We start from the raw sequence: 44746 nt of genomic DNA, 5'->3' as shown, positions 1-44746 counted from the left end.
GAGGTCACCGGTCCGGTACATCCGCTCGCCCGGCCGCCCGAACGGTGCGGCGACGAAACGCTCGGCGGTCAGCCCGGTTTGGTTCAGGTAGCCGACGGCCAGCGCCGGGCCGACGAGATACAGCTCGCCCGCGACGCCGGGCGGGACCGGATGGAGTCGCGCGTCGAGGACGAGCACACCCACACCCGCGATGGGTCCGCCGATGGTGACGGGTTGTCCCGGACGCATCGCGGCGGAGGCGGTCGACCAGATCGTCGCCTCGGTGGGCCCGTAGAGGTTGTACATCGCACGCCCGTCCGACCAGGTGCGGACGAGCTCGGGTGAGCAGGCGTCGCCGGCGACGCACACCACCCGGAGGTCGGGGAACGCCTCGGCGGCGGGCACCGTGGCCAGCGCACTCGGCGTGATCGTCAGGTGCGAGACGGACTCGTCGGCGATGACCGACGCCAGTTCGCGGCCGCCGGTGACACCCGGCGGCACCACGACCATCGTCGAGGCCTCGGCAACCGCGACGAGGGTCTCGAACACCGAGGCGTCGAATCCCGGTGCGGCAAAACGCAGTACCCGTGACTCAGGGCTCAGGTCGAACCGGGACCGGGCGTCGGCGACCAGATCCGCGAGCCCGCGGTGCGAGACCGCGACGCCCTTGGGTCGCCCGGTCGAGCCCGAGGTGAAGATGACGTAGGCGGTGTCGTCGATACGACCGTCGGGCACCGGGTCGTCGAGGGCAACCGGCTGCGATACCCACCGGGTGGGATCGGTCAGGTCGACGAGGTCGTCGACGAGGAGCCAGGTCGTGCCGTCGTCGGCCTCGGCCCGTGTGTCCGAGGAGCCCGGCGCACCGGCCGCCGAACTCGTGACGCCGAGCTGCGCGGCCAGCGTGCCGGTCATGTACCGGATGCGTTCGGCGGGCTGCGACGGGTCGATGAGTCCGACCGCGGCGCCGGTACGGGCGATGGCCCAGAATGCCACCGTGCCGGACAACGATCGCGGCACGGCCAGCGCGATCACCGCACCCGGTCGTGCGCCCCGCGACCGCAGTTCCGCGGCGACCAGCCCGGTGGCGGCGTCGAGGTCGGCGTAGGTCAGCGTGGTGTCACCGTCGGTGACCGCGACACCGTCGGGGTTGCGGGCCACCGCGGCGTCGAACAACCCGGGCAGCGTGACCTTCGACTCGGCCAGAGCCGGTGAGCTCAGGAGCGCCGGGGCGTCGTCGGGCGCCCCGGTCGGGAGGTCACCGATCGGGGTCTGCGGCGATTCGACGACCGCGTGCGCGACGGACAGCAGACGACGCGCCAGATCGGCGACGGTGTCGGTGTCGAACAGCGCCGTCGCATAGGTGATCACGACCGGGGTGTCCTCGTCGCGGGGTCGACCGGGCGGGTCGACGACGGTCACCTGCAGGTCGACCTTGGCGCTGGTGACCGGGGCCTCGAGTTCGGAGACGACCAGACCGGGGAGTTCGACCGTCGGCCGGTCGGTGTTCTGGAAGGCGAGCGCCACCTGGAACAGCGGCGGGTGTGCGGTGCTGCGGGCGGTCGTCACCTCCTCCACGACCGTCTCGAAGGGCAGGTCGGCGTGATCGAGTGCGGCGATGTCGGTGTCGCGGCAGGCAGCGAGGACCGTGGCGAAGTCCGCATCGCGGCGTAGGGGCGTGCGCAGCGCGAGGGTGTTCACGAACATCCCGATGAGGCCGTCGAGCCGACGGTCGCCGCGTCCCTCCACCGGTGTGCCGATCACCAGATCGGTGCTGCTTCCCGACCGCAGGAGGGTGACCGCGAGAAGCGCGTGCACGCACATGAACATGGTCGCGTCGTGCCGGTCGGCGAGCTCGCGCAGGCGTGACCAGGTCGCTGCATCGATCACCGTGGACAGTTCCGCACCGCTCTCGTCGCGCAGAGCCGCCCGCGGGCGATCCAGCGGCAGATCGGTGAGTTCCGGGGCGTCGGCGAGTTGCGTTCTCCAGTAACCGAGTTGGCGTGCCGCGAGCGACTGAGGGTCGGTGAGATCACCGAGGATCTCGTGCTGCCACACCGCATAGTCGGCGTAATGCACCGGCAACGGGGACCATTCGGGCGCATGACCGGACTGCCGCGCCTGGTAGGCCTCGACGAAGTCGGCCACCAGCGGCGCCATCGACCCGCCGTCGCCGATGATGTGATGGACGACCAGGACGAGCACCCACTCGTCGTCGGCGACCCGGATGAGGCGCGCGCGCACCGGTGCTTCCCGTTCGAGGTCGAAACCGCGCGTGACGATGTCGGCGACGGTCGCGGTCGACCCGGCAGATCCGGAGCCGCGCATGTCGATCGGCGGATCCACCCGCGCGTCGTGCCGGGCGGTGTCGGGGTCGTCGACGATCTGCTGCGGAACGCCGTCGACGGCGACGAACCGCGTGCGCAACGTCTCATGGCGGGCGATGAGGTCATCGAGCGCCGCGGCCACGGAAGCGGGTTCCAGGCGTGGGCCGGACAGGTCGGCGGCGGACCGGCCGCGCAGGCGCAGGACCGCCGGGATGAGGTAGGCCGGTCCGCCCGGGTTCATGCTCTCCAGGAACCAGATCCGTCGCTGCGCAGGCGACAGCGGAAGCGGACCGGTCCGTTCCACCGGACGCAACGGCGGTCGCGCGGACTCCTGTTCGTCGCCCTCGGCGAGACGCGTGTCGATCGCCGCGGCGAGTCCGCGGACCGAGGGGGTCGTGAACAGATCGCGTGCCGCCACCGTGGTCCCGAAGTCCTCGGCGGCGCGCGCGGCGACGCGCGTCGCGGTGAGCGAGTTGCCGCCGAGGTCGAACAGTGATGCGGTGACACTGATCTCGGTCTCGCCGAGAATCTCCGCTATGAGGGCGGCGAGCCGTTCCTCGGTGGGTGTGGCGGGTGGTTCATGGGTTTCGGTGTCGTCGGTGGCGTCCGGATCGGGCAGGACCGCACGGTCGAGCTTGCCGTTGACCGTGAGCGGCAGCGCGTCGAGCCACACGAACAGAGTCGGCACCATGTACTCCGGCAGCGCGGCGGCGAGCCGTTCGCGGACGGTCGCCTCGTCCGGCGTCTTGCCGGCCGTGGGAACGAGATAGCCGACGAGATGCTCGGTGTCGCCGCGCATCCGGATGTCGGAGCCGGCCGCGTCGATGCCGTCGACCGCGGACATCGCCGACTCGACCTCGCCGAGCTCGATGCGGAAACCGCGCAGCTTCACCTGTCCGTCGCGCCGGCCGACGAATTCGATCGATCCGTTGCGGGCGACACCGACGTCGCCGGTCCGGTACATCCGGCTGCCCGGCGGACCGAACGGGTCGGCGACGTAGCGTGTCGCCGTCAGACCGTGGCGCCGCAGGAAGCCCCGGGTGACCTGGAGGCCCGAGACGTACAGTTCGCCGGGCACTCCGTCGGGAAGCGGCGCGAGCCGGCCGTCGAGGACATGCACCCGGGAACCCAGCAGAGGTGCACCGATGTCGGAAGCCGTTGCTGCGTCGACGAATCCGCGGGTCAGCTCACGTCGCGTCATGTAGACGGTCGTCTCGGTCGGCCCGTACATGTTGTTGAGTTGAGGTCCTGGGACGTCTGCCCCCGGTCTGGTCGGCGAACCGTCGGCGGTGCGATCGGCCTGCCACTTGCGGACATGCTCGTAGTCGAGGAGCTCCCCCGAGAAGTGGAGGCGCCGAACCGATTCCGGGAGCGCCGAGCCGTGGGGCGGCCGTACCGCCGCCGCGAACTGGTAGAAGGACGAGGGGGTGAAGTTCACAATCGTGACGCCCTCGCGGTCGAACACCTCGACCACGTCATCCGGGGCACGGGTGGTGGCGTGGTCGAGCACGACGAGACGTCCCCCGGCGAGCAGAGCTGCCCAGATCTCCCCCACCGACACGTCGAAGGCGTAGGAGTGGAACATCGACCACACGTCGTCGGGTGTGCTCTCGACCAGCGCGTCGAGTGCGACGACCAGGGAGATCACGTTGTCGTGGGTGACCACGACACCCTTGGGCACACCCGTCGAACCGGAGGTGTACATGACGTAAGCACTCGAATGGGCCCCGACGCGGTCGGGAAGAGCTGCCGCCGGGAGCGGTTCGGCCCAGGCAAGCAGGTCGTCGGGTGTCGAGATGCGAGCGGGCATGTCCGCCCACGCGGTCGCCGTGTTGGGGTCGGCGAGGACTACCACCGGCGCGGCGTCGTCGACGATGGTGCGCAACCGCGCGATGGGATGTGTCCGGTCGAGAGGCAGGTACGCCGCACCGGTCTTGAGTACCGCGAGCAGTGCGACGACGAGATCGGCTGATCTCGGCATCGCCACGCCCACCAGGGTTTCCGGCCCGGCGCCGGCCGCGGCGAGCGCACGGGCCAGTCGTTCGGTCCGGTCGTCGAGGTCGCGGTAGGTGATCGTCGCGCCGTCGAGATCGGTGAGCGCCACGGCGTCGTGACGCCGGTGTGCCGACACCCGGAAAAGTCCCGGGAGCGACTCGACGTCGCCTGTGCCGAGGACATCGTCGATCCGGCGGTCCAGGTCGGCGAGGACGTCCCCGGCGGTCGCCGCCAGTTGTGCCGGGGCCTTTCCCGTCCGCGGCAACAGCGCGGTGACCGTCGCGCGTACCGCCGGGGTCGGGTCGACTCCACGCGCGGCGAGGGTGGTCGCCGCGACCGTCACCCGGCGGTGCAACTCGCGGAAGGTCACCGGCCCGTTGGCCCCGACCATCGCCTCCGCGTCGGCGGCGTGGGTCGCGGCGAAGGTGAGCCTGCGCAGCGCCGTCGGCTGTGTGGACCCCGCGGACGTGCGCGCCCCGACGCTGCGCGAAACCGAGGTGTCCGACGTCACGCGGGTTCCACCCGGTTCCGTCGGGGTTCACCGGGCATTGCGTCTCCGGGCATTGCGTCACCGGGCATCGCGTCACCGGGCATTGCGTCCACGCCTCCGGACAGGGCGGTCGTCGCCGCGGTGCGGATGCACGCGAACACCTCGTCGATGGTCCGGTCGGCGTCGGCGAGGAGCGTGGTGACAGCGACCGTCAAGGCTTCGGACGGGTCCTCGTCCGGCACGGAGAACGCCATGGCCACCGAGGTGGCCTCGAGGTCGGCGAACGTGACCGAGGGTGCCCCGGGGATGCCGATCACCGCATCCGGCGCCGTCGCCGCGACCGTGGACACGAGTTCGTACAGCGGTTGTTCGGCGTCGACGACCTCCGCCGACTGTCCGTCGGCCCAGATCGACAGGTCGCCCACCGGCGTCCCCGGCCGGGCGGCGATGTCGATGAGCAGGTTCTGGTACCGCTTCGCGATCCGTTCGGCTCCGGCACGGTCGAAGAGGTCGGTGTCGTAGGCGATCTGGCCACCGAGCGCACCGCCCCGGTCCACCCCGTCGAGGTCGTCGGGGTACACCATGATCTCGAGGTCGACCTTGGCCGCCAGGGACGACGGCGGTCGCAGACGAACCGTCAGACCGTCGAGGCTCATCGCGGGGATGTCCAGGTTCTGGTACGAGAGCATGACCGAGAACAGCGGGTTGTGCCGGCCACGGCGGGCCGGTCCCTTCCCGGCGCGGTTGAGGTGGTCGACGATCTGGTCGAAGGCGACGTCGGCGTGGGCGAGGTCGGCGACGTCCTCGGTCCGTACGCGGCGCAGCAGCTCGTCGAACGGTTCGTCGAGACGCAGACGGGTACGCAACGGCACCGTGGTCGCGAGCATGCCGACCATGTCGGCGAGTGCCGGGTCGTCGCGACCCGCGAACGGCGTGCCGATCACGATGTCCTCGCTGCCGGAGAGCCGGCCGATCAACACGGCGAGCGCTGCGTGCATCACCACGAACTGCGTCGTGTTGTTCACGCGTGCGAGGTGTTTGAGGACCGTCGCGGTCTCCGGCGGGACGCTCACGTCGACGACATCGCCGCGGTGCCGGGGTTCGACGGGGCGCGGCCGGTCCGTCGGGATCACGGCGGGTTCGCGGACCGTCCCGAGGCGTTGCTCCCAGTACTCCAGCTGGGCCTGCTCCTCGGTGATTCCGCCGGACACCTCGGACGACAGTCGCTCGGCGTGCCAGATCGCGTAGTCGGCGTACTGCACCCGCACCGGGTTCACGGCAGCCGTCCACGGACCCGCCTGCCCATCGATCCGGGCGCGGTAGGCGGTGGTGAGGTCACGGGCCAGCGGCCGCAACGAACCGCCGTCGGCGTTGATGTGGTGCACCACGAAGACGAGGAGGTGACGGTCGGCGGCGAGCCGCAGGATCGCGGCGCGGACCGCGTTGGGTCCGGTCAGGTCGAAGCCCGGTTCGACGACGGCGGCGATCTCCTCCTCGACGCGGTCCGGGGTGGTGTCGACGAGGGCCACCCGGAAGCCGCGCAGGGCATCGGCGGCCGGGATGATGACCTGCACCGGACGCCCCTCGTGCAGGGGGTAGCGCGTCCGGAGAGACTCGTGGCGGGCGATGACGTCGCCGAGCGCCCCGGTCAGGGCCGAGACGTCGAGTGGACCGTCGAGTTCGAGGGTGAGCCCCACGTTGTACGCCGACGACGACGGGTCGATCTGGTTGAGCGACCACAGTCCGCGTTGGACACCGGTCAGTTCGACCATGTGCGGCCGTTCCCGGGGTGTCAGAACCCTACCCGCGCCGGTGGATTCGACCGTGCTCAGTGCGGCGACGAAACTCGCCACCGTCGGGTTCTCGAACAGCAGGGCCAGCGGGACCCGCCGGTCGATGTGCTGCTCCACCCGATAGGTCACCTTGGTCGCCGACAGCGAACTGCCGCCCAGTTCGAAGAAGCCGTCGTGCACGCTGACCGTCTGGAGTCCGAGCACGTCGGCGAAGATCTGCGCCACCGCCGCCTCGAGACGGCTTCGGGGAGCGACGTATTCGCGTGCGGGCGAGATCTCGACGGCTGGCAGCGCGCGCCGGTCGACCTTTCCGGTGCGGGTCACCGGGAACTCGTCGAGAACCTGGACGGTGTGCGGGACGAGGTGCGCCGGCAGATGGGCGACCGCATGGTCGACAATCTGTTCGGGGGCGGGGTTGCGTCCCGGCACCCCCGTCACGTAGGAGACCAGGACCGTGTCGCCCGCCGGTGTCGGCATCCCGACACTCACCGAGTGCTCGACGTCGGGGTGGGTGACCAGAACGGCGTCGACCTCCCCCGGCTCGACCCGCATGCCGCGTATCTTGATCTGGAAGTCGTTGCGGCCGTGGTAGATCAACTGACCATCAGCTGTCCACGAGACGAGGTCGCCGGTGCGGTACATCCGGGTGCCGGTCCCGAACGGGTCGGCGACGAACCGGCCCGCAGTCAGTCCCGCCCGTCCGTGGTACCCGCGTCCGAGCGCACGTCCGGCGAGATAGAGCTCGCCCACGACGCCGGACGGGACCGGGCGCAGTCCCGCGTCGAGAACCCGTGCCCCGACGCCGGAGATCGGCCGGCCGATGGTCACCGGCGCCGTTGCGCGCAGCGGTGGGGAAAGAGTCACCCAGATCGTGGTCTCGGTGGGGCCGTACAGGTTGAGCAGCGGTCTGCCGTCGGCATCCCACCGCTCGACGAGTTCCGGCGGGCAGTCCTCGCCAGCCACCATCATCGTCTCGACGCCGGGGATCTCCGCGGGATCGATCGTGGCGAGCGCCGTCGGAGTGGCACAGGCGTGCGTGACCCGGTGCCGGGTGATGACGTCGGCGAGTTCGGGACCGGCGAACACATCGGGCGGGCTGATCACCAGTTTCGCGCCTGCACAGATCGCAAGGATGATCTCCCAGACCGCGACGTCGAAACCCGGTGCGGCGAGCTGCAGTACGCGGGACGCACGGGTCACCCCGAGGCGGGTCTGCTGTTCGGCGACCATTTCCGCGAGGCCCGCGTGGGTGACCGCCGCCGCCTTCGGCCGCCCGGTCGATCCGGAGGTGAAGAGCAGGTATGCGAGATCGTCGACGCGGGCGCTTCGGGTTCGGTCCGCGTCGGTGACCGGATGGTCCCGCCGGCCAGCTAGGTTCAGCTCCACCTCGAGGTCGTCGAGCAGCCACTCCTCGACACCGAGGTCACGCTGCTGCGGTGCGGCATCCGGGTCGGCGGCACGGTCGGCGACCACCACCGAGTCGACGGTGATCACCAGTGCGGCGCCGCTGTCGGCCAGCATCGCGGCTCGGCGGCGCACCGGCAGCCGGGCGTCGATGATGACGAAGGCGGCGCCACTCATCGCCACGCCGAGCATGGTGAGGACCATCCGTGGGGATCGTGGAATGCTGACGGCGACAACATCTCCCGGACCGATGCCGCGGTCGGCGAGGAGGCGGGCCAACTGGTGGGTCGCGGTTGCCACCTCTGCCCAGGTGAGTCGTCCGGTACCGGCCCGGCCGTCACCCGTCAGGGCGACTGCGGAAGGATCGGCCGTCAGGGCGACGGCGGAGGGATCGGCCGAGGCGATTCCCCGTGCGATGAGTTCGGCGAGGGTCGTCTCCGGCTGCGCGCCGCCAAGCGGTGCGGCGAGTGCGCGGAGCGCGTCGGGCTCGAGCAGGTCGATCGAGGCGAGGGCACGGTCGGGCGCGGACACCATCTGGCGCAGGACCAGGCGCAACCGGCTCGCCATGTCCCGGATCGTCGGCTCATCGAACAAGTCGGTGGCATAAGCGAATTCGACCTCGTAGTCGTCCGTGCGCTCGGTCACCGAGACGGTGACGTCGTACTTCGCCGCCGGCACCCGCGCATCGAGCAGATCCGCCGAGCCCGTCCAGTGCGACAGCTCGGTCAACTGGTCGGGCTGCACGCTCAAGGCCACCTGGAACAGCGGCGAATGCGACGGCGACCGTTGCGGCGCGACGGCGTCGACGACGCGTTCGAAGGGGACGTCGGCGTGACTCATGGCCCGCGCGCAACGACGATGTGCCGCGGTCACGAGATCCCGCACGGTGTCGTCCGGGCGCAGCGAGGTGCGCAGGACGACCGTGTTGACGAACATGCCGACCAGTTCGGCAACCGCCGGGTCGTCGCGTCCGGCGACCGCGGTGCCGATGCTGACGTCGTCCACCGCGGCGAGCTTGCCGAGGGTGAGGGCCAGGGCCGACTGGAAGACGGCGAACGGCGTGACGGCGAGAGTCGTCGCGAGGCGGCGGAGCCCGGCCGACAGCTCGGCGTCCAGCGTGACGTCGAGATGATCTCCCGCGCTGGACATCACCCGCGGTCGCGGACGATCGGTGGGCAGTTGCAGAAGGTCGGGTGCGCCGTGGAGTTCGGTGCGCCAGAACTCCAGTCCCTCGACCAGCGCGGGCGACGGCCGTTCCGGGGTTCCGAGGACCTCGGCGCGTTCGACGGCGACATCGGCGTACTGCATCGGGAGCGGGGTGAACTCGGGCTGTTCCCCGGCGCGCCTGCTCTCGTAGGCGGTCATCAGGTCCCGGAGCAGCGGCCGCAACGAATGCCCGTCGGCCGCGATGTGGTGGAGGACGAGCACGACGACGTCGCCGCGAGGGTCCCCGGTGAGCAGGCGGAAGCGGAACGGGATCTCCTCGGCGAGATCGAATCCCACCTCGGTGATCGCGGAGATCGCCGCATCGAGCCCCCGCTCACCGACATCGATCGGTTCGGAGTCGCACACGGCGCCCGCGGTCGCGGTGTCGAGGATGCGCTGTTCCGGTTCGCCGTCGACCGCCGGGAACACGGTACGCAGGATCTCGTGCCGGTCGAGGACGTCGAGCGCTGCGCGATGGAGCACCTCGGGTTCCACCGCATGGGTGAGCCGGAGCGCACCGGACATGTTGTAGGTCGACTCGGTCGGGGACATGCGGTTGATGAACCACAGCCGGGTCTGCGCCTGGGACAACGGGATACGCGCCGGGCGCGGCAAGAGGCGACGCTCCGGCGGTTCCGGCACGGTGTCCGCCACGACGGCACGGGAAGCGAGGTCGGCGAGGTCGTCGCTGTCGAAGACGTCGGTCAGGGCGATCGTCAGACCGTGTCCGATCCGGGCCCGGGACACCATGCGGGCTGCGAGGAGCGAGTCGGCGCCGAGGGCGAAGAGATTGTCCGACAGGCTGACCCGTTCCCGACCCAAGGCCTCGGCGACCATCGAGACGATCGCCTTCTCCGCCGGTGTCCGGGCCTCGCGGAACTCCGTGGTCTTGTCCGTGAGGTCCGGGGCGGGCAACGCCGACTGGTCGAGCTTGCCCGAGCGGTTCGTCGGGAAGGCGTCGAGGAACACCACGGCGAGCGGCACCATGTGGCCGGGCAACCGCCGGCGGCAGAAGGCGCGGACGGCGTCCGAGTCGGGGACCCCGGAGGTTCCGCGGACGTACGCCACGAGTACCGGCGCCGGTCCGAGATCTCGCCGGGCCACGACGACCACCGCGTCGACACCCGGCATCGAGGCGACCACCGATTCGACCTCGCCGAGCTCCACCCGTTGCCCGCGAATCTTCACCTGATGGTCGCTGCGACCCAGGTACTCGAGTTCGCCGTTCTGCGTCCACCGCACCAGGTCGCCGGTCCGGTACATCCGGGCACCCGGCCCACCCAGCGGATCGGCCACGAAACGTGATGCGGTCTGCGCCATCGCGCCGAGGTAGCCGTTGGCCAGCTGTGGGCCCACGAGGCACAGCTCACCGGCGACGCCGACCGGGACCGGCCGCAGGCGGCGATCCAGAACGCGCACGACGGTGCCCGCCACCGGTCGCCCGATCGGCACGACGGTGTCGTCGGAGGTCACCCGATGGGACGTGACGTCGATGGCCGCCTCGGTGGGGCCGTAGAGGTTGACCAGGCCGGCCGACGAGGTCCGGCGGAGGCGGCGAGCAAGCTGCGCCGACAGCGCCTCCCCGGAGGTGAAGACCCAGCGAACTCGGTCGGGCAGCGACGTCGGCGTACCCGACCCGTTCTCGGTCGGACCCACCACGTCGAGATAGGCGTCGAGCATGGACGGGACGAAGTGGAGCACGGTGACCGCGGCCTCGTCGATGAGGTTCCGCAGGTAGGCGGGGTCCCGGTGGCCGTCCGGTTCGGCGATGACCATCCGCGCGCCGGTCTGCAGGGGCCACAACAGCTCCCACACCGACACGTCGAAGGTCGCCGGGGTCTTGTAGAGCACCGCGTCGTCGGGGCCGATCGGATGATCTCGTTGCATCCATGCGAGGCGGTGCTCGATCGCCGCATGGTCGACCTCGACACCCTTCGGTACACCGGTCGAGCCGGACGTGAAGATCACGTAAGCGGGCTGATGCGGCAACGGACGGGAGCCAAGCGGTGGTACCTCGTCCTCCGGACCTGTCCCGGCGTCGATCGCGTCGATCGCGTCGATCCCACGGTCGGCGAGGAACTGTGCGTCCACGGTGAGGGCAGGCCGGACGATCGTGGCGATGGCGTGGCGTCGTTCCTCCGGCTCGGCCGGATCGACGGGTACGTACACCGCCCCGAGGCCGATGATCGCGTAGATCGCGCACACTTGTTCCGGGGAGCGATCGAGGGCGACGATCACCCGCTCCCCCGCGACGACTCCCTCGTCCGCGAGGATGCGCGCGAATTCGTCGACCGCCAGCGACATCTCCCGGTAGGTCAGGCGCGAGTCCCCGAAGACGAGCGCGGTCGAATCCGGCGCCACGGCGACCTGTCGCGCGAAGGGGGCCAGGATGTGCTCGGCGTCGACGCCAACCGCCGGGCCGCCGTCACCGAGCCGCTCGACCGCCGCCGGTTCACCTGGGATGAGCAGGTCCAGCGCCGCCACCGGCCGATCCGGGGCGTCGACGAACTGCTCGAGGACGTGAAGTAGCCGCGCCCGGTGGGTGCGCAACTCCTCGGGGTCGTACAGGGCCGGGTTTGCGTGGAGACCCACCTCGAGCGGCGCCTCGGGCCCTGCGGCGAAGACGTTCATCACGAGGTCCTCGACCATGCCCGCGGACAGCATGTGATAGCTGACGTGGGCCCCGTCGATCTCGATCGGCTTGTCGAAGAGCAGAAGGTTCACCAGCGGACCGAAGGACGTACCGGTCGCATCGCCGAATCCGGCTGCGGCACGGATGTCCTCGGAGCGGTACCGCTGGTGGCGGAGAACGGCGGTGATCTCCGAGGTGACCGCGGCGACGACATCGGCACAGGTCGCGGCGCCCACACCGTCGACGCGCAGCGGCAGCATGTTGGAGACCATGCCCATCGACTGCTTGATCCGGGCGGTGGTGCGAGCCGTGACGGGCAGGCTCAGCACGATGTCGTCGGCACCGGACATCCGGGCGAGGAAGGCGGCGAAGGCCGCGGTGAGAACCGCGGCGACGGAGGCGTCCAGCTCTCGGGCACGGCGTCGCAGACGGTTGTCGAGGTCGGCGTCCAGCATCCCCGCCGTCACCACGGTCTCGTTGCGGATGCCGGTGGTCGCCGGATGGGTGGCCAGTGAGACGCGTTCGGGCAGTCCGGCGGCGCGTTCCGCCCAGAACGCACGGTCCTTCTCGTGACGCGCGCTCTGACGGTAGGCGGCGTCGTCAGAGATCACCTCGGCGAGGGTCGCGCGCCGCGGTGGGACGCGGGCCTCGGCCGCGACGGCCGCGTTGTAGCGCGCCACCGCTTCGTGCAGGCAGACGAGCGCGCCGTAGCCGTCGAAGGCGATGTGGTGACCGCGCATGTACCAGTAGGTACGGTTGTCCGCCACGCGGATGAAGGCCGCGAAGCCGACCGGATCGTTCAGCAGGTCGACCGGGCGCTCATGGTCCGCACGCATCCACTCCTCGGCCGCGGCGAGCGGGTCGGGCCGGTCGCGCAGGTCCAGCTCCACCACGTCGAACGGCAGCGACTCGTCGATGTACTGCATCGGCGTGCCGTCGACCTCGGCGATCCGGGTGTAGGCGGTCTGGAGTTCCCGCGAACCCTCGATGACGCCGCGGCGGAACAGCTCTCGGTCGAATGGACGCCCGTCGTCGACGATGTCCAGGTAATGCGCGATGGTGATCGAGTGGTCGTCGTCGAGGTTCTCGGCGAACCACATGGCACGTTGAGCCGCGGTGAGATCCAGCAGGTCGACCCCCCTAGCTCCGCCGCGCCCTCCCCGGCGCCCCTCCCCGAACCCAACTTGTGGGATCCCCTCACCGAGGGGTGATTCTTCTTCCATTCCACGTCCGAACCAGTCGTCGGCGATTTGGTCGTTCGACGGCGCCGCTGACCCGTCCCCCGAGGCGTTCGCCGAACAGCCACGAATCATACGCTTTACATCTCTTTTGAGATCGAAAGTGATACAGCGCATCTCACGTCTGAGAGCCTCATCACATCCGGCACCGCACAGGTGTGGCTGATGGGACCTCATCAGCCCCTTAGAGCAACACGAACACCTCACGTCACACCGAAGACGTTGGGTTGCGGTTTGGATTCGGTCGTTCGACCGACATCTGCCCGATGGAAGGAATCCCGTCACACGGGCGGTCCGCGGCGGGGCAAGATTGGGGGCATGACGAGCGTGCAACTGGTCGAGGTCGGCCCCCGCGACGGGCTCCAGAACGAGCAGACCCTCCTGTCGATCGACGACAAGGTCGAGTTGATCTCGCGCAGTGTCGAGGCCGGCGTCCGACGCGTCGAAGCGGTCAGTTTCGTCAATCCGAAGCGTGTCCCGCAGATGGCGGGTGCCGAGGAGGTCATGGCGCAGGTTCCGCGCGCCGCGGGCGTCTCCTACATCGGTCTGGTCCTCAACCGCCGGGGTCTCGACCGTGCCCTCACCGCCGCCGTCGACGAGGTCAACGCGGTGGTTGTCGCGACCGAGGAGTTCAGCCGGCGGAATCAGGGCTGCAGCGTCGACGAGGGCATCGCCGCGGCGATCGACGTCGTACGTGACGCTCGCGAGGCCGGACTACGGACGACGGTGACCATCGCGGTGTCGTTCGGCTGCCCGTTCTCCGGGGAGGTCGCCCCCGAGTGGGTCGGCGAGATCATCGCGCGCCTGACCGACGCTGCGGCACCGGACGAGATCGCCCTGGCCGACACCATCGGCGTAGGCGTCCCGGCACAGGTGCGCACACTCGCCGATCTCGCGGCCGCACACGCGCCGGGCATCCCTCAGCGCTGGCATTTCCACAACACCCGCAACACCGGCTACGCCAACGCATTGACCGCCCTGGAGTCCGGCGCCAGTGCTCTGGACGCATCCATCGGCGGTTTCGGCGGCTGCCCGTTCGCCCCTGCCGCGACGGGCAACATCGCCTCGGAGGACCTGCTTTATGCGCTGGACCGGTCGAACGTCACGACCGGCGTCGACATGTACGGCCTGATGGAGGCCGCGGAATGGCTGGGCAGGTCCCTGGAAAAGAGTGTCCCCGCTCTCCTCGGACGCGCCGGAGGTTTTCCGGACGCCCGCTGAGGCGGGGATGCTCGTTGCGTTCTTGCGCGGGTGACTAACCCGTGGTGTGCACGATCAGCACGTCACATGCGGACTTGCGTGCCACGTCGGCCGGAACCGATCCGAGCAGGCGCCCGGCGATCGAGTTCAGGCCGCGGTTGCCGACGACGAGGAGGTCGGCCTTGACGTCACTCACCAGCTGGAGCAGCGCGTCGACCGGCGCGCCCTTGACCGGGCGCTGGACGACGGTGGCGGCTCCGGCCTTGGACGCGCGTTCCTTCGCGGTCCGCAGGATCTCCTCGGTCGGCGTCGAGCCGGTGACCTGGTAGGCCTCGTCCTTGAGGATGTCGGCGGCCTCCCCTGCGCCACGCTCGTTGGGGAAGTATGCGCACGCGATCACCAACTGCGCGCCTTCGCCCGCGAGTGCCCCCGCACGTTCCACCGCCTTCATCGACGACTCCGAGCCGTCGGTCCCGACGACGATGGTCTCGTATGCGCTCATCCCAACCTCCGACATGAATTCGCCTCGCTGCCCATCAGCGAGGCGTCACCTACATCCCCCATACTGCAGGGTTCTATCACCGGGACATTAGTTTGCCGCGGCGTGTCTGTCCGCCGATCGTGGCGATCGGCACATGTTCGCGATCTTGTGTCTTCGACGGGATCGCAGGTCACGGCCCTACTTGATGCCCGCTGCGTCCATTCCTCGAAGCTCCTTCTTCAAATCGGCGATCTCGTCTCGCAGGCGGCCCGCCAGCTCGAACTGCAGGTCGCGGGCCGCGCTCATCATCTGATCGGTCAGCTGCGACACGAGATCAGCGAGCTCGGCGCGCGGCATGGCCGAGACATCGCGCTTCTCGATCACGCCCGCACTGCCGGCCTTGGACACCTCGCCCTGCGCCCGGCGGCCGCGGCTGGCGTTGCGGCCCGAACCGCCGACCGCGACGGCCTCGTCCTCGGCTTCTCGATAGACCTGGTCGAGGATGTCGGCGATCTTCTTGCGCAACGGCTTCGGGTCGATGCCGCGTTCCTTGTTGTAGGCGATCTGCTTCTCGCGGCGGCGTTCCGTCTCCTCGATGGCGTTGGCCATCGAGTCGGTGATCTTGTCCGCGTACATGTGCACCTCACCTGACACGTTGCGTGCCGCACGGCCGATCGTCTGGATCAGCGACGTGGTGCTGCGCAGGAACCCTTCCTTGTCCGCGTCGAGGATCGCGACCAGCGAGACCTCCGGGAGGTCGAGACCCTCGCGGAGGAGGTTGATGCCGACGAGGACGTCGTAGTCACCCGACCGGAGCTGCCGCAGCAACTCGACACGACGGAGGGTGTCGACCTCGGAATGCAGGTACCGCACCCGGATGCCGAGCTCGAGCAGGTAGTCGGTGAGGTCCTCGGCCATCTTCTTGGTGAGGGTCGTGACGAGGACGCGTTCGTCGCGTTCGGTGCGCTGCCGGATCTCGTGGACCAGGTCGTCGATCTGCCCCTTGGTCGGTTTCACCACGACCTGCGGATCGACCAGACCGGTCGGGCGGATCACCTGCTCGACGAACTCGCCGTTCGACTGACCGAGTTCGTACGGCCCGGGCGTCGCCGACAGGTACACGGTCTGACCGATGCGGTCGACGAACTCGTCCCAGGTCAGCGGGCGGTTGTCCACCGCCGAGGGGAGCCGGAAGCCGAACTCGACGAGGTTGCGCTTGCGGGACATGTCGCCCTCGTACATGCCGCCGATCTGCGGGACGGTCACGTGCGACTCGTCGATGACCAGGAGGAAGTCCTCGGGGAAATAGTCGATCAGCGTCGCCGGTGCACTCCCGGCCGAACGACCGTCGATGTGGCGCGAATAGTTCTCGATGCCCGAGCAGAATCCGACCTGGCGCATCATCTCGAGGTCGTAGGTGGTCCGCATCCGCAGGCGCTGCGCCTCGAGGAGCTTGCCCTTGCCCTCGAGCTCGGCAAGCCGTTCCTCGAGTTCCTGCTCGATCGACGCCATCGCGCGTTCCATCCGCTCCGGGCCCGCCACGTAGTGGGTGGCCGGGAAGATCCGCAGCGAGTCGACCTGACGCACGACGTCGCCGGTGAGCGGATGCAGGTAGTAGAGCGATTCGACCTCGTCGCCGAAGAACTCGATGCGTACCGCGAGTTCCTCGTAGGACGGGATGATCTCGACGGTGTCGCCGCGGACGCGGAAGCTGCCGCGGGTGAACGCCGTGTCGTTGCGGGTGTACTGCACGTCGACGAGCAGTCTCAGCAGGGCGTCGCGGTCGATCTCCTGTCCCACCTCGAGCTCGACCGAACGATCGAGGTACGACTGCGGTGTACCGAGGCCGTAGATGCAGGACACCGACGCCACCACCACGACGTCGCGGCGGGACAGCAGACTCGAGGTCGCCGAGTGGCGGAGTCGTTCGACGTCGTCGTTGATCGACGAGTCCTTCTCGATGTAGGTGTCGGTCTGCGCGATGTACGCCTCGGGTTGGTAGTAGTCGTAGTACGACACGAAGTACTCGACGGCATTGTTGGGCAACATCTCGCGTAGCTCGTTCGCCAGCTGCGCGGCGAGCGTCTTGTTGGGTGCCATCACCAGCGTGGGGCGCTGCACCTGCTCGATGAGCCACGCCGTCGTCGCCGACTTACCGGTACCGGTGGCACCGAGGAGCACGATGTCCTTCTCCCCCGCCTGGATCCGTGCGGTCAGATCCTTGATCGCGGCGGGCTGGTCACCGGCGGGCTCGTACTCGCTGACCACCTCGAAGCGGGCTTCGGTGCGCTCGATCTCGCCGATCGGACGGAACTCGGAGTGCGCGAGCACCGGACGTTCTGCTGCAAAAGCCATAGTGCCAGGGTAAACGCGCGCTACGACACGAGTGTTCCCGCGCGTTCAGTGGCCCGCCGCCCGACGAGCGCCCCGAGCAGCACGATGAACGAACACATCGGAATGGGCTGGCCGGTCACCGCGAACAACGCGATGTCCCCGATCAGCGCGAACGGGGCGAGCCGGGCGACCCTCGCACCCGGTACCGGCGCCTTCACCCGCGACCTTCCGGGCACGCGGGACCACGGCTTGGCCACCGACAGCCAGCCCTGGAACGCGATCAGCGACGCCATCACCGCGGTGGCGACCACCAGCCCCACCGGGGCGGCCGGGGCGTCCGCGCTCGCCGCGTCGTTCAGCGTCGGCGACAGGACCGCGATGCCGACCACCAGTTGTCCGATCGTGATGAGGAACTTCACCAGCACCCAGCGGTGGACGAAGAAGCCCCACGGGGTGGTCGCCGAGAGCAGGAATCCCGACATCGCCGAGACGTTCGCCGAGATCACCAGCACCGTCGTGTCGAGAATGTGGGCTGCGACCAGCCCGCCACCGTCGGCGTCCACCGTCAGGACCAGCAGCGCCAGGGCCTGACTCATCCAGCTCACCGACGACAGGATGTGCAGCCAGACCAGCAACTGTCGGCTCCGTTTCCCGGACGGCGGCGAGATCCGGATGCGCCCGGCGGTCGCCCGGCCCCGCCCCGATCCGGGGCGTCGTTCCACGAGAGAAGGGCTCACCGTTCGACCTTGCGCGGGCCACGTCGGTCCGCACATCCGGAACATCTCCCATGTTCACCCTGAGATCGACTGCCGGCCGAACTACATTCGGGGAATGACGAGCAACAGCGGTCCCATGACGGCCGCGCCGGCCGGACCCCACTCGATGCACCCGCCCAAGCGGGAGGCCTTCGACGTGCCCGCGATGACGAACACCGACAACAAGGGGTTCGTCCGGGAGGTCGAGGAGTACCGCGTCACCGACTACGGCCTCTACATGTCGCGCTCCGCACCGGGCCACCCGAAGTTCGACCATCTCGAGTCGTGGCTTCTCCCCTCATTGGGATTGCGCGCCAACATCTTCCACTATCAGGGCGGGTATCGGGCGGATCAGCGTCTCTACCTCGACATCGGCCGGTTCTCCGGTCCCGACCAGCACGGCCGCTGGTACGCCGAGGACTGGTACCTCGACCTGGTCGACGTTCCGGGATCACCACTGGAACTCATCGACGTCGACGAGGTCTTCGAGGCGCACCGCTGCGGACTGCTCGACAACGACCAGTGCGTGGAGGCCGTCGAGATCGCGACCCGCGCGCTCGTCGGTGCGGCGGCACACGGCAACGACGTTCAGGCCTGGCTCGACGACGCGGTCGGCGGCGTCGTGTTCTTCCGGGACCACCGCCCCGATCACGCAGGGTGATCCGCAGGACCGCGCGCCGATGAGCGACCGGATGGCCTTCGACGGACTCAGTAGATGGGCAACACGAAGCACGCGCCGTTCCGGATGAATTGCGGCAGTTGCACTCCCGTCCCCACATCGACGGTCCGCGTCTTGACCACCCCGTCGAGGTTCGCGGTGAGCACGTACCGTCCGGGCGCCGAGGGCCGCCAGGTCGGGGTGACCTCGACGGTGGCGGGCTTGGCGTTGTAGATCGTCACGGTGCGGCCCGCCCGGGTGGACGTCACCCTGAGCGTTGACTTCGCCGACTTCGGATCGCCGACGATCACCGACAACGTGTAGGCGCACCCCGCACCGTAGAGGTTGTAGTTCGACGACCCGTTCGCCGAGGAGCCGTAACCGGGCAGCGTGTCGACGGCGATTCCCTGCAGGGCTGCGTTCGCCGGCGCAGCACTGATCGCGGCGCCCGTGAGCGCCGCCCCGACGACGATGCCGCCGACGACCGTACGCACGTGTTTCGAACTCCCCGGACCCCACATATGTGCTCCTCACAGCGCTGTACCGACTCGGCCGTCCGCACCGGGATCGGCGCGTCGAAAGCAAAGCTAACAGCGCGGGGCGCGCCATGTGGCCAATTCAGGCAACATTCGTAGTCAGTTTCACCCCTCAGGCGGTTGCGACCCGAACTGTCGCGGGCCGCCCCGGATCGCAGGAACCGTGAACACCGGGACCGGCGGGCGCGAACCCGCCGTCCGCGAGGAGGTCGACGAGATCTGCGGACGCGGCGTCGTCGCGCGCGGTGATCCGGAGCTCGACCTTCGCCGCGTCGGTGATCTCGACGGCGGTCGCCCGCTCCCCGGCGATCGCCCACAGCCGATTGACCAGACGCCCCGCCGGACCATCCGGATTCGGTTCGGCAGCAACGAGTTCGGGGACCAGATCGGCGACCCGGCGCGCGCGGACGTTGGCCTCGAACGGCACCAGCCGATCGTCCCAGACCCGCGCCGCGGCAGCAGCGAGATCATCGGCCGTTCCGGAGTTGTCCAGCCAGACGTCGGCGACCGCACGACGCTGCTCGTCGGTGGCCTGCGCGGCGATCCGAGCACGCGCGTCGGCCTCGTCGACGTCGCGCATCGTCGTGAGGCGATGCAGTCGGACGTCGGCGTCGGCGAACACGATCACCACGAGGTGGAAGAACGGCGCGGTGTGGTTCTCGACCAGCAGGGGGATGTCCTGGACGACGATGGCGTCGTCAGGTGCCGCCGCGAGCAGTTCCTGAGTGCGCGCACCGATCAGCGGGTGGGTGATCCCGTTCAGCGTCTTGCGCGACTCCTCGTCGACGAATGCCTTCGCCGCGAGCGCCGGACGGTTGAGGCTGCCGTCCTCGGCCAGGATGTCCGGGCCGAAGGCCTCGACGAGCCCGGCGAGACCCTCCGAACCGGGTTCGACCACCTCGCGGGCGATCTTGTCCGCGTCGATGATGTACGCGCCTCGTTCGACGAAGGTCTTCGCCACGGTCGATTTGCCGGCGCCGATGCCACCGGTCAGTCCAAGCCTGATCACGCCACCAGTCTGGCAAACAGGTTCCTGACCGGTGCGCACCGGCGCCCCGTGTGTCGTGTCGCCTCAGCCGGTGACCGCGACGAGTTCGATGGTCTCGTGCGGCAGGGTGGCCTCGCCGACCTTCTCCCCCGTGTTCAGGTCGATCGCGACGATCTTCTTCGACGCCGGGTCGGCGACGTACGCGATGCCGTCCTGCACCACGACATTGGGCATCGGCGACTGCCATTCGTCGGGTTCGGCCCACTCCCCGATCGCCGGGATGCGGGCGGTGCGGTTCCCGGATTGCGCGTCGAACACGTGTAGTGCGCCGTCGGTCCCGAGGATCACCGCGGACCCGCCGGGGCCACGTTCGAGCGACCGGAAGCTGTACGAGGTGCCGAGGTCGACCAGCCGGAGGTCGCCCGTTCGGGTGTCGGTCAGCGAGAAGCGTGTCGGCCGTTCGAGTTCGGCACCCTCGTCGCTCTTGTAATCACCCAGCACGACCGGGGAACCGTGGTCACCGGCCTGGTTCCCGATGCGGCCGTAGGAGTCCGGGCCGGCCACCTTGCGGATGTCGTTGCCGTCGACGATCAGGATGCCGTCTTCGCAGCCGAAGGTCAGGCGGCCGTCGGCTGCGGCGGCCTCGCCGTGGACGCCGGGGCATTCGTCGTTCCGGGCGATCTCGTTCCGCTGCTTGTCCAGGATCGCGATACCACTGCGCGATTCCTCGTCGCCGCGCGTGACCACGACCGATCCGTCGCCGCGGAAGACGGCCACACCGTGATGGGGTTGCGGGACCGTGAACGTGGTAGCCACCGGATTGCCGCGCAGCAGTTCCGCGGGTTCGACGATGTCGACCTGTCCGGTGCCGTCACTGAACAGAGTGATACGCGAGTCGTGGACCACGACGTGTCCGGGTTCGGTTCCGCCGAAACGCATCCCGGTGAGCGAGGGTTGGGTCGTGTAGTGGTGACCGTGGCCGCCGTGTGCCTTCGTCCAGGTGCCGGTGTCGAGGACACGGAACCCGTCGGCCTCGGAGACGAAGACGTGCCGTCCGTTGCCCGCGCTGTTCAACCGGACGAATCCGTCGACGGGAAGGTCGGCGACCTGATCGAGCGAGGAGGCGTCGAGCACGAGGATTCCGCCGTCGTAGCTGAGGGCGAGTCGCGGTGTGGCGCTTTGCTGTTCCGCCGGTCCGCTCGAGGATTCGGCGGGCGGGGCCGACTGTTCGGTGTCGCCACAGGCGACGAGCGCGATGGAGGACGCCGCGAGCAGCGCGAGGGAACGGGTCAGAGTTGTTCGTGGTGATAGCACTCGAACAGTCAACCGTCTAATGAAAATGATTGTCAACAACGCATGGTTGCCGACGACCGGATCGGAGTCAGCCGTCCCCGATCAGTGGCGCCAACCCGTCGAGTAGTCGGGCGAGGCCGAAATCGAACACTTCGTCGGGAGCTCCCGGCGCCTGATGATGCTCACCTGCAACGGTTCCCACGCGATCGGCGAGCGGGAACCCCCCGTCGGGGATCACCGCGTCGAGTTCGGGTGCGACAACCTCCCACCACTCCACGTCGGTCATGCCGCTGTCGGCCACCGCCGCATCGGCTGCCAGCGCCTCCCGGGCGTTGCCGGTCACGAAGGCGGAGAGGAGACCGAGGATGTGGTCGCGGTCGAGGTCCGAGATGTCCAGCGGTTCGAGCAGTTCGAGTTGGCGTTCGTAGCGGGCGAGGCGATGGGGACCGAGGACCTGTCGCCACGGGTTGGCGTCGATCAACCAGGGATGCGCCAGGTATTCGGCGCGCAGATGGCGTGCGACCTCGGCGAGGGATTCCCGGACGGTCGACGCCGGGCCGGGCATCGGGTCGCCGGCGACATGGTCCACCATGAGCGCGACCAGCACGTCTCGCGTGGGCACGTAGGTGTAGAGGGTCATCGGGCCGACGCCGAGCTCGGCGGCGAGTGCCCGCATCGACACCGCCGGCAGTCCGCGCTCGTCGGCTAGCGCGATCGCCTTGGCGACGACCTCGTCGACGGTGACCCGTTGGCGCGGACCCCGCCTGGGCGCCTGCGGTTCCCCGCGTCCACGCCACAGCAACCGAACCAGGGTCCGGGCCTCGTCGGCTGTCGACATGGGCACCTCTTTCCGTACAGCGTACGAGATCCTCACCGTACCCAGTGGGCGGCATATTGTCCGGCGGGGAAACGAAAGCCCTCCCGGGAATCCCGGGAGGGCTTTCGTGTGCTCAGTGCAGATCTACTGCGCGAGCGGAGCTATCAGGCGTTGCCCGACAGCTTCTCGCGCAGAGCGGCGAGCTGCTCATCGCTGGCCAGCGAACCGCCGGTGGAAGCGCCACCGGTGTTCGACGAGCCACCGCGGCTCTCCGAAGCCGACGAGTAGTCGGTCGGGGCGTTGGCAGCCTCGGCTGCGGCAGCGGCGAACTTCTCCATCTGGGCGGTGTGCATCTTGTGGCGACGCTCGGCCTCGGCGTACCGGGCCTCCCATGCCTCACGCTGCTTCTCGAAGCCTTCGAGCCATTCGTTGGTCTCGGCGTCGAAGCCCTCGGGGAAGATGTAGTTGCCCTGCTCGTCGTAGCTGTCGGCCATGCCGTACTTCGAGGGGTCGAACTCCTCGGTGTAGTCCTCGTTGGCCTGCTTGAGGCTCAGCGAGATACGACGACGCTCGAGGTCGATGTCGATGACCTTGACCATCGCATCGTCGTTGACGGCGACAACCTGGTCCGGGACCTCGACGTGGCGCTCGGCCAGCTCGGAGATGTGGACCAGACCCTCGATGCCCTCGTCGACGCGGACGAACGCACCGAACGGCACCAGCTTGGTGACCTTGCCCGGGACGATCTGACCGATCGCGTGGGTGCGGGCGAACTGACGCCACGGGTCTTCCTGAGTGGCCTTGAGCGACAGCGAAACACGCTCGCGGTCCAGATCCACGTCGAGGACCTCGACGGTGACCTCGTCGCCCACGGCGACAACCTCGGACGGGTGATCGATGTGCTTCCAGGACAGCTCGGAGACGTGGACCAGACCGTCGACGCCGCCGAGATCGACGAACGCACCGAAGTTGACGATCGAGGACACGACGCCCTTGCGGACCTGGCCCTTCTGCAGCTGGTGCAGGAACTCGCTGCGGACCTCGGACTGGGTCTGCTCGAGCCATGCACGACGCGACAGGACCACGTTGTTGCGGTTCTTGTCGAGCTCGATGATCTTGGCCTCGATCTCCTTGCCGATGTACGGCTGCAGATCGCGGACGCGACGCATCTCCACGAGCGATGCCGGGAGGAAGCCGCGCAGGCCGATGTCCAGGATCAGGCCGCCCTTGACGACCTCGATGACGGTGCCCTTGACGGCCTCGTCCTTCTCCTTGAGCTCCTCGATGGTGCCCCAAGCCCGCTCGTACTGCGCACGCTTCTTGGAGAGGATCAGACGGCCTTCTTTGTCCTCCTTGGTGAGGACCAGGGCCTCGACCTCGTCACCGACGTTGACGACCTCGTTGGGGTCAACATCGTGCTTGATCGACAGTTCGCGGGAAGGAATGACGCCTTCGGTCTTGTAACCGATGTCGAGCAGAACCTCGTCCCGATCGACCTTGACGATGGTGCCCTCGACGATGTCGCCATCGTTGAAGTACTTGATCGTGGAGTCGATGGCGGCGAGAAAGTCCTCGGCAGTGCCAATGTCATTGATGGCTACTTGCGGCGAGGTGATCGTGGGGGACGACATATGTTGAGTTGCTCCGGACAGGTGTGTAGTAGGTACAGTGCTTGACGTATTGATCGGCACAAAACCCCTGATCAGAAGCATTTCGATCGGGGCGCGTGCCTGTCGCGCGTCATCGAGCGCACGCGCGTTCTCCAAGCCTACTCCAGCGGGATTGTGCTGGGCAAATGCCCTTGAGACGGCCCCTCTCGCGCAGCCTGTGACGAACTCGGTGAGTGACGGCCGACACGCCGGGTAGTCGTGTTCCGTTCCCCTCGAGCGCGCGGACAAGGGTCGACAAGGGTCTGTGGTCACATTCTGCACCGATCGGTGGCTAATCGCGCTGTGACGCGAGTGCCGCGGTGCGTTTGGTGATCCACGACCGCAGCGATTCGACGGCTTCCTCTCGGTCGCCCGCGGACAGTTTGTCGGTGACCGGCACGGCTGCCGCGACACCGTCGAGTACGGAGTCGGCGAGCCCGTCGGCGTAGATCCGGTCGTACAGCTCCCAGTAGGTGGAGCGGTACAGATCGACGAATGCTCCCCCGGGTTCGGTCGCCGCGGCGAGGAAACGGGTTTTCAAGGGGTTCTTGACGTCACGCAGACCTGGCGGTCGCGCTCCGCCGGGTCCTGCTCCCTCGGGCGGCGGCACGGCGTCTGCCGTGGGCTGCTCGCCGCCCGCCGCAGGCTGCGGGCCGGCCGCACCGGGCGGCTGCTGTCCGCGGCGGCCGCCCATGGGTCCGATGGAGACCTCGTCATCAGGCCCGGCACCGGGGTCCCCGTTCATGGCGAGGTTGAGATCCCAGGAGACGACGGTGAACTTCTTCGACCCGAGGTCGTACCAGAGGTAGTAGTTCTGACCCGGTCCGCTCATGTCGTCGCCGTTGCCCAGCAGATTCTGCGTGGCCACGTACCTTGCGAAGGACTTCACGTCGACCCACTGGTCGAGTTCCTCGGCGAACTCCCGGTCGTCGGCTGAGTCGAGCCAGCGGGCGAGGTTGATGATCGGCTGGAGGTTGCCGCTGCCGACCGAGTTGATCTGTACGAACTGCTCGGCGTAGTCGGATTGGTCGTCCCCGACATACTTCAGTCTCGAGTTCGCGTCCGCCTTGTAGAGGTAGCCCTTCGAGTCGAAGAGGCTCTCCGCATAACTCGCTTCAGGATGCTCGAGGACCAGCTTGGTGGCGGTGGCGCTGCCGTTGATCGAGTAGGTCACGTAGCCGTAGCGCTGCGAGCTCTGGCCGGTCTGCGCCGTCAACGACAGTGCGGTCGCCTCGTTCAGCACCGGGCTACCCGGCCGCACCGACAGTTCGGTCATGCCCTGGTATGCGCGACCGTCGAAATACTCGTCGAAGCTCAACAGCAACGGCAACGACGTCGGGTCGTCCTTCGACACCTGCGTCATCGTCTTGCGCATCCGGTCCAGGGCACCTGGATCGAATGCGGCGGGATCGAACCCGGGCGGCATCTGTCCCGGTGCCCCTTCTGCGCCGCCGGCCGGCTGCGGCGGACCACCGCCCTTCCGATCCCCACCCGGACCGAACCCTTTGCCGCGCAGGCCCATCAGGGTCGAATTGCCCTTGAGCCGGACGGCCACGTCGTCGAGACGGGTGCCGTCGATCACGACGTCGGCGGTGACCCAGTCCTTGCTGCCGTCCTTCTCGAACGACGACAGCATCGACCGGTACTCCGCATCGGTCATGTCGATGGTCAGCTCGTGGGAGACCGACGGATCGAACAGGTCGACGGTCCCGGCGACGTTCGTCGTGATCTCCGAGGCGATGACATCCGCGTCCCCGGTGATGAACGGCCGGATCTTCCACCCGCCGAACACCGTTGCCATCACGAGGACGAAGACGACGAACGCCACCGGCCACTTCCAGTGCTGGCGGAGCGACCGTGGGATGCGGTGCCGTAAGCGCGCACGCGGGGGTGTCAGACGAGCGGTTTCCGCGGGAGCCGCGGGAGTACGGCCGTCGGGACTGTCGGACATCGGTTCTAGATGTCCGTCTGGTCGTAGCCGGTCAGCACGGTGACGCGCTGTCCGGTGTTGACCGCGCTCAGCGCGGAGATCAGCTCACCCGGCTTGGTGCCCTTCTTCAGCTGGGCCGTGTAGTACAGCTCCGACAAGGCCCCGGAGCGAACGGATTCGGTGGACACGAGCTCGAATTCCTTGCACTTGTCGATCAACACGTCCTCGACGCGGGCGGTGTACTCGGGCTCCGGCGGAACCTGGACCTTGACGACCTGACGCTGGACGTCGAGCTTGAACCAGTTGAACTTGCTCATCAGCACCATCACCAGGCAGATCGCGACGGTGGCCGCGATCGCCAGGACATAGAAGCGGGTACCGGTGGTCATACCGATCGCCATGACCAGGAAGATGAAGCCGACGTCGCGTGTCTCCTTGATGGCGTTGCGGAATCGCACCACCGACAACGCGCCGACGAGCGCGAACGCCCGGGCGATGTTCGATCCGACCACGAGCATGATCAGCGACACCACCATGCCGACGATCACCAAGGTCTGGACATAGGACTGGCTGTAGGAGACGTTCTTGTGGGTCAGCCGGTAGACCCAGCCGATGATCGCCGACAGCACGAAGGACAGCGACAGGGACACGATGATGTCGAAGGTGGTGAATGTGCCACTGAGGTCTTGGATCTCGAAGTTCATTGTCTGCTTTCAGATTTATCTAGAGCGTGCTGAAGAGGTCGTCGGGCACCCGGTCGTGCTCGCCCGGCGGGATGATCAGTTCCGGTGCACCGACGATCGACCTCGGCGCCAATCCGAAAGCCTGGATCGACTGGCAGTACTTGGAGACCCGGATCACCGACATGTCCATCCGGGCGGTCAGGTCGGTGGCCCAGTACGGCACCCGTTCGTTGGCCTTGAGTTCGACGATCGCCAGGCGCGGCGGGATCGTGAAGCGGTTCCGGGCTTTCGAACCGAAGTAGAAGTCGCGGTCACGGCCGTGCACCTTGTGATCGATGGTCACCCGGAGTCCGAGATCGGCGTCGCGACCCACGAATGCCTCGCGTAGATAGCCGGTGGTGACGGTCGGCCGGAGGTCGAGGTTTCCGATCAGTGTGGTGACCTCTTCGACGAACGGCCTCTGCGAGTCGTCGCAGTCGATCGTCTGCCGGTCGTCGAGCCAGCTCCGCGCGATGCCGTAGGGCATGGCGGTCCGTCGTTTCTGTGTGACGCGATTGACCCGCTGCTTGATCTCGATCTGCACCGGGGTCTCCTCGGTGCACGCCGCGGGATCGCCGTACAGCCGCATCCGCAACTTCCGCCGGAACTTGAGCCCTTCGATCTTCTCCCAGTAGAAGCGCAGATCCGGAGTGTCGTAGTACAGCGACGTGACCGGATATCCGCCCACCGGAGAGTGCGGATCGGAGTCCATGCGCGCAGCCAACTCTCGACGCAGTTCGGGCACGCGCATCTCGTCGACGAAGTACTTGATCTCGTAGCGATTGAAGGCGTGGAGTCTGCTGGCGGTCTCCTGGAAGCCGGACGCGCGTACAGGTGTGGGCGGGTCCTCGTCGGTCGATGATTCGTCACCGCCGGTCCGCTTGAACCAGCTCGTGATTCCCACACTTCTCCTTCCTCGGCGGCCACATGCTCAGCGGCCGCAGATCACCCCGTTCGGAGGACTCGTCCACTTCATCAGATGAACCTTCGGAAACGGTGCGGTGAAACTGGGAAGTTGCTGTCAGCTCTGACCTGGGTAAACGCAGCGAGTGCCGAGAGCCCTGGGACATGCGGAAAGCAGACACGTCGCTCACCTGCCGGTGATCGTGAACCGAACCGCGGGGCGCTGTACGGGTGCTCTGGTTGACTACATCCGTGGCACATTCGATCGAGTTGTTACCCGACGACGACACCGACGCCTGGGTGCGGCGCCGCTGGTCAGCGCTCGCCGACGGAGGCCTTCCCAGTGCGCAGCGCGTGCGATCGGACACCAACCGTCCGCACGTCACCCTCCTGGCGGCACGCCACATCACCTCCGCCGCCGACGCCGCTCTCGGTCCCGCCGCCCAGCGCCTACCGTTGCGGTGCATCATCGGGGCACCCGTCGTGTTCGGTCACGGCTCCCGCCACACCCTGGCGCTGCTCGTCGTCCCCAGCACCGAACTGCTGTCGCTCCACGCCCAGGTGGCACGCACGGTTCGCGGTCACACGATTCACCCCGACGACGCCGCGGCCGGCATCGAGAACCCGAGCACCTTCGCGCATGTCGAGCCGGGCGGATGGACCCCGCACATCACCCTGGGCCGCCGCCTCACCTACCACCAGGTCGGCGAGGCACTCGCCACGCTCGAACCACTGGGTGAACCCGACCGGGTCTGCACCTTCACCGCGCTGCGCCGCTGGGATCCCGACGCCGCAACCGAGCACGTCGTCGCCGGCCGAGCCTGCTGACCTGCGGGGATGGGCCCCGAGTCGAAACCGCTCCGTGACCGGCCCGTGAGCCGACGCTGACATCGTTCCACCATGACGATCACCCCTGACAGCACCACACCGTCCGGGCAGGGCGCGGACAGTACGAGCGCAGACCACATCGGAGTCGTCTCCGCGGCACCGACCGCCGACGAATTCGCCGAGCGATTCCTCCACTCCACCCTGGCAACGGCGGAGACGATGAGCGTCTACCTCGGGGAGCGCCTCGGCTGGTACCAGTGTCTCGCCGATCACGGCCCGCTGACCGCTGATGACCTCGCCACCCGGACCGCCACCGATGCACGATTCGCCCGCGAATGGCTCGAGATGCAGGCCGCCTACGGCATCCTCGACGCCGACCTGTCCGGGACCGCAACGACATTCGACATCTCCCCCGGCGTCGCCGAAGTCCTCACCGATACCTCCAGCCTGAACTATCTCGGTGCACTACCGCGAATGTTCGCCGCGTCGTTCGGTCGATTGCCGGAACTGCTCGACGCCTACCGCACCGGCGGAGGTGTCAGTTGGGAACAGTTCGGAACCGACGCACGCGAATCGCAGGCCGCCCTCAACAGGCCGTGGTTCGAGTCCCGACTCGCACCCGCTCTCACCGGTGTGCCCCACCTTCACGAACTGCTGTCCCGCCCGGGTGCCCAGATCCTCGACATCGGGTTCGGCGCCGGATACTCGACGATCGCACTCGCCCATGCCTACCCCGACGCCAGGCTCCTCGGACTCGACATCGACGCCGATTCCGTGCAGATGGCACGGCGGAACGCCGAGGCCGCCGGGCTCGCCGAGCGGGTGCACTTCGAGATCGCCGGCGGAGAGGAAGCCGCTCGGCACGGCCCGTTCCACGCCGCCTTCGCCTTCGAATGCCTTCACGACATGCCCCGGCCCGTCGAGGTTCTCACCGCGGCGCGGCAGGCTCTCGCATCCGGGGCACCGATGATCGCCATGGACGAAGCAGTGTCCGACGAATTCTCCGGTCCCGCAGACGAACTCGACAAACTCATGTACGGGTTCTCGCTGTTCGTCTGCCTACCCGACTCGATGAGTTCACCACCGTCGGTCGCCACCGGCACCGTGATGCGACCCGCTACCCTGCGGTCCTACGCCGAACAGGCCGGTTTCCGGAGCGTCGAGGTACTGCCGATCGAGGATTTCGCCTTCTTCCGGTTCTACGAACTCCGCACCGGGTAGTCCTCGGCCCGCTCGCTCCGCTCCCGGCGCCGGTTGAGATTCGGCCCGCTCGCTCCGCTCCCGGCACCGGGTAGACCTCGGCCCGCTCACTCCGCTCCCGGCACCGGTTGGCTCGTCGACCGACCCCGAGCAATATCATCGCTGCATGTCCACCGACGACGACCGCGAGAGCACCACCGAGCAGGAGACCTCCGTGCGGCCCCCGCGCGTCCTGGGCGACGTCGACTCCGCGACGAGTGACCGAGCAAGCCGTTGGTGGTGGGACCACGACGCGGAGAACTACCACGACGAGCACGGCGCCTTCCTCGGCACGTACACCGGTGGCGGCGACTTCGTCTGGTGCCCGGAGGGCGTCCGCGAGTCCGAGGCCGGACTCCTCGGCGAGATCGAGGGCCGCACGATCCTCGAGATCGGTTGCGGCTCAGCGCCGTGCGCCCGGTGGCTCGCCGCTCACGGCGCCCATGCCGTGGGCGTGGACCTGTCTCGGCGCATGCTCGGGATCGGTCTCGATGCCATGGACGCCGACGAGGTGCGCGTGCCGCTGATCCAGGCGACCGCCGAGACCCTGCCCTTCGCCGACGAGTCCTTCGACACCGTCTGCTCCGCCTTCGGCGCCATCCCGTTCGTCGCCGACTCCGCCGGCGTCATGGCCGAGGTCGCACGAGTCCTGAAGCCCGGCGGCCGTTGGGTTTTCGCCGTCAACCATCCGATGCGCTGGATGTTCCTCGACGACCCGGGCCCCGAAGGGCTGACCGTTCGAATCCCCTACTTCAACCGCACGCCGTACACCGAGACCGACCCGAACGGGCAGATCACCTACGTCGAACACCATCGGACCATCGGCGACCGCGTCCGCGAACTACGTGCCGCCGGGTTCATCCTCGACGACATCATCGAACCCGAGTGGCCCGACGATCACGACCGCGAATGGGGCCAGTGGAGCCCGTTCCGCGGACGCTACTTCCCCGGCACCGCGATCTTCTGCAGCCACAAGCCCGAACAGCCGCGGGTACGCCCCGCGTCTTGAGGGCAATTCGAGTCTCAGAGCAACTTCGACAGGAACTCCCGCGTCCGCTCCTCCTGCGGGTTGGCGAGGAGTTCGCGCGGGTCGCCCTTCTCCACGACGACGCCGCCGTCCATGAAGACCAGCTGGTCGGCGACCTCTCGCGCAAAGCCCATCTCGTGGGTCACCACCATCATGGTCATGCCCGACGCGGCGAGTTCACGCATCACCTTGAGGACGTCGCCGACGAGTTCGGGGTCGAGTGCCGAGGTCGGCTCGTCGAAGAGCATGAGCTTGGGTTCCATCGCGAGAGCGCGGGCGATCGCGACGCGCTGCTGCTGACCGCCCGACAGCTGCGCCGGGTAGGCGTCGGCACGGTCGGACAGACCGACCCGCTCCAGCAGGTACTCGGCGCGTTCGATCGCCGCGGACCGCGGCTCCCTCTTCACCTGGATCGGTGCCTCGATCACGTTCTCAAGAGCCGTCCGATGCGGAAACAGATTGAAGTGCTGGAACACCATCCCGATGTCGCGACGCTGCGCGGCAGCGTCTTTGGCGCTCAGCTCGTAGAGCTTGCCGTTGCGTTCGCGGTAGCCGATGAGGTCGCCGTCGACATAGAGGCGGCCGGCGTTGACGACGTCGAGATGGTTGACGCACCGGAGGAACGTCGACTTACCCGAGCCGGAGGGCCCGATCAGACACGTCACCTCGCCTCGGGCGACCTCCAGCGAGATCCCCTTGAGGACCTGGACCGAGCCGAAGCGCTTGCACACCCGGTCGGCGAGGACCATCGGTGTCTCGGCGGAACTCATGCGTTCTCTCCCCCGGTCGTGCGGCCGGCTCCCGGCCCGTCCGCGATGTCGCCGGTGGCAGCGGTCTGCCCATCGGCCATCGCCTTGAGCTGGCGTGCGGTGAGCGCGCGGGTGGCGCCCCGCGAGTAATAGCGCTCCACGTAGTACTGACCGACCATCAGGATGCTGGTGACGACGAGGTACCACGTGGAGGCGACGAGCAGCAGCGGGATCGGCTCGAAGTTGACGCCGGAGATGTCACGCACGCGCCCGTAGAGGTCGAGGGTCAGCGGAACCGCCGCCACGAGGCTGGTCGTCTTGAGCATCGAGATCAGCTCGTTGCCGGTGGGCGGGATGATCACCCGCATCGCCTGCGGCAACACGGTGCGACGCATGGTCTGCGCCCACGACATGCCCAGAGCGATCGACGCCTCGGACTGTCCCTCACCGACCGATGAGACGCCTGCGCGCACGATCTCGGCCATGTAGGCGGCCTCGTTCAGGGCGAGGCCGATGACCGCGAACAGGAAAGCGGCGTTGAGCGTCTGGATGTCGAAGGACGCGAACTGGTGGACGAAGGGGATGCCGACGTCGATCTGCTTGTAGATCGCGGGGAACAGTCCCCAGAAGACGAGCTGCACGTAGACGGGGGTCCCGCGGAAGATCCACAGGTACACCCAGGCGGTGCCGCGCAGCACCGGGTTCGGCGAGAGTCGCATGATCGCGAGCGCGACGCCGAGGACGATCGCGATGGTCATCGCCAGCACTGTGAGGGCCAGGGTGTATCCGACGCCGGACAGCACGCGCTGGTCGAACATGTACTGGGCGTAGGTGCCCCACGCGTAGGCCTTGTTGGTGGCGGCTCCGTAGACGAAGAGCCCTGCCAACACGAGGATGATGACGGCGGCGATCCACTGCCCCGGTCTGCGGAGCGGTACCGCCTTGATCGGTTCGGGCTCGCCGGCCGTGGTGGTGTCGGTCTGCGGTGAGGTCATCTCAACTCACCGCCCCGTTGATGACGGAAGCATCGATCATGCCCTCCTGCAGGCCCCAGTTGGCCGCGATCTCTTCGTACTGTCCGTTGTCCATCAGGTATTGGACTGCCTTCTGCATCGCGGGTCCCAGCGGTGAGCCCTTGCGCACCGCCCATCCGTACGGCGCCGAATCGAACAGTTCACCGGCCGCCTTCAGTTTTCCGTTGGTGCGTTTGATGGCGTAGGCGGTGACCGGCGAGTCGGCCGACATCGCCTCGACCCGGCCGAGGATCAGGGCGTTGACCGCCTCGTCCTGGCTGTCGAACTTCACCTTGTCGATCGGCCGGAGACCCTTCGCTACGCATTCCGCGCTCTTGGCCGGGATCTCGTCGGTGTCCTCGTAGGTCGTGGTCTGCACGGCGACCCGCCGGCCGCACGCATTCGCCGGGTCGATGGTCTCGTCGGAGTCCGCGGACTGCGCCCACTGCACACCTGCGCTGTAGTAGGTCACGAAGTCGACCTGCTTCTCCCGCTCGAGAGTGTCGGTGAACGACGACATCCCCACCTGGTAGGTCCCGGCCTGGACCGACGGGATGATGGTGTCGAACTGCGATTCCTTGTACACCGGTTGCAGGTTGAGCACCTTGCCGACGGCGTTCATGAGGTCGACGTCATAGCCGATGATCTTGCCGTCCGGCCCCTTGAACTCATTGGGCTGGTAGGGCACGTTGACGCCGACCACCAGACGTCCGGTGCGCGCGATCTCGGGTGGGACGAGCGCCGCGATCGCCGGCACCTTCTCCACGTCGACGTTGATCGGTGTGACCTGGTTGGCGCGTTCCCGCTCCTCGTTGTTCACGCATCCGGTGAGAACGACCGCGAACGTGAGGAACACGGCGAGCAGTTGGGCCACGCGCGACCGGACACAGCGCTGGTCGACCCGCGTCGAGGCCCGTTCCACAACACATCCCTTCGATGACGTACAGATCACCTGATCAGACCAACTCACTGTAGTTTGCACCGGCCTCGGCGGCTGGCTACCGGGGGTTCACGCATGTCTTCGCGCGCGTCAGGCGACACGGGTCCGCCGCGCCACCTCGTCGGCGAACTCGCTGGTCGATGCCGTCCCGCCCAGGTCAGCGGTCGCAATCGAGGCCGCGAGGGTGTCGGCGACAGCGGAATCGATCCGATCGGCCGCCGCGACGAGGGCCGGGTCGTCGGTCATCAGCCCGAACCGCCGGAACCCCATCGACACCGACGCGATCATGGCGACCGGGTTCGCGACACCGCGTCCCGCGATGTCGGGAGCGGCACCGTGCGTCGCCTGTGCCATCACCTGGGTCGTCGAGCAGTTGACCGAACCGGCGATGCCGAGCGAGCCGGCGAGCTCGCCCGCCAGGTCCGACAGGATGTCGCCGAAGAGGTTCTCGGTGACGACGACGTCGAAGTCGGCGGGCCGGCGCACGAGCAGCGCAGCCATGGCGTCGACGTGTTGTTCGGTGATCTCGACGTCGGGGAACTCCTCGCCGATCTCCCGGCATGCGTCGCGGAACAGCCCGGTCGTCAGGCGCAGCACGTTCACCTTGTGCACGATGGTCACCCGAGCCGGGCTCCCCGACGCCGCGCGGTCGCGTGCGGCTTCGAAGGCGACCCGCGCGATGCGCTCACTCGCCGCGCGGGTCACGAGCCCCACGGCCAACGCGACGTCGGGGGTCGGCATGAACTCACCGCTCCCGACGGCCATGTTGCGGTCGGCGTACAGGCCCTCGGAATTCTCCCGGACGATCAGCACATCGATGTCGGGCGCGGTGGCCGGCACCCCCGAAAACGCCTTGGCAGGACGGAGATTCGCGAAGAGCCCGTACCGGTTACGGAGGACCGCACCCGGCGTGCGACTGCTGTGCTCGGGCGGATACGACGCCGAATCGTGCGGTCCGACGATCCAGAGTCCCAGATCGTCGAGTGCCGACAGCGTCGCCTCGGGAACCGGGTCACCGTGAGAGGCGATGGCGGTGGCGCCGAACGGGAGTTCGTCCCAGTCGATCCGGAAATCCTCCGCCGCGGCAGCCGCGTCGGCGACCGAGATGGCGGCGGGCACGATCTCCGGCCCGATGCCGTCGCCGGTGAGAACGCCGACCCGCCTGGGCGAGGAGACCATCAGTGGGCCGCGTCGTCCCAGGACCGACCGAACCCGACCGACACCTCGAGCGGAACCGACAGCGTGATGGCGTTGCCCATCTCCTCGCGCACCGCGGCCTCGACCGCGTCGCGCTCTCCGGCCGCCACCTCGACCACGAGTTCGTCGTGGACCTGCAGCAGCACCCTCGACGTCAGCTTCTCGGCGAGGAAACGCTTGTGCACGTTGATCATCGCGACCTTGATGATGTCGGCAGCGGTGCCCTGGATGGGTGCGTTGAGCGCCATCCGCTCCGCGGACTGGCGTCGTTGCCAGTTGTCGCTGTTCAGATCGGGCAGGTAACGCCGGCGGCCGAACAGGGTCGCGGTGTACTCGTTGCGCCGGGCTTCGGCGACCACGTCGTGCAGGTAGTCACGCACACCACCGAAGCGCGCGAAGTACGCCTCCATCTGGTCCTTGGCCTCGTCGCGGCTGATCTTCAGCTGGGCTGCGAGCCCGAAAGCACTGAGGCCGTAGGCGAGTCCGTACGACATCGCCTTCACGCGGTGACGCATCTCGGTGGTCACCTCGTCGATCGGCACACCGAAGGCACGCGATCCGACGAAGTTGTGCAGGTCCTCGCCGGTGTTGAAGGCCTCGATCAGACCTTCGTCCTCCGACAGGTGCGCCATGATCCGCATCTCGATCTGGCTGTAGTCGGCGGTCATCAGGCAGTCGTAGTTCACGCCCGACGCCTGGTCCGTCCCCACGACGAAGCCGCGGCGGATCTCTCGTCCGGCCTCGGTGCGGACCGGGATGTTCTGCAGGTTCGGCTCCGTCGACGACAGGCGCCCGGTGGCGGCGATGGTCTGGTTGAAGGTCGTGTGGATGCGACCGTCGTCGGCAACCGACTTCAGCAGACCGTCGACGGTGACCTTCAACCGCGTGGCGTCGCGATGCTCGAGAAGGTGTGCGAGGAAAGGATGTTGGGTCTTCTCGTACAACGACTGCAGCGCGTCGGCGTCGGTGGTGTAACCGGTCTTGGTCTTCTTGGTCTTCGGCATGTCGAGCTTGTCGAAGAGCACGGTCTGCAGCTGCTTCGGCGAACCGAGGTTGATCTGTTCGCCGATGACCTCGTAGGCGGACTCGGCGGCCGCACGGATGCGGTCGTTGAACATCTGTGCCAGCGCGTTGAAGTGGTCGACGTCGACGGCGATGCCGGCGGCCTCGAGGTCGGCGAGCACGAACGACAGCGGCAACTCCATCTCGGTGAGCAACGGCTTGGAGTCGATGCGGTCGAGTTCGGTGTCGAGGGTGTCGGCGAGCTCCTGCACCGCGCGCGCCTCGAGCATGTGCTGTTCGGCGACCTTGCCCTCGGTGTCGTCGTCGAGCAGCGACATCTGGCCGTCGCCCGCACCGGTGTCGGCGCGCAGCTCACGGCGCAGGTATCGCAGGGCGAGGTCATCGAGGTTGAAGGTCCGCTGCCCGGGGCGGACGAGGTATGCCGCCAACGAGGTGTCGCTGGTGACGCCGTCGAGCTTCCACCCGCGCGAACGCAGCGCGTGCACCGCCCACTTGGCCTCGTGAACAGCCTTGAGCGCCTGCGGGTCGGCGAGCCAGTTGGCCAGCGCCGCATCGTCTTCCGGCGTCAGGGTGGTCACGTCGACATACGCTGACGAGGCGTCGGCCGCCGCGATCGCCAGCCCGGTCGGGTCGGACCCCACGACGACGTGCGGCGCGGTCACCGCGAGACCGGTCCGGCCGGTCCGGGCGTGTTCGTCGAGCCATCCCGCGACCTCGCCGGCGCCGAGGACCGAACCGTCGAGATCGAACCCCGCCTCGGCCTCCGGCTCGACCGAGCTCAGGGTCGAGAACAGGCGGTCGCGCAGGACACGGAACTCGAGGTCGTCGAAGAGCTGGTGGATACGGTCGCGATCCCAGCCGACCATCGCGAGGTCTTCGGGTCCTGCGGGAAGCTGCATGTCGCGGATGAGTTCGGTGAGCTGACGGTTGGTCTGCACCGAGGCCAGATTCGCGCGCAGCGCATCTCCGACCTTGCCCTTCACCTCGTCGACGTGATCGACGAGCGAGGCCAGCGATCCGTACTCGCGAATCCACTTCGACGCGGTCTTCTCCCCCACACCCGGGATGCCGGGCAGGTTGTCGCTGGGGTCGCCGCGCAGGGCCGCGTAGTCGGGGTACTGGGTGGGGGTGAGGCCGTACTTCTTCTCCACCTCTTCAGGGGTGAAGCGGGTGAGGTCCGAGACACCCTTGCGCGGGTAGAGCACGGTGGTCGACGGATCGACCAACTGCAGCGAGTCGCGGTCGCCGGTGACGATCAGGACCTTGAAGCCCTGTTCGCGAGCCTGGGTCGCGAGGGTCGCGATGATGTCGTCGGCCTCGAAGCCCTCGATCGCCATGACCGTGACGCCCAGCGCGTCGAGGACCTCCTTGGTGAGGTCGACCTGTCCGTTGAACTCGTCGGGCGACTTGGAGCGCTGCGCCTTGTACTCCGGGAACATCTCCGAGCGGAACGTCTTCCGCGAGACGTCGAAGGCGGCCGCGATGTGCGTGGGTTCCTCGTCGCGCAGCAGGTTGATGAGCATCGAGGTGAAGCCGTAGACCGCGTTGGTGGTCTGCCCGGTGGCCGTCTTGAAGTTCTCGGCGGGAAGCGCGAAGAACGCCCGGTAGGCCAGGGAATGCCCGTCGAGGAGCATGAGGACCGGTTGCTTGGTCTTGCCCTTGCTGCCGGTACGGGTAGCTGCCGAGGAACTCTGCGCTGGACTCACAGTCGCTGAGTCTAGTGATCCGTCCCGACACTCGGACCCGCCCCGCCTGGGACGACCGGAAGGGCCGGTCGGATGAGGGGCGGCCAGGTGTCACATCGGCCGGTACATCGCCCAGACCCTGGGTCCGTCGAGCGGAAGTTCGAACTCCTCGGTGACCTGGAAGCCGAACCGCTCGTACAGCGGGACGTTGAGCGCGTTGGAGCTCTCGAGGTAGGCCGGGCCGTCGATCTGCTCGAGCCGGTGCTGCAGCAGCGCCGTGCCGATGCCGGCCCCCTGGATCGGCGCGCCGATCTGGCCCAGGTACCAGTGCGGTTCCTTCGGCCGGTGCTTGGCGAACTCGGTCTCGAGCTTGATCCCGCGGCCGATCCGCGGACCGAGGGTCCGCAGGAACTCCCAGGACGACACGAGCTGGGCCCGCGTCGAGATCTTGTGCCCGGGCGGATCCCAGGCGGCCACACCGACCGGTTGCCCGTCGCGCATCGCGAGGTCGATCGTCGACCCCTTCCCGTGGGTGTGGACGAGCAGCGTCCGGAACACCGCGCGGTGCCGAGAGGTGTCCGGGTCCATCCAGACCGTCACCGGGTCGTCGGCGAACGCCTGCGCGAGCAACGCACTGGCGAGTTCGACATCTTTCGTCTGCGTGACGGTCACCGGCACCATCCGACCAGCGTACGGACCGACGGGCACGCCGCCACCGAAACCCGTCCACGGAACTCTCTCTGCGCCGCAGCAGATGTAACTTCCGGGAAACGTCGTTGTCGTCACGTTGCGACGACGCTGCGGCTAATGTCCCGCAGGGTGACCGGCCGCGCACTGGTCGGCTCCGGTCATGTGCCGATGGATGTCACTGGCGAACAGCTCCACAAGGAGGTACCACCCTCGATGACAGAGCCTGACCGGCAGGCCGCACTCGTGTCCGACGACCACTCCGAACGGATTCACGCGCATCGCCCCGAGTGTCAGCCCGCCCGCCAGACCCGATCACCGTCCAGCCGCCCGCCATCCCGGCGTCGCACACCGGCGTCGACGCGGCGCACCGCCCTGTCCGTCCTGCTCTTCATCGCGGCGTCGATGCTGTGCGGACTCTTCGGCACCCCGTCCGCCGACGCCGCACCCGACGAGGTCCGGGTGTTCGGTGTCCTGCGGAACGGCACCGAGAAGGTCGAGGGGGTGAAGCTCGAGGCCAAGGACGCGTCGGGCAGCGTCGTCGGGACGGCAACGTCGTCGGCGACCGGCGCGTGGTCGATCATGGTGCCGCCCGGGAAATACACCGTCGTCGTCGACACCGACTCTCTCCCAGACGATGTCGAGGTCCAGAAGTCCGAACTGCCGGTCGATGTCAGCGGCGGGACGGCACGCCCGGTCATCTTCTCGTTCGGTGAGGTGCGGACCGGAACGGAGGTCTCGGCGGTCGCCGAACTCACCCGTCTGGCCATCGACGGCATCCGCTTCGGTCTCATCATCGCCATCACCGGTGTCGGCCTCAGCCTGATCTTCGGGACAACAGGCCTGACCAACTTCTCGCACGGCGAGCTGGTGACCCTGGGCGCGGTGGTTGCGTGGGTGTTCAACGTGAAGGTCGGGCTGCAACTGATCCCGGCGACGATCCTCGCCGTCATCGTCGGCGTCGGCATCGGCATCCTCAACGAACTCGGCCTCTGGAGACCGCTGAGACGACGACGAACGGGGCTGATCGCCATGCTCGTCGTGTCGATCGGCCTCGCCCTGGTGATGCGGTATCTGATCCTGATCTTCTTCTCGGACCGGTCCGAACCGTTCAAGGACTACCAGGCTCAGACGCAGATCGGCTCGGGCCCGTTCGCGATCACGCCGGTGAATCTCGCCTGCATCGTCATCTGCATCGTCGTGCTCCTCGGCGTCGCTCTGTTGTTGCAGCGCACCAGGATCGGCAAGGCCATGCGCGCCGTCGCCGACAACAAGGACCTGGCCGAGTCGTCGGGTATCGACGTCGACCGGGTCATCCTGTTCGTGTGGGCGCTGGCCGGCGGCCTGGCGACACTCGGCGGCGTGATGTTCGCGCTCTCCGAGCTCGGCGGCCGCGTCCAGTGGGAGATGGGATTCAAGCTCCTGCTGCTGATGTTCGCGGGCATCACGCTCGGCGGACTCGGCACGGCCTACGGCGCGTTGCTCGGCTGCCTCATCGTCGGATTGCTGGTGCAGTTGTCGACCTACATCCTCAGCCCCGACCTGAAGTACATCGGCGGCCTGTTGATCCTGATCATCATCCTGACCATCCGGCCCCAGGGCATTCTCGGATCGCGAGCGAGGATCGGCTGACCCATGGACATCATCTCAGCGCTACAGATTGCGTTCGCACAGCTCATCGGCCCGTCGGCGATCTTCTACGCCCTACTGGCCATCGGACTCAACCTGCACTTCGGCTATGCCGGACTGCTCAACTTCGGGCAGATCGCCTTCGCCCTCCTCGGCGGATACGGCGTGGGCATCATGGCCGTCAACTACGACCAGCCCCTCTGGCTCGGCGCCATCGTGGGTATCGCCGCCGCGGGCATGCTCGCGGTGGTCCTCGGAATTCCGACACTTCGTCTCCGCGCGGACTATCTGGCGATCGTCACCATCGCCGCGTCGGAGATCCTGCGACTGGTGTTCCGGTCGACGTCGTCGGACGATTTCACCCACTCCACCAACGGGATCTACGGCTACGCCAGCGGCTTCTTCTCGATCAGCCCGTTCGACAACGGCAAGCAGTACTCGTTCTTCGGGGTCAAATTCCTCGGCGGCGACCTGTGGTCGATGGTGGTGGGCTGGTCCGTCGTCCTGCTCCTGTGCCTCATGGTCTATCTGCTCGTGCACAGCCCGTGGGGTCGCGTGCTCAAGGCGGTCCGCGAGGACGAGGACGCGGCCCGATCGCTCGGCAAGAACGCCTATTTCTTCAAGATGCAGGCGCTCATCCTGGGCGGTTGTATCGGTGGCCTCGCGGGCGTGTTCAACGCACTCGCGACGCAGTCGATCAACCCGGACTTCTACTCCACCGCCCAGACCTTCTTCGCCTACGGCGCACTGATCCTCGGTGGCGCGGCGACGGTCTTCGGACCGGTCGTGGGCGCGATGCTGTTCTGGTTCCTGCTGGCCATCCCCGACGCGTTGTTGCGCCAGGCCACGGCCGGCGACAACCCCATCCTGGACCTCTCGGCACAGCAGGTCGGCGCGATCCGCTACGTGCTGCTGGGTCTGGCGATCATCCTGATGATGGTGTTCCGACCACAGGGGCTCCTCGGCAACAAGAGGGAGGTGCAGCTCGATGCCTGATGACGGACGCCATTCAGCACCCGGCGACGAGTCCTCGACGCCGTTGAACGACACCGGGATCGTCGTCGACGACACCGACACCGACACCGACCCCGACATCGCCGGTACGCGGGCCACGCGTCGCGATCTGACCACCCTGTCGGCACCCGAGCGCTCGCGACTGTTCGCGGAGGTGTCACCCGAACCCGGATCACCGAAACCCGATCCGATCATCGTGGTGGACAACATCTCCCGCACCTTCGGCGGCATCAAGGCAGTCCAGGTGGACCACCTCGAGGTGCAGCGTGGCGCGATCACCGGGCTCATCGGTCCCAACGGAGCCGGGAAGACCACGTTCTTCAACCTGATCACCGGTTTCGACAAGCCCGATTCCGGAACGTGGTCGCTCAACGGCGAATCCCTCGGCCGGATGGTCCCGCATCAGGTCGCGCGTCGCGGCATGGTCCGCACCTTCCAGCTGACCAAGGCACTGTCGAAGCTGTCCGTGCTCGACAACGTCAAGCTCGGTGCCACCGGCCAGCGCGGCGAACACTTCCTCTCCGCCCTCGCACCGTGGACCTGGCGCAAACAGGAAGCCGAGATCACCGAGCGCGCACACGAACTGCTGCGGCGTTTCAAGCTCGACGCGAAGGCGGACGACTTCGCCGGCTCGCTGTCCGGTGGTCAGCGCAAGCTGCTCGAGATGGCACGCGCGCTGATGACCGACCCCGAGATCGTGATGCTCGACGAGCCGATGGCAGGTGTGAACCCGGCCCTCACGCAGAGCCTGCTCGAACACATCAAGTCCCTGCGCGACGAGGGTGTGACGGTGGTGTTCGTCGAACACGACATGGACGTGATCCGCGACATCAGTGACTGGGTGGTGGTGATGGCCCAGGGCCAGATCATCGCGGAATCCCTGCCGGATCGTCTGGGCGACAACGAGGCCGTCGTCGACGCCTATCTCGGCGGACACCATGATCAGGCGCTCGAATTCGACGACCAGGGTCAGCCCGTCGGTGCGACGGCGATACTCGCCGAACAGGTCGAGGCAGCCATCGAGGCCACCCTGGAAGAAGGCGGCGACCTCTCGGAGCCGGTCGAGCTACCGCCCGTCGATCCGGGCAGGGCCACCCCGGGACAGGTCGACACCGACAAGAAGGAGGCCGAGTGATGAGCTTGGCATCGAACGGCGGGTCGCTGACCCCCGCTCAGCTCGCGGCCACGCCGGACGAGCACCGAAAGCTCGCCACGAACGCGTTGATGCGGGCCGACGACATCACCGCCGGCTACCTTCCCGGGATCAACATCCTCGAGGAGTGCAACTTCTTCCTGAACGACGGGGAGATCGTGGGCATCATCGGACCGAACGGCGCCGGTAAGTCGACGCTGCTCAAGACCCTGTTCGGGCTGATCCCGGTTCGCGAGGGTTCGGTCACCCTGCGCGGTGACGACATCACTTCGGCCAAGGCACATGTTCTCGTCGACAAGGGCGTCGGATACGTTCCGCAGACACAGAATGTGTTCCCCGCGTTGACGATCGAGGAAAATCTCGAGATGGGCGTGTACCTGCGCCCGAAGACGTTCGCGAAACGATTCGAGTTCGTCTCCGAGCTGTTCCCGCTCCTGTCGGAGCGCCGGAAGATCAAGGCGGGCGCGCTGTCCGGCGGTGAACGTCAGATGGTCGCGATGGGCCGGGCGCTGATGATGGACCCGGCGGTGCTGCTGCTCGACGAGCCGTCGGCGGGCCTGTCCCCCATGTTCCAGGACGAGGTGTTCATCCGCTGCAAGGCGATCAACGCAACCGGCGTCTCGATCATCATGGTCGAGCAGAACGCCCGCCGCTGCCTCCAGATCTGCGACCGCGGTTACGTTCTCGACCAGGGTCGCAACGCCTACACCGACACCGGCAACAACCTGGCGAAAGACCCCAAGATCATCGAGCTCTACCTGGGCACGCTGGCCGGCAGCTCGGAGAAGAAGGCATAGTCTTCGCTCACGGTTTGTGTCCCCGCTCACACGGGGGCGCTGTGCGGCAACGGATTTCGTGAGCAGGCAAACGCAGGGACCCTCGGCTCGTGAGCCGAGGGTCCCTGGTTTGGTGGTGAACTACTGCGCGGCCACCGACACGTACTTGCGGGTCGGGGTCAACAGCTTGTTGTCCCCGTCGAACTCGAGGACACCGTACGAGCCGACGCTGGGCTCACCGGCGGCGTTGAACGCCAGGTTGCCGGTCTTGCCGACGTAGGCAATCGTCTTGCCGCTCTTCAGCGCATCCAGGCACGCCTGATACGAGTCGCAGTCCTCGTCGCCGTTCGTGACGCCGATGATGTTCGCGGCGATGGACCGGCCGTCGGTGGACTTGGCCGCAGTGGCCGCAAGGGCACTCAGGACGGCCGCATCGTAACTCTCACCGGCATAGTTGAAGTCGATGAGATTGCTGTCGACCTCCTTGAGCGCCTTCTGGAAGTCGGCGCTGGTCTGTGTCAGCGGCGTCGTGCCCTTCATGCCCTCGAGCAGTCCCGAGCCCACCGACCCGCCCAGCGCGTTACCCATGTTGCCGTCGACGCCGTAGACGAGCTTGCCGTCGCTCGGGCCGATGCCGATCTCGTGCATGCGGGTGAGGATCTTGGCGCTCTCCTCGAAGCCGATGAGAGCGATACCGTCCGGGTTGAAGTTCTTCACCTGGTCGACCTCGGCGTTGAACGACTGGGCGTTCGGGTCGTAGATGATCTTCTGGATCTGGTCGGCGGGCACACCGGCGGCCTCGAGGTCGCGAACGGTGTTGTCGGCCAGGCCGGTTCCGTACGGGTCGTTGAGGGCGAGAATGGACACACGCTGGACGCCGTCCTCGGCCATGATCTGCGAGAGTGCCTGTGCCTGCAGGACATCGGCGGGAGCGGTACGGAAGTACTGACCCTTGTCCTGGTAACAGGTGAACTCGTCGGAGGTGTTCGCCGGCGAGAACATGACCGCACCCGCGTTGGCGATCTTGTCGATGACCTTGAGCGACACCGACGACGACGCCGCACCGATGATCACCTGGGTGCCCGCGCTGAGCTCGCGGTCGACGGTGGCGTTCGCCGTGTCGGTGGTGGTGTCACCGGAGTCACCGGTGACGAGTTCGACCGGCTGGTCGAGCACGCCGCCGGCGGCGTTGATGTCCTTGACCGCCAGTTTGACGGCGGCGACCTCGGGCGGCCCCAGGAAGGCGAGGGAGCCGGTCTCGGGGAGCAGGGTGCCGATCTTCAGCGGAGCGGTGCTCTCGGGGCCCGGCGTGGCCTTCGGCGGGTTACAGGCCAATTTCTGTGCGAGGCCCTGACCGGGAGGTGCGGGAGTGGACTCTACGGCCGCGCTGGCCGACCCTCCGGACCCTTCGTCGGAACCAGAGTCAGAGCTGCTGCAGCCGGCGACGAGGAGCGCTGCCGCCGCCGTCATGACCACTGCCCCGCTCGTCAAAAAGCGAAAGGACATCAATGCTCTCCTTGCGATTCTCTTGTCGGACGAGAGCGGCGCATCGAGATCGACGCATCGAACCGCGCCTCGCTGGAAGAAAGCTAGCGCGATCTTGTTGCCCCTGCGTAAAGACAGTGAAACTGGCTTGCGCGCAGACGCATTGCGTCAAATCAACTTGTTCTTTGTCAGTTTGTTCCCAGTGTCTCCACGACCACCTGGGCCACGGCTTTCATCGTGGTCCGACGGTCCATCGCGGCACGCTGAACCCACTTGAACGCCTCGGGTTCGGAGAGGCCCTGTTTCTGCATGAGCAAGCCCTTGGCGCGTTCGACGAGCTTGCGGGTCTCCAGCCGCTCGTTCATCGTCGCGACCTCACGCTCGAGCAGCTTGAGCTCGTGGTACCGGCTGACGGCCACCTCGATGGCCGGCACCAGGTCGGCCTTGGTGAACGGCTTGACCAGATAGGCCATCGCCCCGGCGTCGCGGGCCTTCTCGATGAAGTCCCGCTGACTGAACGCGGTGAGCATGACGACCGGCGCGAGCCTCTTCTCCGCGATCTCCGTCGCGGCGTCGATCCCGTCGCGGACGGGCATCTTGATGTCCATGATGACGAGGTCGGGGTTCAGGGACTCCGTGAGTTCGACGGCGACCTGCCCGTTCGGGGCCTCGCCCACGACGTCATAACCCTCTTCACGGAGCATCTCGATCAGATCCATCCGGATCAGCGAGTCGTCCTCGGCCACCAGAACACGATGTGTCTTCGTGTTCTCCCCGGCCGTAGTGGTCGCACTGTCTGTCACTGTCACCATCCCCTCCTCCACGCCATAGTCGAAACAGAAGAGTACCGGTTACCGGGCCGGTCGGCCGATCATCTAGAGTTGGCTCCTGCACGGGGCAACCCGCGCACCGGCCCCCGTAGCCCAATTGGCAGAGGCAACGGATTCAAAACCCGTCCAGTGTGAGTTCGAGTC

The 44746-nt window shown here is 67.6% G+C and carries 30 protein-coding genes; 9 read left to right on the top strand and 21 right to left on the bottom strand.

The features are described 5' to 3' along the window. The coding region (locus OK17_RS08720) for an amino acid adenylation domain-containing protein (protein WP_461417205.1) at positions 1-4809 on the bottom strand (4809 nt) is incomplete at its 3' end. After that, on the bottom strand, positions 4806-12923 hold the full coding sequence (locus OK17_RS08715; protein WP_461417204.1) for an amino acid adenylation domain-containing protein: 8118 nt from the start codon (positions 12921-12923) through the stop codon (positions 4806-4808). The genes OK17_RS08720 and OK17_RS08715, both read right to left, overlap by 4 nt. A 456-nt stretch (positions 12924-13379) precedes the next feature. On the opposite strand from OK17_RS08715, the gene OK17_RS08710 reads away from it, so the two are divergent. Next, entirely contained in the window at positions 13380-14282 is a 903-nt protein-coding gene (locus tag OK17_RS08710; RefSeq protein ID WP_232717204.1) for a hydroxymethylglutaryl-CoA lyase, read from the top strand. Positions 14283-14316: 34 nt separating this feature from the next. Here OK17_RS08710 and OK17_RS08705 read toward each other — a convergent pair whose 3' ends face one another. The 3 genes from OK17_RS08705 to OK17_RS08695 form a co-directional block, all read right to left on the bottom strand. Continuing rightward, complete coding sequence (locus OK17_RS08705; protein WP_006358695.1) at positions 14317-14763, bottom strand: universal stress protein; 447 nt, start codon at positions 14761-14763, stop codon at positions 14317-14319. A 177-nt stretch (positions 14764-14940) separates the two neighbouring features. Then, positions 14941-17097 carry an excinuclease ABC subunit UvrB gene (gene uvrB, locus OK17_RS08700; protein WP_040536675.1) on the bottom strand — a complete coding sequence of 719 codons (2157 nt, stop codon included), beginning with the start codon at positions 17095-17097 and terminating at the stop codon, positions 14941-14943. Between the two features lie 20 nt (positions 17098-17117). Further along, positions 17118-17813: a hypothetical protein gene (locus OK17_RS08695; protein ID WP_461417203.1), complete on the bottom strand. Its 696-nt coding sequence runs from the start codon at positions 17811-17813 to the stop codon at positions 17118-17120. A gap of 94 nt (positions 17814-17907) precedes the next feature. Here OK17_RS08695 and OK17_RS08690 point away from each other — a divergent pair, with 94 nt between their 5' ends. Continuing rightward, positions 17908-18492, top strand: coding sequence for a ribonuclease FAU-1 family protein (locus OK17_RS08690; RefSeq protein ID WP_461417202.1), 585 nt, complete (start codon positions 17908-17910; stop codon positions 18490-18492). Positions 18493-18539: 47 nt separating this feature from the next. Here OK17_RS08690 and OK17_RS08685 read toward each other — a convergent pair whose 3' ends face one another. From OK17_RS08685 to OK17_RS08650, 8 genes are all read right to left on the bottom strand, one after another. Next, on the bottom strand, positions 18540-19010 hold the full coding sequence (locus tag OK17_RS08685; protein WP_461417201.1) for a hypothetical protein: 471 nt from the start codon (positions 19008-19010) through the stop codon (positions 18540-18542). Positions 19011-19137: 127 nt separating this feature from the next. Then, the gene (gene coaE, locus OK17_RS08680) at positions 19138-20034 is read right to left on the bottom strand and encodes a dephospho-CoA kinase (protein WP_461417200.1); all 897 of its coding nucleotides are present in this window, start codon (positions 20032-20034) and stop codon (positions 19138-19140) included. Positions 20035-20097: 63 nt separating this feature from the next. Next, the gene (gene aztD, locus OK17_RS08675) at positions 20098-21327 is read right to left on the bottom strand and encodes a zinc metallochaperone AztD (RefSeq protein ID WP_461417199.1); all 1230 of its coding nucleotides are present in this window, start codon (positions 21325-21327) and stop codon (positions 20098-20100) included. Between the two features lie 67 nt (positions 21328-21394). Further along, the gene (locus tag OK17_RS08670; protein WP_461417198.1) at positions 21395-22144 is read right to left on the bottom strand and encodes a TetR/AcrR family transcriptional regulator; all 750 of its coding nucleotides are present in this window, start codon (positions 22142-22144) and stop codon (positions 21395-21397) included. Positions 22145-22287: 143 nt separating this feature from the next. Beyond that, positions 22288-23754 carry a 30S ribosomal protein S1 gene (gene rpsA / locus OK17_RS08665; protein WP_005201078.1) on the bottom strand — a complete coding sequence of 489 codons (1467 nt, stop codon included), beginning with the start codon at positions 23752-23754 and terminating at the stop codon, positions 22288-22290. Positions 23755-24064: 310 nt separating this feature from the next. Next, entirely contained in the window at positions 24065-25723 is a 1659-nt protein-coding gene (locus OK17_RS08660) for a CotH kinase family protein (protein ID WP_461417197.1), read from the bottom strand. A gap of 5 nt (positions 25724-25728) precedes the next feature. Further along, positions 25729-26406: a DUF4956 domain-containing protein gene (locus OK17_RS08655; RefSeq protein ID WP_006867711.1), complete on the bottom strand. Its 678-nt coding sequence runs from the start codon at positions 26404-26406 to the stop codon at positions 25729-25731. A gap of 19 nt (positions 26407-26425) precedes the next feature. Then, positions 26426-27328 carry a polyphosphate polymerase domain-containing protein gene (locus OK17_RS08650; RefSeq protein ID WP_406567002.1) on the bottom strand — a complete coding sequence of 301 codons (903 nt, stop codon included), beginning with the start codon at positions 27326-27328 and terminating at the stop codon, positions 26426-26428. 251 nt (positions 27329-27579) lie between these two features. Here OK17_RS08650 and OK17_RS08645 point away from each other — a divergent pair, with 251 nt between their 5' ends. The 3 genes from OK17_RS08645 (at position 27580) to OK17_RS08635 (ending at position 30403) form a co-directional block, all read left to right on the top strand. Continuing rightward, entirely contained in the window at positions 27580-28155 is a 576-nt protein-coding gene (locus tag OK17_RS08645) for a 2'-5' RNA ligase family protein (RefSeq protein WP_232717196.1), read from the top strand. 72 nt (positions 28156-28227) lie between these two features. Then, positions 28228-29376, top strand: coding sequence for a class I SAM-dependent methyltransferase (locus OK17_RS08640; protein ID WP_232717194.1), 1149 nt, complete (start codon positions 28228-28230; stop codon positions 29374-29376). Positions 29377-29521: 145 nt separating this feature from the next. Beyond that, on the top strand, positions 29522-30403 hold the full coding sequence (locus tag OK17_RS08635; RefSeq protein WP_232717192.1) for a class I SAM-dependent methyltransferase: 882 nt from the start codon (positions 29522-29524) through the stop codon (positions 30401-30403). A 14-nt stretch (positions 30404-30417) separates the two neighbouring features. On the opposite strand, the gene OK17_RS08630 is transcribed toward OK17_RS08635, so the two are convergent. The 6 genes from OK17_RS08630 to OK17_RS08605 all read right to left on the bottom strand — a co-directional run bounded on the left by OK17_RS08630 (position 30418) and on the right by OK17_RS08605 (position 37709). After that, entirely contained in the window at positions 30418-31191 is a 774-nt protein-coding gene (locus OK17_RS08630) for an amino acid ABC transporter ATP-binding protein (protein ID WP_269784897.1), read from the bottom strand. Further along, the gene (locus OK17_RS08625) at positions 31188-32165 is read right to left on the bottom strand and encodes an amino acid ABC transporter permease (RefSeq protein ID WP_232717191.1); all 978 of its coding nucleotides are present in this window, start codon (positions 32163-32165) and stop codon (positions 31188-31190) included. The genes OK17_RS08630 and OK17_RS08625 overlap by 4 nt, the downstream gene beginning before the upstream one ends. Position 32166: 1 nt before the next feature. Then, a complete protein-coding gene (locus tag OK17_RS08620) occupies positions 32167-33105 on the bottom strand; it encodes an ABC transporter substrate-binding protein (RefSeq protein WP_232717189.1) in 939 nt (312 codons plus the stop codon). A gap of 108 nt (positions 33106-33213) precedes the next feature. Then, on the bottom strand, positions 33214-34302 hold the full coding sequence (locus OK17_RS08615; RefSeq protein WP_461417196.1) for an isocitrate/isopropylmalate dehydrogenase family protein: 1089 nt from the start codon (positions 34300-34302) through the stop codon (positions 33214-33216). After that, complete coding sequence (polA, locus tag OK17_RS08610; RefSeq protein WP_461417195.1) at positions 34302-37049, bottom strand: DNA polymerase I; 2748 nt, start codon at positions 37047-37049, stop codon at positions 34302-34304. Before polA ends, OK17_RS08615 begins: the two co-directional genes overlap by 1 nt. A 90-nt stretch (positions 37050-37139) precedes the next feature. After that, entirely contained in the window at positions 37140-37709 is a 570-nt protein-coding gene (locus tag OK17_RS08605; protein WP_232717186.1) for a GNAT family N-acetyltransferase, read from the bottom strand. A gap of 222 nt (positions 37710-37931) precedes the next feature. On the opposite strand from OK17_RS08605, the gene OK17_RS08600 reads away from it, so the two are divergent. Genes OK17_RS08600 through OK17_RS08585 form a run of 4 tightly spaced genes read left to right on the top strand, consistent with a single transcriptional unit; the run spans position 37932 to position 42308 of the window. Then, positions 37932-39347, top strand: a complete 1416-nt coding sequence (locus OK17_RS08600; protein WP_232717185.1) for an ABC transporter permease subunit — start codon at positions 37932-37934, stop codon at positions 39345-39347. A gap of 3 nt (positions 39348-39350) precedes the next feature. Continuing rightward, a complete protein-coding gene (locus OK17_RS08595) occupies positions 39351-40340 on the top strand; it encodes a branched-chain amino acid ABC transporter permease (RefSeq protein WP_154884419.1) in 990 nt (329 codons plus the stop codon). After that, on the top strand, positions 40333-41493 hold the full coding sequence (locus tag OK17_RS08590) for an ABC transporter ATP-binding protein (protein ID WP_232717184.1): 1161 nt from the start codon (positions 40333-40335) through the stop codon (positions 41491-41493). The genes OK17_RS08595 and OK17_RS08590 overlap by 8 nt, the downstream gene beginning before the upstream one ends. Next, positions 41493-42308 (top strand): ABC transporter ATP-binding protein, encoded by an 816-nt coding sequence (locus tag OK17_RS08585; protein WP_461417194.1) that lies wholly within the window; start codon positions 41493-41495, stop codon positions 42306-42308. Before OK17_RS08590 ends, OK17_RS08585 begins: the two co-directional genes overlap by 1 nt. 120 nt (positions 42309-42428) lie before the next feature. Here the strand turns inward: OK17_RS08585 and OK17_RS08580 are convergent, their stop codons facing one another. Next, positions 42429-43793 carry an ABC transporter substrate-binding protein gene (locus OK17_RS08580; protein WP_232717182.1) on the bottom strand — a complete coding sequence of 455 codons (1365 nt, stop codon included), beginning with the start codon at positions 43791-43793 and terminating at the stop codon, positions 42429-42431. 167 nt (positions 43794-43960) lie between these two features. Then, the gene (locus OK17_RS08575; RefSeq protein WP_232717180.1) at positions 43961-44584 is read right to left on the bottom strand and encodes an ANTAR domain-containing response regulator; all 624 of its coding nucleotides are present in this window, start codon (positions 44582-44584) and stop codon (positions 43961-43963) included. Positions 44585-44746 lie beyond the last annotated feature (162 nt).

This window comes from Gordonia sp. GN26, assembly GCF_054823965.1.
Note: the sequence above shows the minus strand (reverse complement) of the source record. Positions and strands in the feature narration are given on the sequence as shown.

Coding starts and splice junctions, on each gene's coding strand:
- OK17_RS08715 (WP_461417204.1), bottom strand. CDS start 12,923: ATGTGGTTCGCCGAGAACCTCGACGACGACCACTCGATCACCATCGCG.
- OK17_RS08710 (WP_232717204.1), top strand. CDS start 13,380: ATGACGAGCGTGCAACTGGTCGAGGTCGGCCCCCGCGACGGGCTCCAG.
- OK17_RS08705 (WP_006358695.1), bottom strand. CDS start 14,763: ATGAGCGCATACGAGACCATCGTCGTCGGGACCGACGGCTCGGAGTCG.
- uvrB (WP_040536675.1), bottom strand. CDS start 17,097: ATGGCTTTTGCAGCAGAACGTCCGGTGCTCGCGCACTCCGAGTTCCGT.
- OK17_RS08690 (WP_461417202.1), top strand. CDS start 17,908: ATGACGAGCAACAGCGGTCCCATGACGGCCGCGCCGGCCGGACCCCAC.
- OK17_RS08685 (WP_461417201.1), bottom strand. CDS start 19,010: ATGTGGGGTCCGGGGAGTTCGAAACACGTGCGTACGGTCGTCGGCGGC.
- OK17_RS08670 (WP_461417198.1), bottom strand. CDS start 22,144: ATGTCGACAGCCGACGAGGCCCGGACCCTGGTTCGGTTGCTGTGGCGT.
- rpsA (WP_005201078.1), bottom strand. CDS start 23,754: ATGTCGTCCCCCACGATCACCTCGCCGCAAGTAGCCATCAATGACATT.
- OK17_RS08660 (WP_461417197.1), bottom strand. CDS start 25,723: ATGTCCGACAGTCCCGACGGCCGTACTCCCGCGGCTCCCGCGGAAACC.
- OK17_RS08655 (WP_006867711.1), bottom strand. CDS start 26,406: ATGAACTTCGAGATCCAAGACCTCAGTGGCACATTCACCACCTTCGAC.
- OK17_RS08640 (WP_232717194.1), top strand. CDS start 28,228: ATGACGATCACCCCTGACAGCACCACACCGTCCGGGCAGGGCGCGGAC.
- OK17_RS08635 (WP_232717192.1), top strand. CDS start 29,522: ATGTCCACCGACGACGACCGCGAGAGCACCACCGAGCAGGAGACCTCC.
- OK17_RS08630 (WP_269784897.1), bottom strand. CDS start 31,191: ATGAGTTCCGCCGAGACACCGATGGTCCTCGCCGACCGGGTGTGCAAG.
- OK17_RS08625 (WP_232717191.1), bottom strand. CDS start 32,165: ATGACCTCACCGCAGACCGACACCACCACGGCCGGCGAGCCCGAACCG.
- OK17_RS08615 (WP_461417196.1), bottom strand. CDS start 34,302: ATGGTCTCCTCGCCCAGGCGGGTCGGCGTTCTCACCGGCGACGGCATC.
- OK17_RS08605 (WP_232717186.1), bottom strand. CDS start 37,709: ATGGTGCCGGTGACCGTCACGCAGACGAAAGATGTCGAACTCGCCAGT.
- OK17_RS08600 (WP_232717185.1), top strand. CDS start 37,932: ATGACAGAGCCTGACCGGCAGGCCGCACTCGTGTCCGACGACCACTCC.
- OK17_RS08595 (WP_154884419.1), top strand. CDS start 39,351: ATGGACATCATCTCAGCGCTACAGATTGCGTTCGCACAGCTCATCGGC.
- OK17_RS08590 (WP_232717184.1), top strand. CDS start 40,333: ATGCCTGATGACGGACGCCATTCAGCACCCGGCGACGAGTCCTCGACG.
- OK17_RS08585 (WP_461417194.1), top strand. CDS start 41,493: ATGAGCTTGGCATCGAACGGCGGGTCGCTGACCCCCGCTCAGCTCGCG.
- OK17_RS08580 (WP_232717182.1), bottom strand. CDS start 43,793: ATGTCCTTTCGCTTTTTGACGAGCGGGGCAGTGGTCATGACGGCGGCG.
- OK17_RS08575 (WP_232717180.1), bottom strand. CDS start 44,584: ATGGTGACAGTGACAGACAGTGCGACCACTACGGCCGGGGAGAACACG.